The sequence below is a fragment of the Sporosarcina sp. CAU 1771 genome (assembly GCF_054482775.1).
In genome coordinates this window covers 1-57671 of the sequence record NZ_JBTLRN010000015.1, presented here as the reverse complement: position 1 = coordinate 57671, position 57671 = coordinate 1, and the positions used below count along the sequence as shown (strand labels likewise).

The following is a 57671-nucleotide window of genomic DNA, read 5'->3' as shown; positions in this document are numbered from 1 at the left end:
TAAACGCACTTTGGTAGAGTCAAGTGCAGCTTTTTGGATATCGAAAGCGAAGACATGCCCGTTTTCACCGACATGTTTCGCTAAAAATTCCGTATCATTCCCGTTACCAGCTGTTGCGTCGATAACTGTTTCACCAGGGTTGACCGTTTGACTAAGTAAATATTTTGCAAAAGGAAGTACACGAAGTAGTTTCATATCGTTTGGGTCGTCCCTACATAATGTTTCCCTTGATAGCTTCCGCGGCGTTCGAGTTCTTTGTCAATACCGTTTAAAACTTCCCATTTTGTGACACTCCACATAGGTCCAATCATTAATTCAATCGGGCCATCGCCTGTGATTCGATGAATGATCATTTCTGGAGGTAGAATTTCAAGTTGGTCAGCGACGAGCTTAATGTATTCGTCTTTTTCAAGAAATTCAAGATGCCCTTTTTCGTATTGCTTTACCATTGGTGTTCCTTTTAATAAATGAAGAAGGTGGATTTTGATTCCCTGAACATCCAGTTTTGCGACCTCATGAGCCGTTTCCATCATCATTTCATGATCTTCTAGGGGTAACCCATTAATAATATGAGTACAAACACGGATTCCATGTTTACGAAGTTTCTCTACGCCTTCTACATATGTTGCAAAATCATGCGCCCGGTTGACAAGGTTCGCTGTTTTTTCGTGTACGGTTTGCAGACCGAGTTCAACCCATAAATAGGTACGCTCATTGAGTTCTGCTAAATATTCTACGACATCATCTGGCAGACAGTCTGGACGTGTTGCAATTGAGAGTCCGATGACTCCTTCTTGAGCAAGAGCAGCTTCAAATTTTTCTTTTAGTTTTGGAAGGGGGGCGTGTGTATTTGTATAAGCTTGAAAATACGCCATCGCTTTGCCGTCTTTCCATTTTTTCTGCATTCTAGCTTTGATTTCTGCAAACTGAACGTCTATCGGATCTACCCGATCTCCAGCAAAATCTCCTGATCCTGCAACGCTGCAAAACGTACAACCGCCAAAAGCGACAGTACCATCACGGTTAGGGCAATCGAAACCTGCATCTAATGCTACTTTGAATACTTTAAATCCGAATTCGTCTTTGAGGTGACGAGACCATGTATAATATCGTTTCCCTTCGGTAGGGAATGGAAATGTTAATTTGTCCACTTTTTCACTCCTCTAATTTTGTAGTATATCATGTTTTCATAGGTTTCATCACCTACAAGTCTGCTCCTAGTATAATCATCTTGTCGGAAGTATGAAAAAAGCATACAATTAAGAGAAATTTGACGGACGAAGGAAGGTTTTGAAAATGCCTAAAAAGGTATGGCTACTTATCATAGGAATGCTTGTCAACGTGACAGGAAACTCATTTTTATGGCCTTTAAATGTAATTTACATACATGATTACTTAGGGAAGTCACTTACTGTAGCTGGGTTGGTGCTAATGGCGAACGCAGGGGCTGGTGTATTTGGAAATTTACTAGGCGGCTTTTTGTTTGATCGGATTGGTGGATACAAATCGATTATCTGGGGAATCGTTATATCCATCCTCGCATTAACCGGACTGGTATTTTGGCATGAATGGCCACATTACATAGTATTTTTAACGATTTTAGGATTCAGTGGGGGAATTATCTTTCCAAGTATGTATGCGATGGTTGGCACATTGTGGCCAAAAGGGGGAAGAAAATCATTCAATTCAATGTTTCTTGCGCAAAATCTCGGAGTTGCAGTAGGTCCGGCGCTTGCTGGAGTTGTCGCATCCTTCAATATTAACTACATTTTTTCCGCGAATTTATTCTTTTATGTAATTTTCTTTTTTATAGCTTTTTTTGGGTACCGAAATTTAGAAATAGCTCCCAATAGTCATACATCTGTTCTAAATGAAAGAAAGAAGATTATAAACAAAGCACCATTTTATGCTTTACTCATTTTAACGGGTGGATATTTGGTCATGTGGCTTGTCTACACACAGTGGACGTCTACGATTTCTACACATGCTATGTCGGTTGGCGTAACGCTTAGACAGTATAGTTTTCTATGGTCGTTGAATGGTCTTCTCATAGTCGCAGGTCAACCTTTGATTAAACCTCTTATAAAGAGATTAGAGCATCGTCTTAAGGCGCAAATGCTACTTGGAATTGCTATTTTTATCGTATCGTACATTGTCCTTGCGTACGCAAACTCGTTTAAAATATTTATCGTAGCGATGATCATCGTTTCATTCGGTGAAATGATTGCATGGCCAGCAATTCCGACATTAGCGAGTAAACTTGCTCCAAAAGGAAGAGAAGGCTTTTACCAAGGAATCGTAAACAGTTCAGCAACAATCGGGCGTATGATTGGACCATTAGCGGGTGGAATATTAGTCGATTTATATGGAATGCAACCGATGATGTTTATTCTCACAGGCCTAATGAGTGTAGCTGTTATCACTACTATTTTGTATGATTATCCGTTAAAAAAAGCTGCGAATCAATTGAGCAAGGGGGAATAGATTGTTGTGAAGGGGAGGCTTTGTATTGTAAGCCTCCCTAGACATAGTTTTAATAATAAGCATCTGGGTTCTCTCCTTTTAGTGTTAGTGTGCAAACTTCACTATACAAGAAGAGAGCCCTTTTTTTATGCGCTTAAACCTACCGCGCTTTTTAAATTAGATTCCAAAACCGGGTATCTAATTTAAAGAGGGCGGTTCCTATTTATTCACCCACAAACATTTTTCCCTATACTAATTATCTGTGTTTTACTTATTGTAAAAAATCAAATGCAATCATTACTATTTGTTTGGTAGCCAATTCTAGCACTAATTATTGTGTAAATAAAAAAGTTACTTAAGACCTGTATTCCGTTTTATCGGATTATAGTCCGAATATTCGGACGCTCTATTTACTACGTTTAAAAGGTAGTGCTGAATATTCAGTTAATAGTCCGAAATATCGGACTATGATTAAAAAGATGTTGATAAAACGCGGTAAAATGAGGTTTGCATTATAAATAAGAGTCTGTTTGAATGAATGAAAGCGCTTTGTTGATGATAAATAAAAATTAACAAAACGGTTTAACTTCTGCGGAAGAGACAGGTCTTTGTCACAAGTTATACGGAATGTTTTACCATATTTATCGTAACACGGTATTTAATTTTCCTCAGGGGCTGTTTTCAGTAAAGTAACGGAAGACAGTAGTATTGCAGATGTGGTTGACAAATGGATTGTAGTTAAACTGGGTATGAAATATGTTGTATATCGAAAGGGGGATGGAAGATTTTACAACTATTTAAGAATAGACACAACAAAAAAAGATAAGGTCATTACTGGAAAGGTAATTGTTATTGATGGTGGCACATTTCCAATAGCATTAGTAAACGGTATTTCTCTTTCATTACGCTGGATTAACTTTGGGTTTATTAAAAAGAGGAGGAATTTATTATGAAAAAATCAAGTGCAATCTTTCTAGTGGCTTTTATGTTATTATTTACAGTTTTCGCAGGATGTAGTCCGAAGGTACAAGAGACGAATTCTTCAGGTGAGAGTGATCAAGGGGATTCTTCTGATAAGGAGTCCTTTAATATAGGTTTAGCTATTTCTATGTCGGGTGGAACAGCTCTATTTGGTGAAGGAGTAAAAAGAGGTGTGGATCTAGCTGTGAAAGAGTTTAACGATGCTGGCGGCTATGAGGGACAAAATGCAAATCTAGTCCTATATGATGATGAAGCTAAGCCAGAAAAGTCTGTCGAGATTGTTCAGAAACTAATTAATCAAGATAAAATTGTAGCCTTAGTTGGACCAGCTAACTCTGGAAATGCCATGGCTCACATTCAATTTACTCAAGATGCAAAAATTCCTGAAGTTGTACCGGTAGCTACAGGCACACAAATCACTCAAGAGTATAAAGATGCTGATAAAAACTATATTTTCCGTGTGGCTCCTCTTGATGGGGTTCAAGTGTCCGCTATTTTAAAAGAGCTTATCGATAAACAAGGACTTACGAAACTTGGTATCATCCATGATACGGAAGGGTACGGACAAGGTGGTAGTGATGACATTATTAAGCAAATGAAGGAAAACTACAATATGGATCCGACTGTTATTTCAGCTTTTGACCCAAAGGAATTGAATCTAGAGCCTTCGATTCGTGCAATGAATAATGCAGAGGTGGAAGCAGTTATCTTCTACGGGCTTGCACCACAGTCAGCAAAGTTACTTGAAGCTCGTTTCAATGAAGGGTTGAATGCCCCTATTTACGCTACTTGGGCTACAGGTGACCCTACTGTTGTCAATCTAGTTGGAGATCTTGTGAAGGATGATTTATTCTTTGTACAGTCATTTACGATTGATCAAAATGATGTAGCAAAAAAATTCCATGAAAAAGTAATCGATATGTATGGTGAAGACGTTTTCCCAATTGCCACGGCACAAGGATATGACAGTGCAAGGCTTATCTTAGAAGCTATAAAAAGGGTTGGTTTAAATAGTGAAAAAATTCGTGATCAAATTGAAAACTTCACGGACTTTGAGGGCGTAACAGCAATTAAATCAGTACCTTTCACAAAGGATAACCATGAAGCATTTGGTATTGACGAAGTGTTCATTGCCACATATAACGATGATTTACAAATTGTCGCAGCAGATTAATAGAGTCATAATTTAAATCATTTAACCTGTGAAAAGGGTGATACTAGTAGGGATTTCCCTTTTCACGATTGCTTGTTATTTGTAGTATAACAACACGAGGGGGTCTTTGCTTTGGAATTAACGGATATATTAAAAGCCCTAATAAATGGGTTAGTATATGGAAGTGTTTATGCGATTATTGCCCAGGGCTACTATATTACTTTTATTACGACAAAAACGTTGAACTTTGGTCAAGGTGACTTTGTCATGCTTGGTTCACTAATAGGATTATCCACTTTTATGACAATTACTACTTTAGGTGGGGGTGTCTGGATTGCCTTTATAGGCTCACTGCTATTGGTTATAGTCATACTGGGTATTTGTGGCTGGGGCTTAGAACAAGTCGCGATTCGTCCGTTAAAAAGCTGGCATTCCATTGGTTGGATCTTAAGTACTGTGGCCGTTTCTATGATTGTGAGAAACGTAGCTATGCTTATCTGGGGAAGAGATGTTTTAATGGCCCATTCTCCATTTGGACGCGCCATTTTAGATTTGGGTATTTTGAAAATCCGCTATCATGATATATTTGTACTAGTTAGTGCTGCAGTTATTATGTTACTTTTATTTGTCTTCTTAAAGAAATCATTGTTTGGAAAGGCGCTTGAAGCGGTTGCCTTTAACAAAGATGCTGCTTCATTAATGGGAATCAATCCGCGATTAATGGCTTCCATTGCTTTTATTATTGCTGGAGTCCTGGCAGGAGTAGGTGGGGTTTTAGTCGGGCCTATGGTACATCCAGGTGCATTTATTGGTCTTTTCCTAGGATTAAAAGCATTTGCGGTTGCAATTATTGGTGGTATCGAGAATCCACGGGGTATTTTTATCGGAGGACTTTTATTAGGGGTAATAGAAAATCTCTTTACTTTAGTTAGTACATCCATGAAAGAAGCTGCTGCATTCTTTTTAATTCTAGTCGTTTTAGCAGTCTTTCCTCAGGGGTTATTTGGAAAACGAGTAAAGGAGAAATTCTAATATGATAAAAGCAAAATGGTGGATTTATCAAATCGGAATCCCACTCGTCCTCTTATATGCATTTCCCTGGATTTTTAACAATGCTCATACCATTCATGTAGCACAGACATTTTTAATTACTTACATTGTCATCTTAGGATTAAATCTACTTGTGGGACTCTCGAATCAGCTTTCATTGGGGCATGTAGGATTTTATGCGATAGGAGCATATTCTTCTGCAATACTTACCATGACTGTAGGATTGAATTTCTTCGTAAGTATTCTGATCTCGGGCTTAATAGCTGCTTTATTTGGAGCGATAGTAGCTCTCTTGTCCTTGCGAGCGAAAGGTCCTTATCTGGCAATGGTAACAATTGCATTTGGAGAATTGGTTAGTATTATAGCCAACCGCTGGGTAAATGTCACGGGCGGTCCGGCAGGAACCAAAACTTCGGTACCTTCCTTTTTCGGTCTTGAGCTTGGGCCAATTCAATATATGTGGTTTATTGGTCTTCTGGCAATATTATTTACAGCAGCTGCAACGAATATCTTTAGAGGTCGTTTTGGAAGGACCTTTACTGCTTTTGGAAATAGTGAAGTTGCTTCAGAGGTGCTAGGAATTAACGTTCGAAATTGGAAGATACTAGCTTTTTCTGTTTCAGCTTTTTTGGCAGGTGTAGGTGGAGGACTGTTTGCTTTTCAAAATCAATTTATAAGTAGTACAACTTTTGAATTGAATCTTTCTATTATGTTCCTTATTGCGGTTATTATAGGAGGATCGGGAACAAAGATAGGTCCTATTATAGGTACAGTGGTTATCGTTGGATTACCGCAATTCCTTCATAACTTTGTAGATTATCATTTAATGATCTTTGGTGGAATATTATTAGTTGCACTAATCCTTTTACCGGATGGGATCGTGGGTGCGCTGTCCAGATTATCTTACTTTAAAAAGTTTTCTAGTAAAAAAGTCAATGTTGAATTAGGAATTTTACATGATGATCGGGAGGCCAAAATAGATTTACCCGATGGGATTACTGGTAAGCTTTTAGAACTTAAAAATATTTCTATGCATTTTGGTGGGTTAAAAGCTATCGACGAAGTTGAAATTGAGATTTTAGGTGGAACTGTTCACGGAATTATTGGACCAAACGGATCAGGAAAAAGCACTACAGTAAACGTCCTAAGTGGAGTCTATATGCCGACAGGCGGAAACCTACTATGGAAAGGAAAGAACATTACAAACTATGCTCCACATGGTATAGCTCGAGAAGGTGTTACCAGGACATTCCAAAACCTTCAATTATTTGAGGACATGAGTGTTCTACAAAACGTCATGGTTGGTTTTCATCGTCATTTCAAAACAGGATTCCTGAAAAACTTAATATATCTAGGTCAGGTATCTAATGAAGAACGATACTATGCACAAAAAGCTTATGATCTATTACGAATTGTTGGCTTAGAAGAAAGAGCCCATGAAAAATCGTCTGACTTACCATATGGTGAACAGCGATTAGTTGAAATAGCTAGGGGATTAGCTTTGAAACCTGATTTACTGATTCTTGATGAACCAGCAGCAGGGGCTAGTCCAAAAGAAATTGAAAAAATCATGGATGTAATCCAACGTTTGAAAAATGCAGGATTGTCTATTATTTTGGTTGAACATCATATGGATATAGTTATGAATGTTTGTGATTATATTACAGTGTTAGATTTCGGTAAGAAAATTTGTGAAGGAACTCCTGAAACTATTCAAAATGATCCAAGGGTAATTGATGCCTATCTTGGTGGAGAAGAGGTGAATCAGCTTGTTGCAGGTACAAAATCTATCGGTTAGTTATGGAAAAGCATCCGCTTTACACAATATATCACTGGAAGTAAATGAAGGAGAAATCGTTGCTGTTATTGGTCCCAATGGTGCTGGGAAAACTACACTATTAAAAGCGATTACTGGGCTGTTAAAGGTGAAGGGCGGGACTATCCTATATAAGGATAATGTGATTACGGGTACTCCTGCGCATAAAATTTTAGGGTATGGTATATCCCATGTCCCTCAAGGTCGTCAGGTTTTTGGTGATCAGTCAGTAGAGGATAATCTAATTCTAGGTGCGTTTACGATTCATAAAGACAAAGAAAAAATTCAAGAGCTTATAGAAAGAGAGTACAAAAGATTTCCAAGATTAAAGGAGAGAAGAAAGCAGCAAGCTGGTACATTAAGCGGTGGTGAGCAGCAGATGTTAGCTGTATCCAGAGCGCTTATGTCGGATCCAGATTTAGTTATTCTAGATGAACCATCAATGGGTTTATCACCTATATTTGTAAAACAGATATTTGACACTCTGTTGGAGCTGAAGAAATCTGGCAAGACGGTTATGGTTGTCGAGCAATTAGCCATGGCCACTTTAGCTATATCTGACCGAGCGTATGTTTTACAAGTAGGTGAGGTGAAGATACATGGACCTTCACGAGATTTATTAAAGAATGATGGTTTGATAAAAACGTATTTAGGTTCAGCTTCAGCGAACTAATGGACGCGTGAAATTCGTTCTTATCTATTTTGATTTTTTTGCAATTGTACTCGCATATGCGGTCTTAACTTATGGTGGAGTAAGCATGTTCGTCGTTGGATCATCACAAATTGGAGCTGCAATTGCATAATCCGTCAAAGCAGATATGACAGGCTCTGCTTCAGGAGGGGAAGCTATTGCATTGCAGCAACCTCGTCTTGTACTCCTGATTCACATTTGTATAATCGATCTGTCGTGACGACAATTCAATCAATTTTCGGGGAAACGCACCGTGCTGCTTACCGGGTAGTTGCTGCTGCAACCGTTGTATTACCAAAGCTTGGTTTCATTATTGCTAGCATCTTGTTTACATGGATATTTAGAATTTAAACTTTAAAGTGCTATTTTCTGGGAGGTGCTATTTTATTGGAGGAGTCAGTCATTATGGTAAAGGGAAAGGTTCTTTTCATTACTGGTGGAGCACAAGGCATTGGTTTAGAAATTGCACGTGAGTTTGCGAATGTTGGTGCACTAGTAGCACTTTCAGATATTAATGAAGAAAAAGTTATAGCGGCAGCTTCAATGATTGGAAAAGGTGCTATCGGAATTAAGTGTGATGTTACGTTAGAACGAGACTTGCAACTAGCAATTGAAAAAACAATAGAACAGTTTGGACGAATTGACATATTAATAAATAATGCAGGGATACAACATGTAGAGTTACTTGAAGACTACCCCACTGAAAAGTTTGAGTTATTAATAAGTGTTATGCTTACTGCACCATTTATCGCAACGAAGCTCGTACTACCACATATGAGGAAGAACGGATTTGGGCGCATCCTTAACATGGCTTCTATTAATGGCATGATCGGATTTGCCGGTAAAGCTGCTTATAACTCTGCGAAGCATGGTGTCATAGGCTTGACAAAGGTGGCAGCATTGGAAACGGCAACTGATGGAATTACAGTTAATGCAATTTGTCCTGGTTACGTAGATACTGCACTTGTTCGTAATCAGTTCCATGATTTGGCAAAAACTAAAAATGTTCCCTTTGAGTCAGTGCTTGAAGAAGTAATTTTCCCATTAGTTCCACAAAAACGCCTCCTTGATGTAAAGGAAGTTGTTGATCTAACGTTATTTTTGGCAAGCGATGCTGCAAGAGGAATGACTGGGCAGGCAGTAGTGCTTGATGGAGGCTATACGATCCAATAATTGCTCGACATTTATTATAACTTGTTAGATCATTTCCTGCGACGCCACAAGCGTTAGATCCTTAACAATTGGATGGCATTGCAGGGAAAATACAGAGCTCTTGCCCCTATTATTGAGGGACAAGATTTTTTGTTTAGATAAACGGTTTAGACGTGAATTGTCTAAAATACAATGTTAGACCTAGAAGGAGTTGTTTATAGGTCTGAATTAAGTTTAGCCGTATTAAGTCAAAGTTACTTATTGTTTCTGTTAATCATTCCAAGCTATAGATCAAGAGGGCAAAGTACGACAATCCAAGAAGTTGCTGCGGCATCTACCTCTTTATCTAATAGGGCTGACGAGTTAAGCAAGCTACTGGTGAAGTTTCAGTTAGAGTAATTCAGCTATTAAGACCCCTTTACAGTTGAAGTTTTCAGAACTATTAAACTCTTTAATTTGCACGGTTATTTAGAATTTGAGAAGATGGTGTAGAAGAATTCTATATACTCGTTTCGTTGAATATAAAAAATGTGGGGGAATGGTATGAAATCTTTAGTTGAACACTTGCCTGAATCGTTGCTAACACAAATACTTGAAAATGCATTTCAATGGTTTGTTGTCGTGAATAAAGAATCTAAGATTATGTATATTAATGAAGACTATTGTAAATTTCTAGAGATTAGACGTGAGGAGGCGTTAGGCAAACCGGTAAACGATGTTATCGAAAATAGCCGAATGCATGAGGTGATCGCTACTGGTAAAGCGCATATTGCTTCCGCACAATTTATTAAAGGTACATATATGCTGGCGAATCGAGTTCCTCTGAAGGTAGACGGTGAGGTGGTCGGCGCATTCGGTAGTGTTGTATTTAGGGATTTCAATGATTGGCATAAACTGAGTTCTAATGTCAAAATTCAAATGGAAAAAATTAATTTTGGAAAACCTACAAATGAAGGTTCTCAGTCCCTTCTCAAAAACATTATTGGATCTTCCAAGGCGATTCGTTCAATAAAAGAAACAATCCAAATGATTGCACCTAGTGATCTTCCAGTACTCATACAAGGTGAAAGCGGTACGGGTAAAGAGTTGTTTGCTCATAGCATTCATCAGCTATCCGATCGATCTGATAAGCCTTTTATTAAATTAAATTGTGCTGCAATTCCACCCGATTTATTAGAATCAGAATTATTTGGTCGTGCTGAAACTGAAGGAAGATTCCATTTAGCCGATGGTGGAACTTTGTTTTTGGATGATGTTGGGAATATGCCTTTATCGGTACAAGTAAAATTGTTGAGAGTGATGCAAGAGGGGTTAATAGACTCAATCGGTTCAGTTCAATCAGAAAAAGCGAATGTTCGATTAGTTGCTGCTTCAAATCAACCTTTAAAAAGTTTGATTGAGTCTGGAAAGTTTCGGGAGGACTTATATTATCGAATTCAAGCAATTACGTTACAACTTCCACCTTTACGTGAGAGGATGGATGATTTCATTGAAATTACAAACTACTTGTTTCATAAATCGCTTATGAGGGCAGGTAAAAGAAATCTTATATTCGCTACGGATACCATGGAATATTTACAAGCTTACCATTGGCCAGGAAACGTTCGGGAGCTGAAAAACGTTATTCAGGCAGCTGTCTATCTGACGAATGGTGAAGTAATAGAGCCAAGTGTATTGCCACAACAAATAAAGATGGAGCGGACGTTTTACACCATTGGTTCTAGAACGCTCTCGGAATCTTTGGAGGAGGTCGAGCGAAATATTCTACATGAAACATTACTGCATAATCCAGACAAACTTGCAGCGGCAAAGGTTTTAGGGCTTAGTAGAAGTACACTATATGAGAAGGTAAAGAAATATAACTTGTAAACTACAGAACGTTTCAGAAGCAAATAAAAAGGCTTATCTCATAAATTTGTTAGGAGGAATTGACATGAAACCAATTTATTCGTCCGCAAAGGAAGCGGTTGCAGACATTCAAGATGGTGCAACAATAATGGTTGGAGGGTTTGGACTAGTTGGGATTCCGGAACAACTTATTTTAGCGCTTGTTGAAAAAGGAGTAAAAGATTTAACGGTTATTTCGAATAACTGTGGTGTTGATGAGTGGGGACTGGGCCTATTGTTAAAAGAAAAGCAGATTAAGAAAATGATAGGCTCGTATGTTGGTGAAAATAAAGAGTTTGAACGGCAAGTTCTTGCTGGTGAAATTGAAATAGAATTGACGCCTCAAGGTACGCTAGCTGAAAAAATTAGAGCAGGAGGTGCAGGAATTCCTGCTTTTTACACCCCAGCAGGGGTTGGAACAACGGTAGCTGAAGGTAAAGAAATACGTGTTTTTGACGGTAAAGAATATGTATTGGAAGAAGCGCTGCGAGCAGATTACTCATTAATCCTCGCAGCTAAAGCAGATAAATTCGGAAATCTTATTTACAATAAAACGGCACAAAACTTTAACCCGATGATGGCAGCAGCTGGAAAAACTACAATTGCGGAAGTGGAGGAAATCGTTGAAACCGGGAACCTCGATCCACAGACGATTCATACACCAAGCATTTACGTGCAAGGACTTCTACAAGCGGACCAGGAAAAACGAATTGAGCGTTTAACAACTCGCTAAGAAAAAAGGAAAGGGGCGTGTGAGCTATGGGAGCAGTAAACTACAGAGAACGAATCGCAAGGCAAGCGGAAAAAGAAATTGAAGATGGCAACTATGTCAATCTAGGTATCGGTATGCCTACGCTTGTTGCGAATTATATTTCGGCAGATAAAACCGTCGTATTGCAATCTGAAAATGGTCTACTTGGAATTGGCCCTTATCCGACAGTCGATGAAGTCGATCCCGATTTGATTAATGCGGGAAAAGAAACAGTGACATCAATTCCTGGATCAGCGTATTTTACAAGTGCTGAATCGTTCGCAATGATTCGTGGGGGACATGTTGACGTCGCGATTCTTGGGGCAATGGAAGTTTCGGAAAAAGGGGATCTCGCAAATTGGATGATTCCGGGAAAGATGATCAAAGGAATGGGCGGCGCGATGGACCTTGTGCATGGGGCTAAAAAAATAATTGTCATTATGGACCATGTTGCACGGGATGGGTCGGCCAAAATTAAAAAAGAATGCGAACTTCCATTGACGGGAAAAAATGTCGTGCACAAAATCATTACTGAACGTGCGCTGATTGAGGTTACTTCTGAAGGTCTTGAACTAAAAGAAGTATTTGAAGGATTTACAGTGCAAGACGTTATTGATTCGACAGAAGCTGTACTGATTGTGAAAGACGTCAAATGTAATTGAATCGAAAGTGGGGAAGCTATGCATAAGTAGCTTCCCCACTTTCTTATTAATCGCTAAAAAACTTGTTATTTCTGAATGGTTCGATTAAGATAATACATAATAGTGTTTGACGAAGAAAAGGAATAGTAAATCATGTTGTGTTCTACAGAGAATCGGTGTTTGGTGAAAGCCGATGTCACGATATATTGAACTCGCCTTTGAGTCTGCAATGGTGAACAGTAAGTAGCCAAAGCCGTTATCCGCGTTAAGGAATCAAGTTGGGCGGTTTACCGTCAATTTGGGTGGCACCGCGGGAAACTGTAACCAATTCTCGTCCCTTAATTTATTAGGGGACGAGTTTTTTTATATTTAAAGGAGGAACTATTAATGAGTTACAATCACGGACAAATCGAGAAAAAATGGCAGCAATATTGGAAAGACAACAAAGTATTTAAACTGACGGATGATCCCTCTAAACCAAAGTTTTATGCGTTAGATATGTTTCCTTACCCTTCAGGTGCAGGACTTCATGTTGGTCATCCGCTTGGATACATAGCAACGGATATATTAAGTTCCTTCAAGCGTAAACAGGGTTATAACGTTCTTCATCCAATGGGATGGGATGCTTTTGGACTTCCTGCAGAGCAATATGCACTTGATACAGGAAATGACCCTGTTGAATTTACAGCTAAAAACATAGCGACATTTAAGCGTCAAATGAATGATTTAGGTTTCTCATACGATTGGGACCGCGAAATCAATACAACAGATCCTAGTTATTATAAATGGACACAGTGGATTTTCATTCAACTTTACAATAAAGGACTTGCTTATGTTGATGAAGTGGCTGTTAACTGGTGTCCTGCACTTGGCACGGTTTTAGCGAACGAAGAAGTAATTGACGGAAAGTCAGAGCGTGGTGGACATCCTGTAGAGCGACGTCCGATGCGACAATGGGTTCTTCGTATTACGAATTATGCGGATCGTTTACTTGAAGATTTAGACGATCTTGATTGGCCAGAAAGTTTAAAGGATATGCAACGCAACTGGATAGGTCGTTCGGAAGGTGCACAATTGACTTTTGAAATCGATGGCACTGACTTATCGTTTGATGGATTCACAACACGTCCAGATACGATTTTTGGCGCTACGTATGCTGTTCTAGCTCCAGAGCATAAGCTTGTCGAAAAAATTACGACTCCGGAACAAGAAAAAGCAGTTGCTACGTATCTTGAAACTGTGAAACTGAAGAGTGATTTAGAACGTACAGATCTCGCAAAAGAGAAAACCGGCGTATTCACAGGAGCTTACGCAATCAACCCGGCAAGTGGAGAGAAAATGCCGATTTGGATAGCGGATTACGTTCTTGCAACTTATGGAACAGGTGCGATTATGGCGGTTCCTGCACATGATGAGCGTGACTATGAGTTCGCGACTGAATTTAATTTACCTATCATTGAAGTTGTCGCTGGCGGAGATATTTCAAAAGAGGCTTATGTAGGTGATGGAAAGCATATTAATTCTGGTTTCCTAGATGGTCTTGGAAAAGACGATGCAATCGAAAAATCAATTGAGTGGTTTGTGGAAAAAGGAAAAGGTGAAAAGAAAATAACGTATCGTCTTCGTGACTGGTTGTTTTCTAGACAGCGCTATTGGGGCGAGCCGATTCCAATCATTCACTGGGAAGATGGCACAATGGCACCAGTAGACGAAGCTGATTTACCACTTATTCTTCCAGTAACTGAAAATATCAAACCGAGTGGAACAGGAGAGTCACCACTTGCGAATATTGAAGAATGGGTGAATGTTGTTCATCCAGAAACTGGAATGAAAGGTCGTCGTGAAACGAATACGATGCCACAATGGGCAGGAAGCTGCTGGTATTATTTACGCTACATTGACCCTGACAATGATGAGATGCTTATTGATCCAGAACTTGCGAAAAGATGGTTACCGGTTGACATCTATGTTGGAGGAGCAGAACATGCGGTTCTTCATTTACTTTACGCACGTTTCTGGCACAAAGTGCTTTACGATATCGGCGTAGTGGAATCGAAAGAACCGTTCCAAAAGCTGTTTAACCAAGGAATGATTCTTGGCGAGGGCAATGAGAAAATGTCTAAATCAAAAGGCAACGTTGTGAACCCTGATGACATCGTACATTCACACGGGGCAGATACACTGCGTCTATACGAAATGTTCATGGGGCCATTAGAATCATCAAAAGCTTGGTCAACAAATGGATTGGACGGTGCACGACGTTTCTTAGATCGCATCTGGCGTCTATTTGTTAATGAAGAAGACGGTACACTCAGTTCAAAAGTCAACGGTGAAGTTGGCGGAGAAATGGAAAAAGTGTATCATCAGACGGTTAAAAAGGTTACTGAAGACTACGAGGCAATGCGTAATAATACGGCTATATCACAGCTAATGGTTTTCATTAATGAGGGCTATAAAGTAGATTCTATTCCGAAAGAATATGTTGAAGGCTTTGTTAAAATGTTATCTCCAGTGACACCACATATAGCTGAAGAGTTATGGGCGTTGCTTGGGCATGAAGGTACAATTACGTACGAAGAATGGCCAACATTCGATGCTTCAAAGTTGGTTGATGAAACGGTAGAAATCGCCGTACAAATTAACGGAAAAGTACGAACGAAAATCGTAGTCGAAAAAGATGCCACTAAAGAAGAACTTGAAGCAGCTGCATTAGCTGATGACAAAGTGATTGCGTTCCTTGATGGTAAAGAAATCAAGAAAGTTATTGGAATTCCAGGAAGAATTGTCAATATAGTAGCAGGGTAATATAAAAAAACCGCGGTAGAGAGTGAAAATTCTCTTTCCGCGGTTTTTCAATTCAGCACTATTTTCATTAGAAGAATCAGGCGTTAGGTAGACTTTGCAAATTTTCCGGCATTCATGCCAGCAATTCTTCCTGTAACAAGCGCCGAAGTAATGTTATAGCCACCTGTATACCCGTGGATATCTAATAGTTCTCCACAAAAATAAAGGCCGTCCTTTTTTCGAGAAGCCATCGTTTTAGGGACAATTTCTTTGATGGAAACGCCACCGCCTGTTACGAAAGCTTTTTCGATTGGTTGCGTACCGTTTACTTCCATAGAGAATGTTTTTAATAGCTTGGCTAACGTTCGAACTTTCTCGGCTAGCATTGTTGCGCCTATCTCAGAAGGGTCAATTTCTGAACGGTCAAACAAAAAGAGTAACCAACGTTCGGGGGCAATTCCTTTCCAACTATTTTTCACAGCTTTCTTTGGATCTTCCTTGAGCATTGAATTTAGTGTTTGAAATACGTTCTCCTCATTCATTAAGGGAAGTGAATCGATGCGCATTTCGACAGGATTATTGCCGTTTTTCATCCGCTCTTTAACGACATATTGACTGCATCGTAATATGGCCGGACCACTTAACCCGAAGTGTGTAAAAAGCATGTCCATCTGATGTGTAACTAGTGTTTTTCCTTTCGAGTTGATTACGGATACAGCGACATCCCGCAATGCGAGTCCTTGCAATTCTTTCGAAACTATAAAACGTTCACTTGATAAAAGAGGAACTTCTGTCGGATAAAGTTCGGTTACTGTATGACCCGCTTTTTCTGCCCATGGATAGCCATCTCCTGTCGACCCGGTTTGAGGAACAGCCTTACCACCTACAGCCAAAACTACGGCGCTTGAACGTAACTCTTCACCAGAATCTAATCGAACCCCGAGAACTTTCTCATCATCCATTAATAGCTTTTGAACCCGAGTCATAAGTCTCATTTCGACGTTCAATCGCTCCATTTCAGAAAGGAGTGCCCCGACCACATCTTTTGCCTTATTTGAAACAGGGAACATACGGCCATGGTCTTCTTCTTTCAAAGGAACATTAAGCCCTTCAAAAAAATTAATAATATCTTCGTTGTTGAAAACGGAGAAGGGACCATATAAAAAGCGTCCATTTCCGGGAATGTTTTTAATGATTTCTTCTTGCGGCAAGCGATTGGTGACATTGCATCGACCACCGCCTGAAATGGCAAGCTTATTTCCAGGTTTTTTCCCTTTCTCGATAAGAAGAACTTTTCTTCCATTTTCTGCAGCGGCAATGGAAGCCATCAATCCAGATGGCCCCGCGCCGACGATTATTACGTCATACATTTTGAAACCCACACTTTCATTTTTCTTTTATTATACACGCAAGCTGTTAATGATTGTGAAAAGGTGCGTCCGAGGGTAAACTAATATAGAGATTTCTTTAGAATGGAAGGATTACACCATGTCATCGAATTTAATTAAAGGTACTGCAATTTTAACAATTGCATTGTTTATTTCAAAAGCGCTCGGCTTATTGTATCTTATCCCTTTTTACGCGATTGTCGGTAAGGAAAACATCGGTTTATATCAATATGCTTACATACCTTACAATATTGCACTCGCAATAGCTATAGCAGGAGCACCGCCAGCTTTCTCAAAATTCGTATCAAAGTATAACGCCCTAGGGGATTATGCGACTGGACGTAAACTAATGCGTTCTGGTGTGCTCATCATGTCAATTACTGGGGTTTTAGCGTTTCTTGCTTTATTTTTTATGGCAGAACCAATTGCGCATCTCGTTCGGAAAAGTGACGAACAAATTTTTACGATTGATGAAATTGCCGGAGTTATTCGGTGGGTGAGTTTTGCTTTGCTAGTTGTTCCTATTATGAGTATTATTAGGGGATTTTTGCAAGGGTACCAGCGAATGGAACCAACAGCAGTATCTCAATTAGTTGAACAAATTGTCCGTATTATTGTCGTACTTGTCGGTGCATTTATCGTAGTGAATTTCATGGACGGCTCTCCTCGGACGGCTGTAAACTTTGCTGTGTTTGCAGCATTTGTTGGAGCAATTGCGAGTTTAATTGTATTGATCTTTTATTGGAAAAGATATAAACCAGAATTTGATCACCTTCTAGTTAATAGCCCTCCAGCGGGCGAAATAGCTTATAAAGAGATTTATAGAGAACTAGTCGTGTACATTTTCCCGTTCGTTCTTGTTGGTGTAATCAATCCTCTTTATCAGTTTGTCGATATGATTACGTTTAACGGAGCGATGGAATCCATTGGAAAAGCAAGTGTTTCAGACGTTTATTTAACGATGCTGAACTTGTTGACACATAAATTTGTCATGATCCCAGTTATGGTTGCAGCAGGATTTGCTATGGCGCTCATTCCTGTAATCACTCGGTATTATACTCTGGATGATAAAAAAGGGATTAGTCGTTCTTTGGATCAAACCTACCAGATTATGTTGTTCTTAACATTGCCAATAGTTATTGGCCTAGTTGTATTATCAAGTGAATTTTATGAAGTTTTATATGAGTACGATGTCATGGGTGCAAAAATACTTGCCACGTATGCACCAGTTGCAATTTTATTTGGTTTATTTACAGTGACTGCAGCAATTTTACAAGGTATTGATCGACATAAATGGATTGTCTTTAGTGCATTGTTAGGCTTGCTCATTAAGTTTGCGATAAATATTCCACTTATAAAGGCATTTGAAACATCTGGAGCCATATTAGCCACATCGATAGGTTACAGCATCGCAGTGGGGTTAAATATAACAATTATTTCAAGAACGCTCCAATACAAATCAAATATTGTAATGCGTAGGATCCTTCTGATAGGTATTTTGAATCTGATTATGTTTGTCGCGGTTTCATTTACTTTAAAAGGTTTGCTTGCATTAAGTCTGGTTGACGGTAAAATGCATGCGCTTCTCTATATTCTAGTCTGTGCATTTGTAGGAGCAGTTATTTATGGTTATCTGTCACTAAAAACGGGGTTAGCCCAAAAGTTATTTGGTGAACGCTTAACGAAGTATACAAAGAAACTAGGTTTTTAGGAGGCAAATAATGCGTTTAGATAAATTACTATCGAATATGGGATTCGGTACAAGAAAAGAAGTTCGTATTTTATTAAAAAAAAGTGCAGTTCGAGTGAATGAAGAAACGGTTAAGTCGGCTGCAAAACATATAGATGTTGCGAAAGACCAAGTTACGTTACTAGGAGAACCTGTAGTTTATAAAAAATTTATATATGTCATGATGAACAAAGCACAAGGCGTATTATCTGCAACTGAAGACAAATGGGATCCAACTGTTGTTGATATGTTAGACGAAGCAACAAGGCATTTCAAACCATTTCCAGTAGGGCGACTTGATAAAGATACGGAAGGATTCCTTCTATTAACAAACGATGGCTTGCTTGCACATAATCTGCTTTCACCAAAAAAAGGGGTTCCTAAAACGTACTTTGCTCACGTTGAAGGGGTTGTAACAGAAGAGGATGTACAAAAGTTTGCTGAAGGTGTAATTCTTGACGACGGGTATGAAACAAAACCAGGTGAACTTCGCATATTAAAATCAGATGAAATATCAGAAATTGAACTAACGATTACTGAAGGGAAATTTCATCAAGTGAAAAGAATGTTTGAGGCAGTTGGTAAAAGAGTTATCTACTTGAAGCGCTTGTCGATGGGCCCACTAGCTTTAGATGAATCTCTACCACTTGGTGCTTATCGAGAACTAACGGACGAAGAGCTAGATTTATTAGTTACCATTTCTTGAAAACAAAAAAAGGGTTGAAGTCGCATTAGGCGATTCAACCCTTTCTATTTATCTTAATTCAATTGAAGCGTTGCGGCGGATGACGTGGATTTTCTCAGGATTATATAAACTCCAACTTGATAGTGAGTCATTATGTTACTTTTACTTTTTTCATTGTTGTGGTCCATTGTCCACGGACTGGACTAGTTATTAAGCCATTATACTCAAGTACATTTAAGTCCCTTTGAATTGTACGGTGGCTAATGCCAAATTCTTCAACTAGACTATCTGTAGTTACGATACCATTTTCAAGGATGTACATGTAAACGTCCTTGATGCGATTCAGCATACGATCAGTGGTCGTTTTCAAGTGTGGAATCACCCTTTCATCATCATATTCCAGAGAACTAATGGGCATGAGACTTCTGAATGGTGCCATGAGCAAGTTGAAATTATTCCTGGTGATGCACATCCTTTCAAATAGTAATTAATCAGTTGAACTATTCTGATAATGAAAGTATACCTTAACACAGCATTTTTTGCACTTGAATTTGAAATTTAACCCAATTTAAAGCTAGAAGTTATCATTGTATCTAACAAGCGAGGTGGATTACTTGAAATTAGAAAATCATCTATTATCTATATTGGAATCGTTACATGACGCTGTCATTGTCATATTGAATGATAGTACAATCGTTTTTATTAATAAAGCATATACCGACCAATTCGGTGTTCCTGCGGAAAAAATAATAAATAAAAAAATGAGTGATATAGAACCCGATTCTAGAATATTAGAGGTGTTAAAGGACGGTGCAAAAAGGATTAATGACTATAGTTATGTCCATTCTTTGCAAAAACATGTGCGCGCCAATATCACCCCACTGCTTGAAAAAGGACAGATGATTGGGGTCGTCACAATCATGCAGGATATTTCAGAGATTACGAGTTTACAAATCGAGCTTAGCAAATATAAGGATTATTCAATGCAGTTGCAAAAACAATTGGACAGTAAAAATTACTCACGACTGAAAACAAGTGTACCTGAAATGCAAAATGCGGTGGATATGACTAAAAATATTGCAAAAACGGATGCGACAGTTGTTTTGTATGGGGAAAGTGGCGTTGGAAAGGAAGTATTTGCAAAAGCGATTCATGAATCAAGCGCTCGATTTAACAAGCCGTTTATTCCGATAAATATGGCCTCCATTCCAGAGGCTTTATTCGAAAGTGAAATGTTTGGATATACCGAAGGGTCATTTACCGGGTCAAGAAAAGGTGGAAAAAAAGGAATTTTAGAAATGGCTAATGGTGGGACTTTATTATTGGACGAGATAGGGGACATGTCTTTAAACAATCAAGCAAAGTTATTACGGGTTATTCAAGAGCGTCAATTTAATAAAATTGGTGGGACGAAACTAACTTCGATTGATGTAAGACTGATATGTGCGACAAATGCGAACTTAAGAAAAAAAATTGACGAGGGTACTTTTCGTGAGGATTTGTACTACAGGATTAACGTAGTGCCTATTACAATTCCCCCTTTGCGAAATAGAAAAGAGGATATTAAATCATTAAGTGAAGTAATCTTAAATGACATTATGCCAAGATACAATAAGCAAGTGACGATTGAAGATGAAGCATTTGAAGTAATGAAACGATATTCATGGCCCGGAAATGTTCGAGAACTTTTTAATGTGCTAGAGCGAATGGTAGCTTTTTCAGATAAAGTGCATTTAGGGGTTGAAGATTTACCAGATAGCATTCAATACAATGCAGAGGTTCCGATTGAGACGTTTGATCAGAATACCTTGCCTACTTATAAAAAGGAAACAAGTCTAAAACTAGTAATCGAAAGAAAAGAAAAAGAAATTATTCAATATGTTATGGAAACTAGTGATAATCGATCAGAAGCAATTGAGAGATTAGGAATAAGCCGAAAAACGTTTTATGAAAAAATTAAAAAGTATGACCTCTTTTGAGGTGATATACTCACTCTTGAAAGAATATTGAAAAATTGACTATTCCTAATAAAAGAAGTATCTTAATATTTGAAGAATTTTTGAGAATACGAAAAATAACTAAGGCGGTGGTTTTGATGGAAGCAGTTGCTATAACGGAAGTTAAAAATGGGATCGGTTGGATTAAAATTAATCGTCCCCAAGTAATTAATTCAATTAACGAAGAAGTTGTTCGTATAATGCTAGAAACACTTGAAACATGGAAAAATGATGATGATGTCGCATTGGTATGTCTATATGGTGAGGGAGATAGAGGATTTTGTGCAGGCGGTGATATGCGGGTATTTTATGATATGAAAGATAATGGAGTCGAAGCATACGCAAAGGATTTCTTTGATCTTGAGTACGAACTAGATTATGAGATTCATGAATATAAAAAACCAATAGTAGCCTACATGAATGGAATCATTATGGGTGGGGGAGTCGGCCTTGCAATTGGGGCAACACATCGCATTGTGACGGAAAAAACAAAGTGGGCAATGCCGGAAATGAATATCGGTTTCTTTCCAGACGTCGGTGGTAGTTACTTCCTGAATCATTTACCTGGGCACTCAGGTCGCTATTTGGCATTAACTGCAGAAATGATTAAAGCGAGTGATACGTTATACGCAGAGGTTGCAGATTATTATCTAGAAAGTGAAAAATGGCAAGATCTTATGAATGCGTTAAACGAAAATAACTGGTCTCACGATTCAGTAGAACAGGACCTTGATCGGATTCTAGCAGCTTTTAGTACCACTACAGATGCACCCTCCGAGTTAATGAAAAACCAGGAGAAAATTGATAAACATTTTAAACATGATTCCATGGAGGACATAGTTCTTTCACTTGAAACAGCTGCAACTGAAGGTGATGAATGGGCAGACCGTACTCTAAAAACGCTCTTGACAAAATCTCCAACCTCCCTAAAAGTTACCCTTCGTCAACTAATAAAAGGGAAAGATATGACTTTGTGGGAAGCACTTGAAATGGAAAAAAAGTTAGCGATGAACTTTATGGACTGTCCTGACTTTTATGAAGGACTTCGTGCTGTTCTAGTAGATAAAGACCGTTCTCCAAAGTGGAACCCTAGTAAGTTAGAAGAAGTTTTAGAAAGCGATATCAATCAATTTTTCTTATAATTATGTCTTATCCAGATTCGAAAATACTTTGAAAGAAGTTACCGAATCTGGTTTTTTTATCGTTTATTCTGGTGTTGTTACTGGTGTTTTCTCTTTTTTGTGGATAGACGTACTGAAACATTAATTGAATGAAGTTCAATTTCAAAAAAACGAATAAAATCATCGTGAATTTTCGATTGTAATTCTTTAGCAATCTCCAATACCGCTGTTGACATTGAGGGAGAAATACTTATCACAACGAATACCGTAGGCAAAACGTTGAGCTCTACGTATACAGAGTGACATTCTATAATGCCAAATGTTGAGTCACAGCTTTTTGATACGGTACTTTCGAAAACTTTACCGGAAATTGTGATCGTACCCTTATGGAAATCAGGTCGTACGATTGTTGTTTTTCCAATGATTTCTCTGTTAGAAGAAAAAATGTCTTTCCCTCTTTGGATTAGTTTACTAAAAAACTTTTGTTCGACTTGTTGATGAGAAATAGGAATAAGATGTTTACCTTGAGTTTTGCGAACGAATTCTGCAATTTTTATTTCTGAAGATGAACGTACTTCTTCTATATGATAATAATGCAGGATTTTACCGATTTGTAACCGTTCCGCAATAATTCTTACCATCTTATCGGAAGTTCCTAGAAGAAGTATTCGTTTTAGTGATGCATTCTCTAGTGCAAGTCTAACTTCTGTGGCATGTTGTTCATCAAAAAATATAGCCCTTTTTACTGCAGTTAGTGTCAGTTTCTCAAACTTTGCAGAAGTTCCTGCAATCTTTTCTCCATTGATGATTAGTAAACCGTCATCTATAATTGCAGGAATTTGATGCTTATGTGCGAAGTTAAGAGCGCTTGAACTTTTTCCGGTGCCACTTATACCAGTTAATGAAAATACTTCCACTAGTAATCACTCCTGTCATTTATATAGTTTGAAAATCTAATTGGGGAATATGTCATTCGGAACGATCCCTTTTCCTGATTTCTCTAAACGTAACGTAAATTGAATAAACTGTCTAGTTGAAAGAATAACTATATTACTACTTTTGTTCCGCTCTTTGTATACAAAGTAAACTAGTAGTCTACTTTGTATACACTCTTTATATCTTTAAGTTCAATAAGGTGGAGTGAAAATCAAGGATATCGGAATTTTTAAGTTTACAAGAACTTGATGAAAACTTCTTTTTCCTTGATAGGTAAAAGATTAATAGACGTTACTCTAGTATTCTCTAGTAAAAAATGTGTAACTTTAAAAGTTTGGCATGAAACTTGCATAATATATTGGTGTGAAGTAATTATATTTATTTTAGGAGGTATTTCATGTCGAATGTGTTTTTAGAGGTAGAAGACAAAGTTGCAGTAATAACAATTGATGCTCCACCGGTTAATGCATTGAATAAAGATGTGTTTAATAATCTGGAGAAAGCAATTAATGAAATCGAGGACCACATAAATGTCGTGATCGTTACAGGAGCTGGAAATAAGGCTTTTGTAGCTGGTGCAGATATTAGAGAGTTTCCTGAATTGACACCTGAAGAAGGAGAGGCACTCACATTAAGAGGACAAGAAGTGTTTACAAAATTGTCTCAGTTAAAACAACCTGTTATCGCTGCAATTGACGGCTTCACTTTAGGCGGAGGATTGGAACTAGCGCTTGCATGCGATATTAGAATAGCAACAAAAACATCTACATTTGGCTTTCCAGAAGTAAAGCTTGGAATTATTCCTGGATATGGTGGAACCCAGCGTTTATCTAGATTAGTTGGTCTTGGCAAAGCAATGCAAATTCTACTTTCTGGAGAATTTATTACTGCTGATGAAGCTTACCGAATTCGATTGATTGAAGAAATGGCTGAAGGCGATGCATTGGAAGAAGCCAAGAAGTTAGCAGCATCTATTTCTCTAAGGGGACCAATTGCAGTTCAAACAGCAAAGTCAGTTATGTTGCAAGGTAGTGAAATGTCTTTGGAAGAAGGCTTGAAATTAGAAGCAAAACAATTTGGAGTTATTTGTGAAACAAAAGATAAAGTTGAAGGCGTAGCAGCATTTTTAGAAAAAAGAAATCCAACATTTATTGGGAAATAGGGGGAAATTATAATGAGGAAAATTGGAATTATTGGGTTTGGTACGATGGGATCAGGAATTGCACAGGTTTGTATTGAAGCGGGCTATAAAGTTATTGCGATTGAAGAAAAGATGGAGTATTTTACGCGTGGGCAAGAACAATTAAATCGAAACTGGTCTCGTGCGGTTCAAAAAGAACGATTGACTGAGGAAAAGAAAGCTGAGTACGAAGAGCTTCTGACAACGACAAATGATTGGAATGAATTAAAAGAAACTACGTGCGTCATCGAAGCAGTTAGTGAAGATATGAACTTGAAAAAAGAAGTGTTTGAAAAAATTGAGCAATTTGTAAACGAGGATACAGTTATTGTAAGTAATACATCTGGTCTAAGTATTACAGAGCTTGCAAGTGTATTGAAAAATCCTGGTAAAGCAATGGGCTTTCACTTCTTTAATCCCGTACCAATTATGAAACTCGTTGAGCTGATTAGAGGAATTGAAACATCTGAAGAAACATACTTATTTTCAAAAGAGCTTGTAGAGTCCCTAGGGAAAGAAGCAATCGATGTAAAAGAGTCTCCGTTATTTGCGGTAAATCGAATATTAGTACCAATGATTAATGAGGCAGTTTTCGTTCTTTCTGAAGGTGTAGCCAGTGCGGAAGATATTGATAAAGGTATGAAATTGGGTGCAAATCATCCAATTGGGCCATTAGCTCTTGCGGATTTAATAGGCCTGGATACACTTCTTTTTGTACAAGACTCCCTCTATGAGGAAACGCAAGATTCAAAGTATCGTGCTGCACCGTACTTAAGAAAGCTAGTTAGGGCCGGACATCTGGGTAGGAAAACTGGCAAAGGATTTTATGAATATTAAGTAGTAAGTAGAGAGATTACACTTGCCCGGTTTTTCAAGTTGCTTTGAGAAATCGGGTAGAATTATTCAAAGAGGTGGCAACTTAAATGACGACGATAGGCAGTTTATTGGAATGGTCTACTACGAATTATCCGAATAAAACGGCAATTATATATGAAGAGAAAAGACAGAAATGGTCCTACTCTGAGTTGAATGAAAAAGTGAACTGTTTTGCTCACTCTTTAACAAAACTAGGTGTTGAAAAAGGGGATGTAGTTTCTACATTTTTATATAATACTAGTGAGTTTGTTGTCGCATTGTTTGCATCGGCAAAGCTAGGTGCAGTTTTTAATCCGATTAATTACCGATTGTCGGCTTCAGAACTTCAATATATTTTGAATGATGCAAACTCAAAAGTACTATTATTTGAAAAAACAGTTTCAGAAGTTGTTCATTCTGCTATCCGTTTAGGAATGAATGTTCAACATTATATTGATGTTGATAGCCAATCATCCAAAAACGTTCATTATTTCTATGAGTTGGTTGAAAATGGAGAAAATGAAAAACCGGCTATCCAGGTAACAGAAGAAGACATGTATATTTTAATGTATACGAGTGGGACAACAGGTAAGCCGAAAGGTGTGCTTCACAGGCATAGAGATATGGTTCACCACAGCTTTTTAATGATTCAGTGCATGGGGCTCACGAAAAACGATATCGGATTAGCAATTGCACCGCTTAACCATACTGCAGAATTGCATACATCTTTTATTCCACGTTTACATGTAGGTGCAACCAGTATTATTATGAAGAACTTTGACGCTGAAGTAGTGCTTGAGACAATTGGGCGAGAGCGTGTAAGTCACATATTTGCTGCTCCGACAATGGTAAATATGATGTTGAATGTAAAGGGATTTGAAAAGTATGATTTATCTTCCCTTAGATTGCTAGGGTATGGGGGCGCGTCAATGGCTCCAGTACTTATTAAACGTTTTCAAGAAGCCACTACAGCTGAGTTGGTCCAAATGTTTGGAACAACAGAGATGGGGCCGGTGATGACGGTGTTATTTGCAGACGAGCAATTGGAAAGAGCAGGTTCTGCGGGGAAAGCAATCTTATCACATGAAGTTAAAATTGTTAGGGTGAATGAGGATGGTTCTCCTTCACATCCAGACGATGAATGTGACGTTGGCGAAATTGGAGAAATAATTGTAAAAGGTCCTTGTATGATGAAGGAATATTACCGTTTGCCAGAAGCGACAGAAAATGCACTTGCATTTGGCTGGTATCATACGGGTGATATGGCTTCATTCGACGATGACGGATATATTTGGATCCGTGACAGAATGGATTATATGATAAATACAGGAGCAGAAAATGTCTATCCACGTGAAGTGGAAGATTCAATTTTAGAGCACCCAAGTGTTTTTGATGTTGCTGTTGTAGGTAAACCCGATGCTAAGTGGGGAGCGATTATTGTTGCGTTTGTTGCACCCAAAGAGGGGATGAATATCACAGCTGAGGAACTAGATGCATTTTTAAAAAATGGTGAAAAACTAGCGTCCTTTAAACGTCCAAGAGAATATAATTTTGTGGATGAGCTACCAAAAACGGCAAGTGGAAAAATTCAAAAATACTTGTTGAAGCAGTAGAAATTATACATAAATAAGGAGTTGGAAGAGATGAGTTTTGATTTATCAACAGAACATAAAGAGATTAAACATGAAATACACAAATTAGCACAAGGAAAGATAAAACCAAGAGCTATTGAAATAGATGAACTAGCAGAGTATCCAATGGATGTCTTAAAGTTACTTAGCGATTATGGATACATTGGTGCGAACATGCCGGAAGAGTACGGCGGGGCAAATTTGGATTTACTAAGCTTTTGTACAATAGTAGAAGAGATTGCAAGGGTTTGTGCTTCTTCCTCACAAGTAGCTGTTGTTCAAGAGCTGGGATCACTCCCAATCATGATTGGTGGTAGTCCATCTTTAAAGCAGCGGTTTTTACCCGACCTGGCAACAGGTAAGAAAATTGCAGCCTATGCATTAACAGAGCCACAAGCAGGTTCTGATGTTCAAAGCCTAAGTACACACGCGAAGCGAGACGGGGAAAGTTATGTATTAAATGGTGCAAAAATGTTTATTAGCCATGGAAACGTAGCGGATGTATTTTCTGTCTTTGCGCAAACAGAGAAGGGAATTACAGCGTTTGTAGTTGAAAAAGGCACACCAGGATTAGAAATAGGGAAACTGGAAAAGAAGATGGGTATTAAAGGATCTACAACAGCTCAAATCTACTTTGAAAATTGTCGTATTCCTCTAGAAAATCGAATAGGTGAAGAAGGTGAAGGTTGGATGATTGCGATGAAGACATTCGATAAATCTCGTCCAACTGTTGCAGCCCAAGCACTAGGTATTGCTCAGGGCGCTTATGATATAGCACTTGAATATGTTCAAGAACGTGAGCAATTCGGAAAAAGTATCGCATCTTTTCAAGGTCTTCAATTCATGTTAGCTGATATGGCTACACAAATAGAAGCGGCAAGAGGTCTAGTTTACCGCGCTGCATCAAAAGTGAATGATATTTCTGCAACTGGAAAGAACCCTGAACTAACACAAGCTTCTTCAATGGCAAAGCTCTTTGCATCTGATGTAGCGATGAAAGTTACTACAGACGCTGTACAGCTCTTGGGTGGATATGGGTATATTCAAGACTATCAGGTTGAGAGAATGATGAGGGATGCAAAAATAACGCAGATATATGAGGGAACAAATCAAATTCAACGAGTGATCATTGCCAAAACGATACTTGGAGGAAAAAAATGACCAAATTAACATTGCTTTTTATACATGGTGCTGGTGGAACGAAAAATAAGTGGAACGACATTGAATCTAATTTTAAAGACTACACTTGTAAGTACATTACTTTGCCTGGACAAGACGGTGACGGAAGTGAAGTTCCTCATTCAATTGAGGAAACGGCAGCGTTAATTGAGTCCGAAATAGATAAAGATACAATTGTGATTGGTCACTCTATGGGAGGAATGATAGGATTGGAGCTCGCGGCAAGGAATCCCAATGTTAAAGGCCTTGTTTTAGCAGCGTCCTTTTATGAATTACCTGTGCATTCAAGTATTTTAGAAAGCTTAGAAGCTGGAGTTTTTCCGAACTCACTCTTTTATGCATCTTATGCAAAGGGAAGTAGCGAAGAGTTTTTAGCAAGTGAAAAAGAAAAAACGAATCTTGTTTCAACAGAAGTTGCTAAATGGAATTTTAAAGCATGTAATGACTATACAGCAGGAAAAGATCGTTTAGCCAATTTAGATATCTCGGTTGCTGCTATTTTAGGAGATGTCGATCGACTGATTCCACCTGAAGCGGGAAAGAAATTACAAGCAGTGAATGAAAATATAAAACTATTTGAAATTAAAAATTCGGGGCATTATCCAATGCTTGAAAATACAGAAGACTTCAGTACGGCACTAAAAGAATTTTGCCGTGACATTTCTTTATAATGTTAATCTAATTTGGAATTCCTTTTACTTAAGACCTTGAATACTCAATGTCGCTAAAAAGTCACTCACTTTTGCGGGAAACATATAGGGTGGTTACTAGCAACCACCCTATATATTAGGATTTCATAAAAGGTTAAAAAGGCAACCTCCTCTTGCCATGCATAGCAGACTATTTTATGTAGCTTTCGTTACTAACTTCTAATCCATCGATATAAACGCAGAAGCCACAAACTCTCAGAAATCCTCTCAATATGGCCTTTAGACAATGGAACGTAGTTACTCCGAAGAAAAATAGATAGTTCATCAGTTCCCCGATAAATTTAAAGTATAGGAGAGAGATAAAATGAAGGTTAAAATAACAAGAATGGAATCAGAATCAGCTAAAATTACGTATCAAGAAACAGCTGGCTTAGCGATTGTTACGATTCATCGACCACAACTTCGAAATGCACTCACTTCTCATATGTGGAAAGAACTTGCTAGAATTTCAAAAAAAGTTCTGGAAAATCCGAAAAATCGAGTTCTGTTACTTCGTGGGGCTGGTGATCAATTTACAGCTGGATCTGATTTAAAAGAATTTCATGAAATGACATTAGAAGAGGCAGAAGAAGCATTTGTTACAATGGAAAAAACAATATCAACGCTCGAAAACTTAAGAATTCCAACGATAGGGGTTATTAATGGACCAGCAATGGGAGCGGGATTGGAACTAGCATTAGCTTGCGATATCCGAATAGGTTCAGAGAATTCCAAAATGGGTATACCAGTTGGAAAGTTAGGTATTACACTTAATAATCGTTTTGCACAAAGGCTTGTTGCTATCATTGGGCCGAGTTTGACGAAAGATTTAGTTTATACAGGAAAGATATTAGAGGCAAAAGAAGCGTTACAATTAGGTATGTTGAATTATTTAGTAGAGGAAAAAGATTTGGATCGATCTGCATTTGAATTGGGTAAACTAGTAGCCTCACAATCACCTGCATCGTTGATTGCGATTAAAGAATCTGTAAGTGAATGTGTAAATAGTGCACCTGCTCTTTGGGAAGGTTCGACTCCTTTTGTGGATGAACAAGATTTCCCAGAAGGTGTCAGAGCATTTGTAGAGAAAAGGCAACCAAATTTTTCAAGGCGCATACAGGCTGAATAGCAATAGTGATTTTAGTTACAAAGGGAAAGACCTATTGAAGTGTCAAAAGAGTTTTGTTCTAAGCTCTTTGGCAGGGAAATAGGTCTCTTTTTAATGGGGAATATTTACAGGCAAGTATTTCTTACTCATAAATTCAATGAAAATATTTAAAATGTCATAAAACTAGAATAGACATAGGTTATAATATAAGATGAATATTAATGAAGAGCAATTGCGAAGGAGAATAAAAAATGACGGATTATTTTATCAACGGTCGCTACACAAAACAAGATGGGGTTAACATATCGATTGATGACAGAGGCTATTATTTCGGTGACGGGGTATATGAAGTAATTAAAGTCTATGAAGGTAAATTGTATACAGAAGAAGAACATATTAGTCGTTTGTTTGAAAGTGCTCATAAAATTAGAATAGATGTACCTTATACAAAAAATGAATTGATAGAGATTTCGAAGGAGTTAGTTTTACGAAACGAGATTTCTTGTGGTCATGTTTATATGCAGGTGACACGTGGTATTCATACGAGACAACACCAATTTCCTGATTCAAAAACAACTCCAGTAGTAACTGCTTACGCAATTGAAAATGAAAGACCAATTGGTACCCAAAATAAGGGGGTAGCGGTTAAAGCAGTTGAAGATGTTCGTTGGCTTCGCTGTGATATAAAAAGCCTTAACTTACTTGGAAGCGTACTTGCCAAACAAGAGGCATTCGATGCCGGTTGTGCTGAAGCAATTTTGCATCGTGACGGAATTGTAACGGAAGGCTCTTCAACAAATATGTTTGCAATAAAAGATGGAGTTGTCTTTACCCATCCTGTATCGAACTTAATTTTGAATGGCATTACAAGACAAGTTGTTTTAGCTTTATGTGAAGAGAATCAAATTCCATTTAAAGAAAAGAGTTTCACAATAGATGAGGTATTTGAGATGGATGAGGTTTTTTACACTTCAACAACTGCAGAGGTTATGCCTGTAGTTACCATTGATGGGCAAGAAATAGGGAGTGGAAAACCGGGTCCAATTACAAGACAACTTCAAGTACTATTTGGCTCACAAATTCCTTCTCCAGCAGCGAAAGTACTGCGGAAGTAGATCTATCCACTAATAACTAACAAGATGAAAATATGGGGTATATGAGCGGGGTGAAGAGCAATGGCTCAACTTGTGAAGGTAGTCGATTATATATCTCGCTATGAAAATGATTTGACCCGTTACTCTACACAGTATATTCGACTGAAAAAGTACCAGTGGGATCGAATGAAAATCCAGTGGGAAAACGGTTCGGATCATTCAATGTGGGAAAAACAAAAAGATGAAAGCATAGAGGAGAAAAAAACGTCTCCTTTCTTTAAATTTTTAGGGTTCGGGAAAAGGGATGAAGAAATACTAGACGATTCGGAAGAAGTGGATAGTGAGGAAGACTTTGGGTTTAATCCCAACATTATCTACAATCCAACATCTGTTGAACAATTACGCAGGCATTATTTGGATCAGCTATTTCATTTTCAAGTAAAATGGGCTAGCTCCACGCTAATGGATAAATCAAAAGTAGATTCAAAATACTTTCGTGATTCGTTATTACGAAGCTTTACTCAACAACTTCCCGACAATTATTTTTTGTTTTATCACCCAGTTCTCCAATTGAAAAATGCCAGGATTGAACTGGATATCCTTATCGTCACGCCTGTAGACTGCATGTGTATCACAGTGCTTGAAGACGAAGATGTAACAGCATTTATTGGGAGTAGCGAACGCTTTTGGGAAATGAAAAAAGGTGACTCCGAAACAAAAATATTAAATCCACTACTATCTCTTGATAGAATGGAGAATATAATAACAGGGATTTTTAAAAATAAAGGAATTGACTTTCCTGTTCGAAAATTTTTGATTTCCAGAAATGGATATATCGACTTTCCGGATAAATCATTTGATTTGAAGGTAATCGATCGTCGGTCTTATTCAGGTTGGTTTGAAAGTTTGCAAAAACAGAATTCTCCAATGAAACACGCACAATTTAAAGCAACTCAAGCTATCCTTGAAGTAGGATTAACAACAGCTATTAGTCGTCTTTTTGAAAATGAAGAAGAGTAGAAGTTAAACAATTAATGATAAGAAAAGAGTGTATTAAATGCGTCTTCGAAATAAACCTTGGGCAAGAGATTTTATGTCGGAACACCCAGATATTCTAGTGGCAGAGCCTGAGAAAATGCAAAATGGCTGGAAAAACTTGTTCGGTAATGAGAATCCGATTCATGTCGAAGTTGGTACTGGAATGGGTCAGTTTATTATTGGTATGGCTCTTGCTAACCCGAATGTGAATTATATTGGTATCGAACATTTCGATAATGTAATTGTAGTAGCTTTAGAAAAAGCAATCGAGGCAGAGAAACCGAAAAACTTGCGTTTGTTTCGAGCAAATGGGATGGATCTATTGAATATTTTTCATGAAGGAGAAATTGATCAGGTCTATCTTAACTTTTCAGATCCTTGGCCAAAGACAAGACATGAAAAACGTAGGTTAACTCATGAAACATTTCTAAAACTATATAAATCTGTACTTCGGCCTGGTGGAGAAATCCATTTTAAGACGGATAATCGGCTACTCTTTGAGTACTCACTGATCTCTATGACTTCTTATGGTATGGAATTAGGCTTTGTTTCACTCGATTTACATGAAGATAATCCAGAAGATAATATTATGACAGAATACGAAGAAAAATTTTCGGCTAAAGGCCAGCCAATATATAGGTTAGAAGCTGCGTTTAAGAATTAACAAAAACCGTTCAAATCCTGAATAAGTAGGATTTGAACGGTTTTTGTTAAAATTTATAAAGTGTGCAAGATCATACTATAGTTGACCTAGAAAGTTACTCTGATTGTGAAAAAATTTAATTATGATTTTGTCATTTCAACGACTGTTCCGGTAGATGCATCTGCAACGAATTCGAATTGTTCGAGTTTGCCATTTTTAATTCGTGAAATGCCTCCGCGGTAAACATTCATTTCAATTACATTATTTGTATAAGCTTCAGTTTTCATGACGATCCAAGAACCATCAATAGGACCTTCTTTAATGAATGATTCTTTTACATTTTTTAAAACTGTGTCCGGTGAAATGTTTTGGATTGCGCAATCGAGTGCTTCTTTTACAACGATTCCTGCGGCAACTCCAGTAAGAACACCTGCAAGAAATTCTTTGAGTTTCATTAGTAATCAACCTCCAAATCTGTCTTGCTATCAGTGTACCACAAGAATATGCAACGCTGCATTATTCGAGATTGACTCCGATTTCATTTACCTTAGAATAATAAAGATGGAAACTAAGTTAGAAATCCAATAGACTATTCAGTATAGAACATAATTGGGAGGTCAAACAAGTGAATAATGAAACATTAGCAATGTTTAAAACGTTAACAGAACTCCCTGGTGCCCCTGGGAATGAGCATGCCGTAAGAAAGTACATGCGTAGCGAACTTGAAAAGTACTCTGATGAAATTGTTCAAGATAATCTAGGCGGAATTTTCGGGGTTCGAAAAGGACCGGAGAATAGCCCGCGCATTATGGTGGCGGGTCATATGGACGAAGTAGGGTTCATGGTAAGTGCGATTACAGACAATGGCATGATTCGTTTTCAGCCATTAGGTGGCTGGTGGAGTCAAGTACTATTAGCTCAGCGCGTCGAGATTATTACTGATAACGGAGCTGTTACAGGTGTCATAGGTTCCATACCACCACATTTATTGAGTGATGAAGTCCGAAATAAGCCGATGGATATTAAAAATATGCTCATTGATATTGGAGCAGATGATAAAGAAGATGCACTTTCCATTGGCATACGCCCAGGTCAGCAAATTGTTCCTATCTGCCCATTTACACCATTAGCAAACGAGAAGAAAATTCTTGCGAAAGCATGGGATAATCGTTATGGTTGCGGATTAGCAATTGATTTACTAAAAGAAGTTCATGGAGAAAAATTACCAAATACGATTTATTCAGGCGCAAATGTTCTAGAAGAAGTAGGTTTACGTGGAGCTCAAGCTGCCGCAAACATGATAAACCCTGATTTGTTCTTTGCGCTAGATGCGAGCCCTGCGAATGATGCATCAGGGGATAAAAATGAGTTTGGCCAATTAGGAAAAGGGACATTACTACGAATTTTAGATCGTTCTATGGTTACGCACCGTGGACTCCGAGAATTTATTCTTGATACTGCAGAAACGAATAATATTCCTTACCAGTATTTCATTTCTCCTGGTGGAACAGACGCTGGCCGTGTTCATATTTCGAATGAAGGCGTCCCTAGTGCGGTAATTGGAATTTGTTCTAGATACATTCATACATCTGGATCCATAATTCATACAGATGATTATGCCGCGGCGAAAGAACTACTAGTTAAATTAGTTAAGGCTTGCGATAGAACGACAATTGATTCGATTAAGAGCAACGTTTAACATAGACTTTTTTCGTTTAAGGATATCTATTAATTTTTATGAACCGCTCCCAACTCCGAAGAGTTTATAGGGGCGGTTTTCTATTAGAAATTGCAAAGGAGGTAAAGAAATGGAGTTTATTATTGGATCTAAAAACAAAGCGAAAATTAAAGCGGTCAAAGAAGCGTTGGAAAATCATTTTCCTGATGCGGTTGTATATTCTGAAGAAGTAGGTTCCGGCGTTTCAGAGCAACCTTTCGGAGAAGAAGAGACAAGGATAGGTGCGATAAATCGTGCGCTACGGGCAAGTGGTTATAAAAAGGGTGCAATTGGTATAGGACTAGAAGGTGGCGTTCGGATCATTGAAGGAAAAATGTATTTGTGTAATTGGGGAGCGCTTGCCCTTTCAGATGGAACGAAGTTTACTGCGGGTGGCGCACAAATCCCGTTACCTCTAAGTATCGCAACAGAATTAATCGAAGGAAAAGAACTTGGTCAAGTAATCGAGCATTATTTTGATGCGACGGATATACGTAATAATGAAGGTGCAATAGGTATGCTAACTGCGGGAGTTGTCAATAGAGATGATCTATTTACCCATATTTGCAACTTGCTTATCGGTCAATTGAACTATTATCTTCAGGATTTATGAATCCTAAGGTTTGCAACTACGCACTAATATCATTAAAATGAGAGTATATGCGAATGTTAAACGATTGATTGGAGGAAAACGAATGCACCGAACGTGGAAAGTCTTATTCCTATTTTCACTATCCATCTTTTTTTTATCGGGGTGCATGGCGTCATTGGAAGAAAAAGCTGATGACGGCATAAATGCTGCGAAGGAAACGTTTTATTCGGATTCAAAAGATCAAACAGATGAAATTGAAGGTATTAAATTATATAAGCCGGCGGGATTTACAGTTAATAATAGTTCAGTTCCTCAGAATATAGTTTTGAATCGTAAAAATGAAACGTTCATCTTATTTGTTAATCCTAACGAGAAAGAGAGTAGTCGTCTTTTTTATGAACTTTTGCTTGCAGATACGAGTAAGGAGATTTTAGCAGAAGAATCATTTGAAAAAGAAGATTCTTTTGGCTTTGCAGCAGTACTCAAAAGTGGAAATGAAAAATCTGAACTTGTAGAACTAGTTGTTAGTGTCGGTGGTACGAAGATGACGACAATAGGTAAGAAGAAGTTTACTGAAGATTTGACGCAAATGATGCAAATTGTCCAATCAATCAAGCAAGATAAAGAATAGTTAATGTGTATTATTTGAATGGAGGAAATTAAGTAATGAAGTCTGGAGAATTAATAGAGATATTGAAAAAGCGTCTTCCTACAGAACATTTCCAATGGGATTTCGATAGAACGACGGAAAAAGTTCGACTTGAACACAAAATGTTGAAAAGAGGAATGGACATTTCGCTTCCAGAAATCATTTCAAGATACAAACAAAAAAAAGAAGCAGCAATTGATGAGATTGTGTATACAATCGATGAAACATTTAAAGCGATGGAGCGGGAACACGTTGAAGGATTTAAAGGGATGCGTACAATTTATCCAGTTATCAGATCAACTTCATTTCCTAAAGAAACGTCACTAGGTAAGCGTTTTATTATGAAAGAACATACTGCAGAAACTCGTATTTACTATGCACTTGATTTAGGAACAACTTACCGACTAATTGATGAGGGCATGTTAGAGGAAATTGGTTTAACTGAAACTGAGTTAACAGAAGCTGCGCTGTTCCGGGTAAGGTCTTTACCAACAGCTATGAAAAAAGATGAAGTAGATGGAAATTTGTACTATTTTGTAAACAATAATGATGGCTATGATGCGAGTAGAATATTGAACAGCTCGTTTCTCAAAGAGATGGAAGCGAAAATTGAAGGTCATATGACTGTTTCAGTCCCTCACCAAGATGTCCTAATCATTGGTGATATTAGAAATGATACTGGCTATGATGTGCTTGCACAAATGACAATGCATTTCTTTACAACAGGATTGGTTCCGGTAACTTCAATGTCATTTATTTATGAGGATGGAAAGTTAGAACCTATATTTATTATGGCTAAAAATCGACTTGCAAGAAGGGAAAGAAAGTAATGAATGTATTTTACAATAAACAAGGTGTAGGCGATGTGCTACTCGTACAACTTACTACCGAAGAACCTAAAAGTATAAAGATAGAGGAAAATAGAGATGTAACATTAATTAGGGATGAAAAAACAGAAGAACTTGTAGCTTTCAATATTTTTAACGCATCGACTTACCTGAAAACAGATGCTGTTGGAAAAGTGGATCTAAACGATGACATCCTTGAGAAAATTAAACTTGCGCTTATTAAAAATGAAGTGAAGATTGAGTTAACCGTGGATTTGTCGCCCAAATTTGTAATTGGACATGTATTGAAAAAAGAAAGTCATCCTAATGCCGATAAACTATCTGTTTGTACAGTTGATATTGGAGCAGAAAGCCTACAAATCGTATGTGGTGCATCCAATATAGATGCGGGACAAAAAGTAGTTGTAGCTAAGGTGGGAGCAGTTATGCCCTCAGGAATGATCATTAAGGATGCTGAATTACGCGGTGTTCCTTCATCAGGAATGATTTGTTCAGCTTCCGAACTAAATTTACCGAATGCTGAAAAAGGAACAGGTATATTAGTTCTTGAAGATGATGCGAAAATTGGAGATTCATTTAACGGTTAAAGTTAATAGCTAAAGAGTAGAAAAACGTATCCAAAAAGGATGCGTTTTTCTTTTTTTATACAATCATTTGATTTTGTGCAATAACTACTGTTAAAATAGAGAGATTGATATTGGAAGAAGTGATTGTTTTGAGTTGGTATAGAAGGATAGTAAGCCGTATATTTAATACGCTTGAAGATGAAAAAGAACCTGAATTTAATGAAGTAGATAATAAAAATAGTACTGAGAATCAAAATGGAAAGACCGAAAGGCCGAAATTCAGATTTCCGATTATTACAGATGCTGAGATATACGGATGGGAAGAAACTGAACACGTAAATAAAGTGTACGATACGGAAAGTCCGTTAAATGGGCCAGATGAAGACCTGGATGAATTTGAACCGACACCGTTATATAAGAATGAAAGATGGTTAGGTGACCACCGAGAGGGAAAGGTATTTAGGGCCGGTGACAAACATAAATATCAAAGTGAACCAACAATAAAGGACGATTTATTTATGTCATCTAAAGTTGTTACGGAGTCGCAACCTCATACTCATAGAGCCGAGTCGATTCAGAAGCGTTCAAGTCGGCCATTCACACCAACAGATGTCCCGTCGCCTATACATGGATATAAGATTCCGATAAAAGAAAAAGTAAGCGAAACAGTAAAGTTAGAGGATGAAGTCGTTCAATTTGTTGAAAGTGAAAAACCTTCGATAAGTAACAATTTCCAACCAGAACTATTTAACGATCAACCGATGGAAACAGTCGGTCCGGAAGATAGAGTAGAACAAGAACTTGATGTGTTAAAGGGAATTCTTACGGAAGAGAAAACCTCAATCCAAGTTATAGAAGAAAATAAGTCATTTGACGAAGAGAAGCTTGAAACTGTCGAAGAGGTAGTTTCGTCGAAGTCAGAAGATAAATCACTTGAAGAGGTAGAAGAGATAGAAGAGATAGAAGAGATAGAAGAGATAGAAGAGATAGTAGAAGAAGTCGAAGTCGAAGAAGAAATAGAAGAAGCAGAAGAGGTACTAGAAGTCCAAGAAGTGATTGAAAAAAAGAAAGAACGAACGGTTCCTTTTAATGTAATGATGTTAAAATCAGACAAAGAGAAATTAGCTAAATCTAAACCGGTAGAAAAAAAAGCTTACATTGAAACAACTAGTCCGATTGAAAACCATAGCGAAGAAGAACCTTACTATGCTTTCCCTTCTATCGACTATTTAATACCACCGGAAACACAAATAGAAGATACAGACTGGCTCACATCTCAATCAGCAAAATTAGTAGAAGCGTTGTCTCATTTTGCTGTTCAGGCAAACATCATCGAAGCGGTACAAGGTCCTACAGTAACCCGTTTCGAACTAACAGTCGGTCAAGGAACAAAAGTGAGTAAAATAAGAAACCTTACTGATGACCTCAAACTTGCCTTGGCGGCCGAGGATATTAGAATTCAAGCTCCAATTCCAGGGAAAAGTTCAATAGGTATCGAAATACCAAATCGAACAACTAGGCCCGTTAGAATATCTGAAGTTATTTCCACTCAGGAATTTCAAGAGTCGACTTCGCCTTTAGAGGCGGTTTTAGGGCTCAGTCTGACTGGAGAACCTGTCACAATTGATTTACGTAAAATGCCACATGGAATGATTGCAGGAGCAACCGGGTCTGGTAAATCCGTGTGCATTAACTCATTACTTGTAAGTTTGCTGTACAAAGCATCTCCATACGATTTGAAAATGATGCTTATTGATCCGAAGATGGTTGAGTTAGCTCCTTTTAACGGTATACCGCACTTAATTAGCCCGGTGATTACAGATGTTAAGGCGGCAACAGCTGCATTGAAATGGGCAGTTGCAGAAATGGAGCGCCGATATGAATTGCTTGCCCACACAGGAGTTAGAGATATAGAGAGATACAATAAAGTTGTTATGGAAAGCAGACGCTATTCATTGAAAATGCCGTACCTACTTATTGTAATTGATGAACTGGCCGATTTAATGATGATGGCCCCTGCGGACGTCGAAATTTCAATTAGTCGTATTACTCAGAAGGCACGAGCATGCGGAATTCATTTAATTATAGCTACTCAAAGGCCATCGGTGGACGTAATAACCGGAACGATAAAAGCGAATATACCGACAAGGATTGCTTTTTCTGTATCCTCACAAATCGATTCCCGTACAATTATAGATATTCAAGGCGCGGAACGACTTCTTGGTAAAGGGGATATGCTTTACCTTGGGAATGGCCAATCTTCTGCTTCTAGGCTACAAGGGACATTTGTCACGGACGATGAAATCGAACGTATAATAGAACATGTTCAAAGAGAAGCATCGCCTACGTATTTGTTTGGTCAGGACGACTTGCTAGCAAGTGCAGTAGAGGAAGAAGAAGCAGATTCACTTTTTGAGGAAGCGTGTCAGTTTATTTATGAACAAGAAAGTGCATCGACGTCGTTATTGCAACGTAATTTTAGTATTGGTTATAACCGTGCCGCCAAATTGATGGATCGAATGGAGAAAAAAGGTTTTATTTCAGGTCAAAGAGGTAGTAAAGCGCGGGATGTATTTCTGACCGAAAAAGATCTTGTTAAACTGACGGAACCAATCGAACGACTCATATATTGAGACATCTATTCTTGTAACTTTAGGCGGTTAAATGTTTTGCATAGGTCATGATATAATAGGGTATAGATAGTTAAGAATTAAAGTGAGGGAACCAATAAGGTCCCAGGAGGTTGCACTATGACATTGTTTTATTTTACAGGGATTAAAGGTTCTGGAATGAGTTCGCTCGCACAAATTTTACATGATTCTGGGCATACTGTGCTTGGTTCAGATGTGGAAACACATTTTTTTACCGAAGATCCTTTGCGTGAAAGAGGCATTCAAATTCTTCCGTTTAGTGAGGAAAATATTAAAGTAGGAATGACTGTTATAGCAGGGAATGCATTTTCTGACAATCATCCAGAACTTATCAAAGCACGTGATTTAGGATTGAGTGTAGTTCGTTACCATGACTTTTTAGGAAGCTATATGAAAGACTTTGTTTCAATAGGTGTAACTGGTACACATGGTAAGACTTCAACAACCGGGTTACTTGCTCATGTACTAGCTGGTCATGCACCATCCTCTTACTTAATCGGAGATGGGACAGGAAAAGGTGAAGATGAGGCGGATTATTTTGTTTTTGAAGCTTGCGAATATAAAAGGCACTTCCTTGCTTATGAACCTGACTATTTAATTATGACGAATGTTGATTTTGATCATCCCGATTATTTTAAAGACTTGGATGATGTTTTAGATGCTTTTGGAGCGGTTGCTCTTCAAGTGAAAAAAGCAATAATTGCTTGTGGTGATGATATGAATTTGCAGGGGATTCATGCAAATGTTCCTGTTGTTTATTATGGGTTTGGTGAATCAAACGATTTTGCTGCAAAGAACATAGTTAAAAATTCATCAGGATCAACATTTGATGTTTTTGTTCGCAATGAGTTTTATTATACATTTACGATTCCGTTAGCTGGCGACCACGCGATACTTAATGCATTGGGAGTTATAGGTCTTTGTCATTACGAAGGGGTGCAGGCTTTAACGATTCAAGAAGGGCTATCTTCTTTTCATGGAGTGAAGAGACGGTTTTCTATTATTGAAAATGCGGATTGTGTAATTGTAGACGATTATGCGCATCATCCAACTGAAATTCGAGCAACAATACAAACTGCGAAACAAAAATATCCGGATCAGGAAATTATTGCGATTTTTCAGCCTCATACATTTACAAGAACCGCAGCGCTCCTTGAAGAATTTGCGGAAAGTTTGAAAATGGCAGATCATGTTTATTTATGCGACATTTTTAGTTCTGCACGCGAGAAAACGGGTAGTATAACGATTGAAGAATTGATTAAGAAAGTTCCAGATGCTAGTTATCTTAAGCTTGAAGATATAAGTGTACTAAAACAACACGGATCAGCAGCTTATTTATTTATGGGTGCTGGTGATGTCCAAAAATATTTAATTGCCTTTCAATCCTATCTAAAAGAAAATGAAACAGCCTAATCCATTTTGGGTAGGCTGTTTTATCAAATTCGTATTAAATAAAAAAGGGAAATGGTGGAGTATGTCGAAGAAGTTCTATAGGCTTAGTATAATAACTGTTTAGTATATTGAAATATGGGGTAAACAATAGTTATGACTTTAAATAGAGGAGGGATGTTTTGGAGAGTTTGTTGTACATAGCGGCGATTATTGCTGCAATCGCATTTTTAATACTATGCGTAAGTTTAGCAATGACATTATTTTCAGTGAAAAAAACACTTCAAACCGTTTCGGGAACATTAGACGGCTTAACTGTTCAACTCGAAGGAGTCACCACTGAGACTACAGCTTTGCTACAAAAGACAAACCATTTAGCTGAAGATATTCAACAAAAATCAGAAAAACTAAATTCGGTTGTTGATGCTGTAAAAAATGTTGGAAATTCGGTAAGCGGTTTGAATTCATCTGTTCAAAGAGTTTCAAATTCAATTTCGATTGAGGCGGAACGAAATAGTGATAAAGTTGCTCAAGTAATTCAGTGGAGTAACGTTGCTATAGATGTTTTTGACAAAGTGAAAAAGCGTAAGTCTCAAAGTACTGGATGGACAAGTTATGTTCCGGATAGTGGTAAGAAAAAATAATTCAGGGTATTAGTAGTTTCAAAAAATAGGAGGAATTTATGATGACAATTGAAAACAACACAAAACCAAACTATAACGAGTATGTAAACGATAGGCAGAACGAGTATGACAGAGGCTATACGGACGCTATGTATGACGAATATGAAGATTCAAACGCAAGTAGCTTTTTAGTAGGAGCTCTTGTTGGTGGTGTAATTGGCGCTGCAGCTGCACTTTTCTTAGCTCCTAAAACAGGTAAGGAAATGAGAGACGATTTGTCTGAACAAGCAGTTCATCTAAAAGATAAGAGCATTGAAATTAGCTCTGTCGCTAAAGAGAAAGCTGTAGAATTAAGCTCTGCAGCAAAAGAAAAGGCGACTGAATTCTCTACAGTTGCAAAAGAAAAAACAGGAGAAGTATCAAAAACGATTCAGGAACAATCGGAGCATTTAGTTGATAAGGTAAAATCGATGAAGTCAAAAACGACTGTTCCTATGGATGATGGAACTGTATCCTCTGAAGGGGAAGAAGCAGTTGAATATATTGACATTGCTGCCGATAAAGTTGAAGCAGCACTTGAGGCAACTGAAGAAGAGTTAACTGCTACAGAGGAAGCGTTAAAAAAAGCGGTTCTTAAAACAGAAAAAGAATAAGAATAATTAAGTAAAGCCCGTAAGCTAGAGAAAGTCTAGCTTACGGGCTTTTTTATTTGGTCTAAACAGGCGCTTGCGCTTTTGGTTACGTCTAATCTCCAGCGCCTAGCCCCTCGAGGTCACAATCTACTTGACTAGGTTGGCTAGTACGCCAACTAGGTCAAGATCTTGTGCTTGTCGGGGCTAACCAAGCGCTTTCGCTTTTGGTGTTACTCTGTAAAGGTGATTTCTAGTTTATCTCCGCCGTAGATGGGGTCGTTGAATCCTATAGGTGTACCATTTCTTATTAGCTGGTAGCTTCCGATCTGGTTTTTCGGCAAACTATAATCAATAAAGGCGAATAAATCACTAAATGTAATCGGGCCTGTGGAAATTGATTTCATTTCAATTCGATCATTTTTATTAACTTTTGTATCACCATCAACAAGTTGCCCATTTATTTCGAATTGGATTCTAGCTTTTTTAATGGGGACATCGTTTCCATTAAATGATACCGTAATCTTATCAATTGGATTTTTGCCAGCTTCAATGGCAACTGCTGTCGCAGTTGGTAATGAAGGGCGAGTTAACTTTACTGCATCCCCATTTTTTAATACATAGGAAGGTGCAATAGGTAATCCATTTATGTGAAATATTGGTGCCTGATTCTTTAAAATTACGGATTTGCCATCAATACTAACAGTAAATGTTTCAGCTGAAAGTAGATGAGCAAGATTCGTTTTTTTCAATGCAGTTGAAAGTGTTAGTGGGTGACTTACTAAAATACAATCTCGATCTGCTATTGACGATTCCATCGACATTTGTGCTCCATTTATTACGACTTTTGGCTTTAGAGAGACTGCAATGTTATCAATTATTACATGAATAGGCTTTAACTCCTCAAACAAATCATTAGGAGTAGCTTGTGCATTCTTTCCATCTTTTCCTTGGATAATTTTTATAGAGTCTCCATTTACGATGCCATCTTTTGTACTTGCGATTTTCCCGTTCAATGTAATTGTGGACGGTGTACCATGCTCACCCGGAATAATCATATCCTTCCCGTTAACTGTAATTGTCATTCCGAGTCCAGGTTTACCATAAAGTTGACTACTCTTTATTCTAGTTGCAAGTAAAGCGTCGCTTACAGTCATTTCTTTCAATTCAAAGAGTCTAATAGATTTATCGTTCACACTAACCGACATATAGTGGATAGGTGCTCTTCTAGCAGCAATCGCAATTCCGATAGGGGTAACTAATTCTGGAGAAGAACTAATGTTTTGATTCATAGTTACGCCCGATAATGCTTCAAGTCCACGAATTCCAACTCTGTTGGCAGGTAAATTTAGAAAATTACTAATTTCTATTGTGATGTCAGGGGTTAGGCTTCCACCACCAACAACCATGACTGCTTGTGGAGACTTCCCGTTATTAAGTTGAATGATTTCCTGGGAAATCGATTGCGCGAGTCGATTAATTGACGGTTTAATAATAGTAATAACTTCTTCAGATGAGACTTTTTGTTCGAAACCTAAAATGTCTGATATAAGCACTTCAGATTCAGTTGTAAGTTGCCTCTTGGTTAATTCTGCAGACTGGAAATCAAGTAAATAATGACTACTTAGTGCATCGGTAATTTCGTCTCCTGCTAAAGGTACCATGCCATAGGCAACGACTGTGCTGTTGTTCGTTATAGCAATGTCCGAGGTTCCAGCACCAATATCAACAAGTGCTACATTGAGTCTCCGCATGGATTGTGGAATAAGAACATTTATAGCTGCGATTGGCTCAAGTGTTAAAGCCTCCATCTCAAGGTCCGCGCGTTTCAAGGCGGCTAGCAACGATTCAACAACGACTTGGGGCAAGAAGGTTGCAATGACATCAACGGAGGCTGAGCGACCTGTTTGGTCTATCAGGCTGCCTATCACTTCACCATCAAGCTTATGGTGAAGTACGGAATAACCAACACAGTAATAATACTCTTCTGTAGTTGCTGGGTTTTGAGGGAATAAGTTTTGTTGGGCATGTTGAACAGCTGCAAGTTCAAGTCGATTAACATCTTCGGTCGAAATTAATGAACTTTCAGTGATATCAATTGACATAGAACCGTTAACTGTTTTCAAAGCCCTACCAGCGGCAGCGACACTTACCCGTTTGAGAGGACCATGCTTTACCTCAAGAGTTTTCTTTATTTCTTGAATAACATTAGCAACACTTATTATATTATGTATTTGTCCATCAATCATTGAACGTTCTTTATGTTCTATAGAGATTAAGTCGGCAACGTGGTAACTGCCTTCATTTTCATTTAGAATTATTCCTACAACCGATCTTGTGCCGATATCTAGTGCGAATAAAGAAGTAGACAAAATCTTCACCCTTTCTGTATGCAAAAAAACTTATTTAGTGTAAATAGTAAGATAATGCGTGACTTTTCAATTTGTTATCCTTATAATAGGTCTATTATCTAAAAATGTACCATACATTCCAAGCTTCTGAAAGGAAATGTTATGGACAAGAGAGGAGACGGACAATGAAACAGCATGATTTAGAAAAGTTGCGTGGCCGTGTAGATGATTTGAACATTAAGGTATTGGATTTGATTAATGAAAGAACTTCCCTTGTTCAGGAAATCGGGAAAGTAAAAGAGAAGCAAGGTGTAAACCGATACGACCCGATTCGTGAGCGTGAAATGCTTAATTTCCTAAAAGAATCTAACCAAGGTCCGGTTCCTAATGGGGTTTTAGAACAGATTTTTAAAGGGATTTTCATGTCTGCTTTGGAGATACAAGAAGACGATCAGCGAAATGCATTGCTCGTTTCTCGTAAAAGAAAAGCTGAAGATACAATAGTGAATATTAATGGAACAAAAATTGGTGATGGGACAACTTCATTTATTTTTGGACCATGTGCTGTAGAATCTTACGAGCAAGTGCTAGCAGTTGCTCATGCCATCAAAGCAAAAGGACTTACAATGATAAGAGGAGGGGCATATAAGCCAAGAACTTCCCCTTATGATTTCCAAGGCCTTGGTCTTGAAGGTTTAAAAATATTGAAAAGAGTTGCTGACGAAACTGGATTATCAGTTGTTACTGAAATTATTACGCCTGCACATCTAGAAGAGGCGTTAGAGTATATTGATGTAGTCCAAATTGGTGCGCGCAACATGCAAAACTTTGAGTTGTTAAAAGAAGCAGGTTCGATTAATAAACCAGTTCTTTTAAAGCGTGGGTTAGCGGCAACAATTGATGAGTTTATACATGCAGCAGAATATATAATTTCAAAAGGAAATAGCAATATTATCTTGTGTGAACGTGGAATCCGTACATACGAACGTGCTACTCGTAATACGTTAGATATTTCAGCTGTTCCTATTTTGAAGCAAGAAACACATCTACCAGTTTATGTAGATGTAACGCACTCAACAGGTAGAAAAGATTTGCTAATCCCTACAGCGAAAGCCGCAATTGCAGTTGGAGCTGACGGTGTAATGGCGGAAGTTCATCCAGATCCAGCAGTTGCACTTTCTGATTCAGCGCAACAAATGAATATAGAGGAATTCGATGAATTTTACTCAGAAATGTTGAATTTTATGAAAACGCACGTTACGACTTCATGATTCAAACGCCGGACCATTTATGGTTCCGGCGTTTTATTTAGCTTAAAGTATGATAGAATCTAAATAAAGGCATCGAACTTTTGTCTGGGAGAGTTAAGATGGTTTGTGCATAAATTAAATTATTGGCAAAGAGGGTATGAATTATGGCTATTACGATTTATGATGTTGCAAGGGAAGCTAATGTTTCAATGGCAACTGTTTCACGAGTAGTAAATGGTAACCAGAATGTGAAACCTGCAACTAGAAAACGAGTGCTTGATTGTATTGAGCGACTAGGCTATCGTCCGAATGCGGTTGCTAGGGGATTAGCGAGCAAGAAAACAACTACAATTGGTGTTATTGTTCCAGATATTTCAAATAACTTCTATGCTGAGCTTTCAAGAGGCATAGCAGACGTTGCCACGATGTACGAATACAATATAATTTTGTCTAACTCAGATAAAAGGGCAGATCGTGAAGTAGATTTACTAGTTGACCATTTTGGAAAACAGGTCGACGGTCTTATTTTTATGAGCGACTCTATAACTGAAGAAGCAAGAAAAGAGATGTCAATGGCTTCTGTTCCAGTCGTATTAGCAGGGACATTGGATAAACAAAATCAATTTGCTACGGTAAATATTGATTATGAAGAAGCTGCCTATCAAGCGGTAAAGAGACTTGTTGACAATGGGCATAAACGTATTATTTTTCTGACGGGTACTCTCACTAAAGATATCAACAGAGACTGTAAAAAAGTCGGCTATGAAAGAGCACTAAAAGAAGCTGGTATAAGTGTTGATGAAAGTTTAGTTACAGAAATTGACAATACGTATGATAGTGCATATGAAAGTTGGAAGCAGATTCGCGAAATCTCTGATAGGCCAACAGCTATTTTTGCTGGCAATGATGATTTGGCAGTAGGTGTTCTAAATGGAATTCGTGATGATGGTCTTTCGGTTCCTGATGACTTTGAGCTTGTTTGTTTCGAACATTCAAATTTACCTAGAATTGTTCGTCCTCAACTTACTTCAGTAGTGGTTCCGTTGTATGATTTAGGTGCAGTTGCCATGCGACTTCTTACAAAATTGATAAATGAAGAAGAAGTCGATGAAGAAGAAGTAGTTATTCCATTTAGATTTGAAAGTAGAGATTCAGTTAAGTGAAATAGATATACAATGTAAAAAGGGACTGCTCGGCCATCGGAAACCTAACGATGTGTTGACCACAGTCCCTTTTTATATTTCTTTATTAATATAACCTTTAATATTAAGGATTTCAGATGTTTTATATGGAACTCTTCAATCAATTTACTTCTTCGTTGCGGATTATATGTAAACTTCGATCACGCATTTGTGCATTTTTTTCAGTTATTTCTGTTTTTCGCGGGATTGGTTCATATAGTGGATCTGGATCTTCCCACGTTGAAATTAATGGTACGGGAGATTGGTCTTGCCAAGTGTTGAGCCAGTCTTTCGGGAGTGGGCCGGTTGGTTCTGGATCATTTTTCATTGCCAGCCAAATATGAGCCCAGGCTCTTGGTACAACGCGCCATATATCGTAACCGCCACCTCCTACAGCAATCCAGCGACCTTCACAATGTTCTTCAGCTACATCACGAGCGATACGAGGAATCTGTTGAAAGAGATTCATCGTCCCATAGAGATGTGTGAGTGGATCAAAATAATGAGCGTCCGCTCCATTTTGTGTCAAAATGACATCTGGTTTGAAATGTTGAGTAACCTCAGTTATTGCAGTTTTATAAATGTCGAGAAAAGATTCATCTTCAGTAAATGCATCGATTGGAAAGTTGAAAGTTGTTCCGTATCCAGCACCATTGCCTCGTTCAGTAATATTTCCTGTTCCAGGGAATAAGTAGCGTCCTGTTTCATGAATTGAAAGTGTGCAAGCTGTTGGGTCATCGTAGAAACTCCACTGCACGCCATCTCCATGATGCGCATCGGTATCTATGTAGAGTACCCGCGCTCCGTATTTTTCCTGCATATATTTAATCGCAACGGAACTATCATTATATACGCAAAATCCTGAAGCTCGTCCCTTAAAGCCATGATGAAGCCCACCGCCAAGGTTAAGGGCGTGCTTAGCGCGACCTTCCATCACTTCATCCACGGCCGTTAAAGTACCACCGACAAGCATTGCGCTGGCTTCGTGCATATTGGGGAAAATAGGTGTATCCTCTGTGCCAATACCATACACCTCACCAACCTCTGAACTAATTAATCCTTTGCCGGCTTTTTTTACGATATCAATAAACTTAGCATCATGGTTTAATAGCAATTCCTGATCAGTTGCCATACGAGGTGCGACAATGTCACTATCACTAATCGAACCCATTTTTTTCAATAAATCTAAAGTAAGTGTAAGTCTTTTTTGGTTGAATGGGTGGCTGTCAGAAAAAGAGTAATCCAGTTGCTCTTTAGAGTAGATAAAAACAGCGTCCTTCTTCATAAATCTATTCCTGGTACATTAGGCCATAAGACAGTGAAACCACTTTCCTTTAACCCATCAATAATTTTAAGGGGATTCATCGTTTTAATGCGAACGACGAGAATTTTATTAGATGCGTTTTCTTTATCAGGATAGACAAGGACACTTAATACATTTGTTTTATGTTCATGAAAAACCTTGGAAACCTCAAAAAGAATTCCAGGAGTGTTAGGGACACGAACTTCTATTTGTGAGCCAGGTTGATGTGCTCCAGTCAACTCGATATATTTATAAAGCAAATCGGTTTCTGTAATGATACCTACAAGTTTATTATTCGATACAATTGGTAAGCAACCTATTTGATTATCATAAAAAATAACGGCGGATTCTTCTACAAAATCCATAGGATGACCTAGAATTGGATTCTTGGTCATAATATCTCCAAGTAACATCTCATAAACGCGGTGGTCTTTAGCATCCGAGAAAACGGAGGGAACCGCTTCTTTTAGATCTCGATCGGTAACAATTCCTACGACTTCACCGTCTGAAGTTACAATAGGTAGGTGTCGGATTTTCTCCACACGCATCATCCGTAGAGCATCATTTACAGTGTTATCTGGTGTAAGTGAGATTACACTTTTCTTCATTATTTCTTCAATTAACATAGTGAGTGCCTCCTTTGCTTCAATACATAAATCGGTTCATAAAGCGTAAGCTATCAAACTGTTGGACAGAATCGGGGTGAACTCTTTTACCAATTCTAGCCATTAAACAGTTTGCAGGATGCGAACTGATTTCTGGATCATCGGTTGCATAGTACTCAAGACCACCGGCATTCATCATTTTCTCCATTATTTTTCGATATTCCCATACGTTTAATTTTGTCCCTTTTAAATCCCAGTGCCAGTAATATTCGGTTGTTAAGATGATGTAATCTTCCATCGCATCATCCATCATAGAAACTCTTAAGAGGGTTTTTCCAACTCCGCCTCCACGAAACTTAGGGATTACTTCGATTGCACCAAGTTCGATTAAATCCTTCATATTTCCCTCGGACCACCGTTCAAGTGGGTCTGGGTACAAATAGGTTGCATACCCTACTACTTGATTTAATTCACGGACGATTATAATACGCCCCTCTGGAAGTCCAGCGATGCCTATAAGCGCCTTATGTTGTTGTGCAGGTGGCCTAAACGCAACTAAATCCTCGTGAAAATCTAATTTAGCCAATTCATCCTGAGTAATGGGTCCTTCAACAATAATATCTCCATTTTTATGCTTGATTTCCATTGCATTATACGTTTTTACATGTTCCATTAAAAGCACCGCCTCACATTAAATACATATAATTCTAGTATACAACAAAATCGATGTAAGAATGAAGATAGAGGTGTATTAATTTATAAGTATTTATAATAATAAAATAATTAACAAATTTCGTTCCTTGTATTGTAGAATAGAACATGTACTAGTTTGAAAGGGTGAGAAGAATGTTATTGAAAACGCTACCAGTTGTTAAAGGGAAATATCAGTTGGAAAATTATGAACTTACCAATGCAGAATTTAATTGGAAAGACGCTGAAAAAGAATTTAGTTGGTTTGAAAGTGGAAAAGTAAATATTGCATATGAATCCGTGGACCGTCATGCCGAATCCTATAGAAAAAATAAAGTTGCACTTTTTTACAAAGATTCTGAAAGAAAGGAATCGTATACGTATCATGAATTAAAGAAAATGACGAATAAAGCAGCAAACGTTTTTAGAAATCAGTCATCCCTCGAAAAAGGAGATCGACTATTTGTTTTTATGCCCCGCTCACCGGAGTTATATTTTTCATTACTTGGTGCATTAAAAATGGGAGTTATTGTTGGTCCGCTTTTTGAGGCATTTATGGAGGGTGCTGTTTTTGATCGTTTACTTGATAGTGAAGCAAAAGCGATAGTAACTACTCCTGAACTATTAAAACGTGTTCCTGTTGAAAAGCTACCTCATCTTCAAACTATTTTTCTAGTTGGAGAAGATATTCAAGAGACAGGAAAAACGATAGATTTCAATAACAGGCTGGCTAGCGCATCTCCTTATTTCGATATTGAATGGATGGATAGGGAAGATCCTACGTTGCTACATTATACGTCTGGTTCTACAGGGAAGCCAAAAGGTGTTGTTTTAGTTCAAGAGGCGATGATTCAGCAGCTACAGACAACGCGCTGGGTTCTAGACCTTAAAGATGAAGATGTATATTGGTGCACAGCAGATCCAGGATGGGTGACAGGAACAGTGTATGGCTTATTCGGACCTCTTCTTAATGGAGCAACCAATCTTGTTCTTGGCGGAAGGTTTTCTCCGGAAAAATGGTACGAGGCGATTGAAGAATATGGCGTGACAGTTTGGTACAGCGCTCCAACGGCTTTTCGTATGTTGATGGGAGCTGGTGAAGGTCCACTCCGTGCGCATGATTTGAAATCACTAAGGCATGTTTTATCAGTAGGGGAACCGCTAAATCCAGAAGTGATTCGCTGGGGGATGGATTCATTCAACTTAAGGATTCACGATACGTGGTGGATGACAGAAACAGGCGCACATATGATTTGTAATTACGCTTGTTTACCAATCAAACCAGGTTCAATGGGAAAATCCATCCCAGGAATTACTGCAGCAATTATAGACAATCAAGGGAATGAGCTTCCTCCAAATGAGATGGGGAACCTTGCAATTAAAAAGGGTTGGCCCGCAATGATGCGCCAGATATGGAATAATCAGGAACTCTATGAATCTTCTTTCATGAATGGTGAATGGTACATTACTGGAGATTCGGGATATATGGATGAAGAAGGGTATTTCTGGTTCCAGGGGCGAGTTGATGATGTAATAATGACAAGTGGTGAGCGAGTAGGTCCATTTGAAGTAGAAAGTAAACTACTTGAACATCCAGCAATCGTTGAAGCTGGTGTAATTGGTAAACCAGATCCGGTTCGCGGTGAAATTATTAAAGCATTTGTAGCTCTTCATGAAGGTTATTTCCCTTCTGAAGAACTGAAAAAAGACATCCAACAATTTGTAAAAAAAGGACTTGCGGCACATGCAACTCCTAGAGAAATTGAGTTTAAAGATAAGTTACCAAAAACAAGAAGTGGTAAAATTATGCGCAGAGTACTGAAATCATGGGAACTAAAGTTACCATCAGGCGACTTATCGACAATGGATAACGACTAACGAATTTATGCTATTTTAAAAATGCCTGTTCATACACAATGTCATTGTGTATGAACAGGCATTTAGTTTTTTGTTAATCACCGTCGGGGACATCCTTGTCTTCATCAGCAGGCGGAGAAGTAGGTTTATCCTTATCCTTATCCTTATCCTTATCTTTATCGTTAGGGGGAGTAGGTTTTTCTGTATTCCCATTATCTGGTGGAGTCGTTGGTTTGCTAGGTGGTGGTGTGGCTTCACCTTCTCCAGTTGAATCATCCTCAACAGGAGGTGGAACTTCTTCGACTACTTCTTTTTCAATCGTTACTATATTCGATGGATCTGATTGCAATCCCGTAATATCAACTGCACGTACGAAGTAGGAACCTTCGTTAAATGTGTAAGTATTAGCATCATTGTCACGTATCGTAGCTACGCGTGAACTACTTCCTGCGTTCAGTGCATACACATAATAGCCGATTACATCATTCGATCCGGAATTGCCCCACGTCATTGTATTATTAGTCAAGGTGACTTGAACACTAGCAGGTGGAACGTTATCTGCATCAAATGACTTTCCAGCTATAACATTTTTGGAAAAGCTAGAGTTTTCCGAGAATAAATAAGCAGAATCACCACCAAAAGGTGAAAGCATTCGGTCGATGAATTCTTGACTTATTCCGACGCCTCCTGGAACAACAAATTCCGAAGGTGTTTGCGGTAAAGCTCGGTATTTTTCTCCATTCATCGAAACGTATGATGATGAGATAAGGCTGTCATCGGCCTTATTTGGTAACATGACTTTTGCGTTAAAGAGGTCTGATCGAACAAGTCCCGCTGCAGAACATGCGTCCGATGGTGCTAGGCCTGATATTCCGCAAAATGACCTGTTGACAACCCCTTCTGGTACTTGAAATTTAGAACCCGCACCAACGATATCAGGTATGACATTATTTAATCCATTCATTAATTTTGCGAAAAAGATGTTCGTTCGCGTACTTGGTTGTCCATATCTATTTGAATAGGCTCTGAGACTTGTTGCTTGTTCTTTATAACCCATCCAAACCCCTACAGTGACATTAGGATTATAACCCATAAGCCATGAATCGCCGAAGCTTTGTGTAGTACCGGTTTTAGCAGCAATGTCAGCATTGAAATTCAAATTTCTTTTCATAGTTGTTGCTGTACCATGGGTTAGAACATCTCGCATCATATCTGTAATGATATAAGCTGTTTGAGGACTGAATACTTCAACCGGATTAACCTGATGTTTATAGATAAGGTTGCCTTGCATATCTTCAATCTTTTCAATCATATACGGTTCAATATATTGTCCGCCATTTGCAAATGTAGCAAATGCGCCTGTATTCTCCTGAACCGTGACTCCTTCATTGATTGCACCTAAAGCTAGCGTTAAGTTTTGATAATCAATTTCTTTGAGTTTGGAAAACCCCATTTTAGCTAAGAAATCTGCTGGACGCTTATCAATAATTTGCTCATACAATCTTGTAGTTGCAACGTTTTGCGAACTTGCTAAAGCTTCTCGTGCTGGAATAATTCCAAGCTGTTGTTTTGGAGAAAAATTATAAGCTGTATAACTCTTACTACCGTATTTTGTAGTTTTAAATAAAACATCGACAACGGGACTTCCTGCACCAATGTGCCCATACTCAATCGCCGGTGCGTAAACTAGAAGTGGTTTCATTGTTGATCCGTTTTGACGATATGCTTGAGATGCATGGTTTTGTTGAGTAATTTTAAAATCGCGACCACCAATAAATGAAAGGATACGACCTGTACTATTCTCAATGGCCATACTACCTATTTGTACAGGATTGAGAACTTCTTTTTCTTCCCCTGTATCTTCATCTTTTTCTGTGGAAGTGTACGTATGTCCAAAGTTTTCATAATTGTCTTTAATATCTTGCCACTCATCATATACATCTTTCTTAATGGTCGAATGAATTCGATAGCCATCTACCCTCATGGATCGCTGTGCCAATATTTTATATTTGTCACGGAGCTTATCTTCCAAAGAAAGCCGATTAGGGTCGATGCCATCTTTTTCTGCAAGTACCTTTGCTAAAATATCTATTGTATTTCTTTGAATTTCCATCGTTAAATCAGGGTATCTTTCGCTTGCGCGTTGCATAGGTGCTCGAAAGTCCTGTGTAATATCATATGCAATCGCTTCGGTATATTGTTGTTCTGTAATATACCCAGTTTCTTTCATTCGGAATAGCACCGTTTTCATACGATCTATTCCTGGTTTAAGATTCTTCGGCTCTTTTACCCCTTGGTTTTTGCTGTAGAAAGGAGTATAAGCGAATGGGGCTTGAGGTATTCCAGCAATGTATGCTGCTTGAGGCAACGTCAAATCTTTTGCTTTAACGTTAAAAATACCTTCTGCAGCTGTTGCGATACCAGCAATGTTTTGTCCAACTACGTTTCGTCCGTAAGGAATGATATTTAAGTAAGCTTCAAGAATTTCATCTTTTTCCATGAAATGTTCAAGGCGCATGGCGAGAAGAATTTCTTTTGCTTTTCGTTCATATGAAACTTCATTTGTTAAAATCTGATTTTTAATCAATTGCTGTGTAAGTGTAGATCCACCAGTTTGACTATCCGAATTCGTTACATCTTGAAGTAAGCCTCGAAAAATAGCTTTTGGAACAATACCTTCATGAGTTTCGAAATATTCATCCTCGGTAGCTAATACGGCATCAATGACATATTGTGAAACATCTTTAAGTTTTATTTCTTTTCGTTCGAGATCTGCATTTACTTTACCAAGATACACATTATCTGCTAAAAAGATTTCAGACGTTTCCTCATAAGTGAAAATATGATCACGCATTTCCTGTTTTGAACGAAGCGGCTCTTTAGATACGAGTGATGCAAAGTAACCTGCTCCAACTGAAGCCGCAAAAACAGAAAGTGTCATACCAAAGATGATGAGAAGAATACCTAAGTTCCAAACGACCCCAGATGTAATTCGCAACGCCTTTAGCCATTTCGTTTGTGTCAATGTGTCGATTTTATTTTCTATAAGTTTAATCGGATTTTTTTTCTGTTCGCTCAACGTAAATACCCTCCTTAAATCCTTCTTATTATATCATATTTTAAGACGATGCAAGGAATAATCATTGACATATTGAGATTTTGATATAATATTAAAGTTATATTGTATTTCACATGATGAAACAGTCGAAGTAGTGGCGGTTGGGCCGTATAGAGAGGCAGCGGGTGGTGGAAGCTGTTCGGGAAATCGTTCATGAATTACAGCTCTGGAATGTGACGTTAACGCAGCGATAATGCGTATAAGCGGAGAATTTTTCTAATTCTCAAGCTGGGTGGTACCGCGTTAATCTACTAATTAGCGTCCCTGCATGATTATTAATCGTGCAGGGGCTTTTTTTATTTAAACGCATAATCCACGTATCTAAATACGACTTTCAGGAGGAATAGATGATGAAGAACGAATTAATTGAAGATTTAAAGTGGAGAGGTTTACTATACCAACAAACGGATGAAGAAGGGTTAAAGGAACATTTAAACAAGGAAAAGATTTCACTCTATTGCGGGGTTGATCCAACTGCTGACAGTATGCATATTGGACATATCGTTCCATTGTTAACGCTTCGCAGGTTCCAGCAACATGGACATCGACCAATCCTTCTGGTAGGTGGAGCAACTGGAATGATTGGGGATCCATCGGGTAGGTCTGAAGAAAGAGTTCTTCAAACGACAGACCAAATTGATGAGAACGTTGCAGGCATAAAAAAACAAATGGAACAAATTTTTGATTTTGATGCAGAGAATGGCGCACAAATGGTCAATAATAATGACTGGATTGGGTCGTTAAGTGTTATAGAATTTTTACGTGATTTTGGAAAACTTCTCGGCGTAAATTACATGCTTGCAAAAGACAATGTTGCTTCACGTCTAGAGGATGGAATTTCGTTTACAGAGTTTTCGTATATGCTGATTCAAGCAATTGATTTCAATCACCTATATAACAACTATGGTTGCCGTGTGCAAATTGGTGGATCTGATCAGTGGGGGAATATTACTACGGGTCTTGAAATCATTCGTAAAACACACGAAGAAGAAACAAAAGCATTTGGCATTACGATTCCACTTGTTACGAAAGCGGATGGAACGAAATTCGGAAAAAGTGCAGGCGGCGCAGTATGGTTGGATGCAGCAAAAACTTCACCGTATGAATTTTATCAGTTCTGGATAAACACAGCCGATGCAGATGTCGTTAAGTATATGAAGATATTTACATTTATAGAGAGAAATGAAATCGAAGCGTTGGAAGTTTCTGTTCAAGTGGAACCTCATTTACGAAAAGCACAACAGACACTTGCTGAGGAAATGACTCGGTTGATTCATGGACAAGAAGCATTGGATCAAGCGATTCGGATTTCGAAAGCATTATTCAGTGGAGATTTAAAAGCGTTAACTGCGGATGAAATGAAAGATGCGTTCAAAGATGTGCCTTCATTTGAAATGACTAAAGAAGATAAAAACATTGTCGATTTGATAGTGGAAGCGGGTGTATCTCCGTCAAAACGTCAAGCACGTGAAGATGTAACGAACGGCGCGATATCATTGAACGGTGAACGAATAATTGATACGGCATATGAAGTGAATTCCGTTGACCGCTTAGAAGACGCATTTACAATTGTAAGACGCGGTAAGAAAAACTATAAAATGATTAAATTTATATAAACAATAAACGAAAGGACTGTCTGCGAAGGCGTCCTTTTTATTGTGGAAGAATAGATAGACGCTACTGAATGGCTGAAATTTATAAAAAAACCTTGAAAGTTGATAAAATCAACTTTCAAGGTTTTAGATACTGTCATTTGCAACACACTTAGATTAACGTGAGTAGTATTCAACGATAAGTTGCTCGTTGATTTCTGCTGCAAGTTCACTGCGCTCAGGTAAACGAACGAATGAACCAATTTTTGACTCTTCGTTGAAAGTAACATATTCAGGAACAAAGTTGCTCACTGAAAGTGCTTCGTTAACAACGTCAAGGTTCAATGATTTCTCACGAAGAGAAATTTCTTGACCTGGTTTAACGCTGAATGAAGGGATGTCAACGCGCTTGCCGTCAACCAATACGTGGCCGTGGTTAACAAGTTGGCGAGATGCACGACGTGTGCGTGCAAGACCCATACGGTAAACTACGTTATCAAGACGAGTTTCAAGAAGAATCATGAAGTTCTCACCGTGTTTACCAGGCATTTTACCTGCTTTGTCGAACATTGTTTTAAATTGACGTTCGTTCACTCCGAACATAAAGCGAAGTTTTTGTTTTTCTTGTAATTGCATTCCATACTCGGAAAGTTTTTTACGTTGGTTAGGACCGTGTTGTCCTGGTGCGTAAGGACGCTTTTCAATTTCTTTACCTGTGCCGCTTAGTGAAATACCAAGACGACGGGATAGTTTCCATGCTGGACCTGTATAACGAGCCATGAATGACTCCTCCTCTAATTTGGTTTTATTTTATGGTATTTCCAAAAAAAACATACTTTGGAAATGTTCTTTTGTAAAATAAGAACCAGATGCGTTCAATCCACTAGCCATTCTATAATCTTGCATCTTCGCCTCCGCAGCCAGGAGGTTACGTGATACACCTTCTAAAAGGAACAGACTGGACAAGTTGGAACACACAACTGCTGCAACTATTTTACATAAGTACTATCATAGCAATTTGGGATGCAAGAGTCAAGAGGAACTAGCTTAGCTTTAAATTTAAGATAACGAAAGAAAGCGGTAGATAAAGTAGTATATATGGATTAAAATTGGTATATTAGGCATGAAATAGAATTACTGGCACATAAAAACATGAATATTAATTTTGTTTAATTCAAGGATATTAATGTCTTGTAGAGAAGTTAGTAGAGTAGTGAAGAAACGAAAGAACGCTAAAGTGAAATCTGAAATTAAAAGTTTCAAGAAATTTAAAGGTAAATTGCAACAATAAGTTAGCCACCTAGATAAAATCCAGTGTATTTATGAATGGGGACTGTTTTCGCCCACCCTTAGAAAGCTGTTTTGACCTTGAACTTATTTCTGAAATGTTAAGCTAATTTTGCTAACTCTTGTTCAAA

At 38.2% G+C, this 57671-nt stretch carries 49 protein-coding genes and 1 other annotated feature (1 of these 50 running past the window's edge); of the genes, 37 read left to right on the top strand and 12 right to left on the bottom strand.

Annotation, left to right across the window (positions count from 1 at the left end):
• Positions 1 to 195: the 5' end (the start) of a tRNA (mnm(5)s(2)U34)-methyltransferase gene (locus ACXYMX_RS11070; RefSeq protein ID WP_459044298.1), read on the bottom strand. It extends 390 nt beyond the left edge of the window; the window shows 195 of its 585 coding nt (coding positions 1–195); it begins with the start codon at positions 193 to 195; its stop codon lies off the left edge, out of view.
• Positions 192 to 1151: a TIGR01212 family radical SAM protein gene (locus ACXYMX_RS11065; RefSeq protein ID WP_459044297.1), complete on the bottom strand. Its 960-nt coding sequence runs from the start codon at positions 1149 to 1151 to the stop codon at positions 192 to 194. The genes ACXYMX_RS11070 and ACXYMX_RS11065 overlap by 4 nt, the downstream gene beginning before the upstream one ends.
• A gap of 145 nt (positions 1152 to 1296) precedes the next feature.
• Here ACXYMX_RS11065 and ACXYMX_RS11060 point away from each other — a divergent pair, with 145 nt between their 5' ends.
• The 11 genes from ACXYMX_RS11060 (at position 1297) to leuS (ending at position 15390) form a co-directional block, all read left to right on the top strand.
• Positions 1297 to 2484 carry an MDR family MFS transporter gene (locus ACXYMX_RS11060; protein ID WP_459044296.1) on the top strand — a complete coding sequence of 396 codons (1188 nt, stop codon included), beginning with the start codon at positions 1297 to 1299 and terminating at the stop codon, positions 2482 to 2484.
• A 695-nt stretch (positions 2485 to 3179) separates the two neighbouring features.
• Complete coding sequence (locus ACXYMX_RS11055; protein WP_459044295.1) at positions 3180 to 3416, top strand: hypothetical protein; 237 nt, start codon at positions 3180 to 3182, stop codon at positions 3414 to 3416.
• Positions 3413 to 4618 carry an ABC transporter substrate-binding protein gene (locus tag ACXYMX_RS11050; RefSeq protein ID WP_459044294.1) on the top strand — a complete coding sequence of 402 codons (1206 nt, stop codon included), beginning with the start codon at positions 3413 to 3415 and terminating at the stop codon, positions 4616 to 4618. The genes ACXYMX_RS11055 and ACXYMX_RS11050 overlap by 4 nt, the downstream gene beginning before the upstream one ends.
• A 111-nt stretch (positions 4619 to 4729) precedes the next feature.
• Positions 4730 to 5629 (top strand): branched-chain amino acid ABC transporter permease, encoded by a 900-nt coding sequence (locus tag ACXYMX_RS11045; protein WP_459044293.1) that lies wholly within the window; start codon positions 4730 to 4732, stop codon positions 5627 to 5629.
• Between the two features lies 1 nt (position 5630).
• A complete protein-coding gene (locus ACXYMX_RS11040) occupies positions 5631 to 7445 on the top strand; it encodes a branched-chain amino acid ABC transporter ATP-binding protein/permease (RefSeq protein WP_459044292.1) in 1815 nt (604 codons plus the stop codon).
• Positions 7417 to 8136, top strand: coding sequence for an ABC transporter ATP-binding protein (locus tag ACXYMX_RS11035; protein WP_459044291.1), 720 nt, complete (start codon positions 7417 to 7419; stop codon positions 8134 to 8136). The genes ACXYMX_RS11040 and ACXYMX_RS11035 overlap by 29 nt, the downstream gene beginning before the upstream one ends.
• A 423-nt stretch (positions 8137 to 8559) precedes the next feature.
• Entirely contained in the window at positions 8560 to 9327 is a 768-nt protein-coding gene (locus tag ACXYMX_RS11030; RefSeq protein ID WP_459044290.1) for a 3-hydroxybutyrate dehydrogenase, read from the top strand.
• Positions 9328 to 9849: 522 nt separating this feature from the next.
• Positions 9850 to 11175: a sigma-54 interaction domain-containing protein gene (locus tag ACXYMX_RS11025; protein ID WP_459044289.1), complete on the top strand. Its 1326-nt coding sequence runs from the start codon at positions 9850 to 9852 to the stop codon at positions 11173 to 11175.
• Between the two features lie 64 nt (positions 11176 to 11239).
• Complete coding sequence (locus ACXYMX_RS11020; protein ID WP_459044288.1) at positions 11240 to 11926, top strand: CoA transferase subunit A; 687 nt, start codon at positions 11240 to 11242, stop codon at positions 11924 to 11926.
• A gap of 26 nt (positions 11927 to 11952) precedes the next feature.
• Entirely contained in the window at positions 11953 to 12606 is a 654-nt protein-coding gene (locus tag ACXYMX_RS11015) for a 3-oxoacid CoA-transferase subunit B (RefSeq protein WP_459044287.1), read from the top strand.
• A 103-nt stretch (positions 12607 to 12709) separates the two neighbouring features.
• Positions 12710 to 12927, top strand: a binding site (T-box leader).
• 45 nt (positions 12928 to 12972) lie between these two features.
• Positions 12973 to 15390, top strand: coding sequence for a leucine--tRNA ligase (gene leuS / locus ACXYMX_RS11010; protein WP_459044286.1), 2418 nt, complete (start codon positions 12973 to 12975; stop codon positions 15388 to 15390).
• A gap of 83 nt (positions 15391 to 15473) precedes the next feature.
• Here the strand turns inward: leuS and ACXYMX_RS11005 are convergent, their stop codons facing one another.
• Positions 15474 to 16739: a BaiN/RdsA family NAD(P)/FAD-dependent oxidoreductase gene (locus ACXYMX_RS11005; RefSeq protein WP_459044285.1), complete on the bottom strand. Its 1266-nt coding sequence runs from the start codon at positions 16737 to 16739 to the stop codon at positions 15474 to 15476.
• A gap of 118 nt (positions 16740 to 16857) precedes the next feature.
• Here ACXYMX_RS11005 and ACXYMX_RS11000 point away from each other — a divergent pair, with 118 nt between their 5' ends.
• Positions 16858 to 18468, top strand: a complete 1611-nt coding sequence (locus ACXYMX_RS11000; protein ID WP_459044284.1) for a putative polysaccharide biosynthesis protein — start codon at positions 16858 to 16860, stop codon at positions 18466 to 18468.
• Positions 18469 to 18478: 10 nt separating this feature from the next.
• On the top strand, positions 18479 to 19192 hold the full coding sequence (locus tag ACXYMX_RS10995) for a pseudouridine synthase (RefSeq protein WP_459044283.1): 714 nt from the start codon (positions 18479 to 18481) through the stop codon (positions 19190 to 19192).
• A gap of 130 nt (positions 19193 to 19322) precedes the next feature.
• On the opposite strand, the gene ACXYMX_RS10990 is transcribed toward ACXYMX_RS10995, so the two are convergent.
• Positions 19323 to 19541: a DeoR family transcriptional regulator gene (locus ACXYMX_RS10990; RefSeq protein WP_459044282.1), complete on the bottom strand. Its 219-nt coding sequence runs from the start codon at positions 19539 to 19541 to the stop codon at positions 19323 to 19325.
• 244 nt (positions 19542 to 19785) lie between these two features.
• On the opposite strand from ACXYMX_RS10990, the gene ACXYMX_RS10985 reads away from it, so the two are divergent.
• On the top strand, positions 19786 to 21150 hold the full coding sequence (locus ACXYMX_RS10985) for a sigma-54 interaction domain-containing protein (RefSeq protein ID WP_459044281.1): 1365 nt from the start codon (positions 19786 to 19788) through the stop codon (positions 21148 to 21150).
• Positions 21151 to 21266: 116 nt separating this feature from the next.
• Positions 21267 to 22310, top strand: coding sequence for an enoyl-CoA hydratase/isomerase family protein (locus tag ACXYMX_RS10980; protein ID WP_459044280.1), 1044 nt, complete (start codon positions 21267 to 21269; stop codon positions 22308 to 22310).
• A 77-nt stretch (positions 22311 to 22387) separates the two neighbouring features.
• Here the strand turns inward: ACXYMX_RS10980 and ACXYMX_RS10975 are convergent, their stop codons facing one another.
• Complete coding sequence (locus ACXYMX_RS10975; protein ID WP_459044279.1) at positions 22388 to 23206, bottom strand: hypothetical protein; 819 nt, start codon at positions 23204 to 23206, stop codon at positions 22388 to 22390.
• Positions 23207 to 23622: 416 nt separating this feature from the next.
• On the opposite strand from ACXYMX_RS10975, the gene ACXYMX_RS10970 reads away from it, so the two are divergent.
• From ACXYMX_RS10970 to trmB, 9 genes are all read left to right on the top strand, one after another.
• Positions 23623 to 24387 carry an enoyl-CoA hydratase/isomerase family protein gene (locus ACXYMX_RS10970; RefSeq protein ID WP_459044278.1) on the top strand — a complete coding sequence of 255 codons (765 nt, stop codon included), beginning with the start codon at positions 23623 to 23625 and terminating at the stop codon, positions 24385 to 24387.
• 12 nt (positions 24388 to 24399) lie between these two features.
• The gene (locus ACXYMX_RS10965; RefSeq protein WP_459044277.1) at positions 24400 to 25242 is read left to right on the top strand and encodes a 3-hydroxyacyl-CoA dehydrogenase NAD-binding domain-containing protein; all 843 of its coding nucleotides are present in this window, start codon (positions 24400 to 24402) and stop codon (positions 25240 to 25242) included.
• Between the two features lie 86 nt (positions 25243 to 25328).
• Positions 25329 to 26873: a long-chain-fatty-acid--CoA ligase gene (locus ACXYMX_RS10960; RefSeq protein WP_459044276.1), complete on the top strand. Its 1545-nt coding sequence runs from the start codon at positions 25329 to 25331 to the stop codon at positions 26871 to 26873.
• A gap of 30 nt (positions 26874 to 26903) precedes the next feature.
• The gene (locus ACXYMX_RS10955; RefSeq protein ID WP_459044275.1) at positions 26904 to 28052 is read left to right on the top strand and encodes an acyl-CoA dehydrogenase family protein; all 1149 of its coding nucleotides are present in this window, start codon (positions 26904 to 26906) and stop codon (positions 28050 to 28052) included.
• Complete coding sequence (locus ACXYMX_RS10950; RefSeq protein WP_459044274.1) at positions 28049 to 28741, top strand: alpha/beta fold hydrolase; 693 nt, start codon at positions 28049 to 28051, stop codon at positions 28739 to 28741. Before ACXYMX_RS10955 ends, ACXYMX_RS10950 begins: the two co-directional genes overlap by 4 nt.
• 343 nt (positions 28742 to 29084) lie before the next feature.
• Entirely contained in the window at positions 29085 to 29888 is an 804-nt protein-coding gene (locus tag ACXYMX_RS10945; protein ID WP_459044273.1) for an enoyl-CoA hydratase/isomerase family protein, read from the top strand.
• A 230-nt stretch (positions 29889 to 30118) separates the two neighbouring features.
• Positions 30119 to 30982: a D-amino-acid transaminase gene (gene dat, locus ACXYMX_RS10940; RefSeq protein WP_459044272.1), complete on the top strand. Its 864-nt coding sequence runs from the start codon at positions 30119 to 30121 to the stop codon at positions 30980 to 30982.
• Positions 30983 to 31042: 60 nt separating this feature from the next.
• Positions 31043 to 31981, top strand: a complete 939-nt coding sequence (locus ACXYMX_RS10935; protein ID WP_459044271.1) for a nuclease-related domain-containing protein — start codon at positions 31043 to 31045, stop codon at positions 31979 to 31981.
• Between the two features lie 37 nt (positions 31982 to 32018).
• A complete protein-coding gene (trmB, locus tag ACXYMX_RS10930; protein ID WP_459044270.1) occupies positions 32019 to 32663 on the top strand; it encodes a tRNA (guanosine(46)-N7)-methyltransferase TrmB in 645 nt (214 codons plus the stop codon).
• Positions 32664 to 32782: 119 nt separating this feature from the next.
• Here the strand turns inward: trmB and ACXYMX_RS10925 are convergent, their stop codons facing one another.
• Positions 32783 to 33097 (bottom strand): hypothetical protein, encoded by a 315-nt coding sequence (locus ACXYMX_RS10925; protein WP_459044269.1) that lies wholly within the window; start codon positions 33095 to 33097, stop codon positions 32783 to 32785.
• A 170-nt stretch (positions 33098 to 33267) separates the two neighbouring features.
• On the opposite strand from ACXYMX_RS10925, the gene ACXYMX_RS10920 reads away from it, so the two are divergent.
• The 9 genes from ACXYMX_RS10920 (at position 33268) to ACXYMX_RS10880 (ending at position 42330) form a co-directional block, all read left to right on the top strand.
• On the top strand, positions 33268 to 34341 hold the full coding sequence (locus ACXYMX_RS10920; RefSeq protein WP_459044268.1) for a M42 family metallopeptidase: 1074 nt from the start codon (positions 33268 to 33270) through the stop codon (positions 34339 to 34341).
• A gap of 109 nt (positions 34342 to 34450) precedes the next feature.
• On the top strand, positions 34451 to 34972 hold the full coding sequence (locus ACXYMX_RS10915; protein WP_459044267.1) for a DUF84 family protein: 522 nt from the start codon (positions 34451 to 34453) through the stop codon (positions 34970 to 34972).
• A gap of 82 nt (positions 34973 to 35054) precedes the next feature.
• Positions 35055 to 35582 (top strand): hypothetical protein, encoded by a 528-nt coding sequence (locus ACXYMX_RS10910; RefSeq protein ID WP_459044266.1) that lies wholly within the window; start codon positions 35055 to 35057, stop codon positions 35580 to 35582.
• Between the two features lie 35 nt (positions 35583 to 35617).
• Positions 35618 to 36430 carry a DUF1444 family protein gene (locus ACXYMX_RS10905; protein WP_459044265.1) on the top strand — a complete coding sequence of 271 codons (813 nt, stop codon included), beginning with the start codon at positions 35618 to 35620 and terminating at the stop codon, positions 36428 to 36430.
• Positions 36430 to 37035, top strand: coding sequence for a YtpR family tRNA-binding protein (ytpR, locus tag ACXYMX_RS10900; RefSeq protein WP_459044264.1), 606 nt, complete (start codon positions 36430 to 36432; stop codon positions 37033 to 37035). Before ACXYMX_RS10905 ends, ytpR begins: the two co-directional genes overlap by 1 nt.
• Positions 37036 to 37163: 128 nt before the next feature.
• The gene (locus ACXYMX_RS10895; protein ID WP_459044263.1) at positions 37164 to 39647 is read left to right on the top strand and encodes a DNA translocase FtsK; all 2484 of its coding nucleotides are present in this window, start codon (positions 37164 to 37166) and stop codon (positions 39645 to 39647) included.
• Between the two features lie 117 nt (positions 39648 to 39764).
• A complete protein-coding gene (gene murC, locus ACXYMX_RS10890; RefSeq protein WP_459044262.1) occupies positions 39765 to 41078 on the top strand; it encodes a UDP-N-acetylmuramate--L-alanine ligase in 1314 nt (437 codons plus the stop codon).
• A gap of 158 nt (positions 41079 to 41236) precedes the next feature.
• Complete coding sequence (locus tag ACXYMX_RS10885) at positions 41237 to 41698, top strand: DUF948 domain-containing protein (protein WP_459044261.1); 462 nt, start codon at positions 41237 to 41239, stop codon at positions 41696 to 41698.
• Positions 41699 to 41739: 41 nt separating this feature from the next.
• Complete coding sequence (locus ACXYMX_RS10880; protein ID WP_459044260.1) at positions 41740 to 42330, top strand: YtxH domain-containing protein; 591 nt, start codon at positions 41740 to 41742, stop codon at positions 42328 to 42330.
• Positions 42331 to 42539: 209 nt separating this feature from the next.
• On the opposite strand, the gene ACXYMX_RS10875 is transcribed toward ACXYMX_RS10880, so the two are convergent.
• Positions 42540 to 44687 carry a cell division protein FtsA gene (locus ACXYMX_RS10875; RefSeq protein ID WP_459044259.1) on the bottom strand — a complete coding sequence of 716 codons (2148 nt, stop codon included), beginning with the start codon at positions 44685 to 44687 and terminating at the stop codon, positions 42540 to 42542.
• Between the two features lie 155 nt (positions 44688 to 44842).
• On the opposite strand from ACXYMX_RS10875, the gene ACXYMX_RS10870 reads away from it, so the two are divergent.
• The gene (locus tag ACXYMX_RS10870; protein ID WP_459044258.1) at positions 44843 to 45928 is read left to right on the top strand and encodes a bifunctional 3-deoxy-7-phosphoheptulonate synthase/chorismate mutase; all 1086 of its coding nucleotides are present in this window, start codon (positions 44843 to 44845) and stop codon (positions 45926 to 45928) included.
• A gap of 143 nt (positions 45929 to 46071) precedes the next feature.
• The gene (gene ccpA / locus ACXYMX_RS10865; RefSeq protein ID WP_459044257.1) at positions 46072 to 47070 is read left to right on the top strand and encodes a catabolite control protein A; all 999 of its coding nucleotides are present in this window, start codon (positions 46072 to 46074) and stop codon (positions 47068 to 47070) included.
• A gap of 139 nt (positions 47071 to 47209) precedes the next feature.
• Here ccpA and ACXYMX_RS10860 read toward each other — a convergent pair whose 3' ends face one another.
• The 3 genes from ACXYMX_RS10860 to ACXYMX_RS10850 are packed head-to-tail and all read right to left on the bottom strand — an operon-like array spanning position 47210 to position 49669.
• Positions 47210 to 48373 carry an acetoin utilization protein AcuC gene (locus ACXYMX_RS10860; RefSeq protein ID WP_459044256.1) on the bottom strand — a complete coding sequence of 388 codons (1164 nt, stop codon included), beginning with the start codon at positions 48371 to 48373 and terminating at the stop codon, positions 47210 to 47212.
• Complete coding sequence (locus ACXYMX_RS10855) at positions 48370 to 49017, bottom strand: acetoin utilization AcuB family protein (protein WP_459044255.1); 648 nt, start codon at positions 49015 to 49017, stop codon at positions 48370 to 48372. The genes ACXYMX_RS10860 and ACXYMX_RS10855 overlap by 4 nt, the downstream gene beginning before the upstream one ends.
• Positions 49018 to 49036: 19 nt before the next feature.
• Positions 49037 to 49669 carry a GNAT family N-acetyltransferase gene (locus ACXYMX_RS10850; RefSeq protein ID WP_459044254.1) on the bottom strand — a complete coding sequence of 211 codons (633 nt, stop codon included), beginning with the start codon at positions 49667 to 49669 and terminating at the stop codon, positions 49037 to 49039.
• A 173-nt stretch (positions 49670 to 49842) separates the two neighbouring features.
• Between ACXYMX_RS10850 and acsA the strand changes: the two genes are divergently transcribed.
• On the top strand, positions 49843 to 51564 hold the full coding sequence (gene acsA / locus ACXYMX_RS10845) for an acetate--CoA ligase (protein WP_459044253.1): 1722 nt from the start codon (positions 49843 to 49845) through the stop codon (positions 51562 to 51564).
• A 73-nt stretch (positions 51565 to 51637) separates the two neighbouring features.
• On the opposite strand, the gene ACXYMX_RS10840 is transcribed toward acsA, so the two are convergent.
• Positions 51638 to 54622 (bottom strand): transglycosylase domain-containing protein, encoded by a 2985-nt coding sequence (locus ACXYMX_RS10840; protein WP_459044252.1) that lies wholly within the window; start codon positions 54620 to 54622, stop codon positions 51638 to 51640.
• Between the two features lie 389 nt (positions 54623 to 55011).
• Between ACXYMX_RS10840 and tyrS the strand changes: the two genes are divergently transcribed.
• On the top strand, positions 55012 to 56277 hold the full coding sequence (gene tyrS / locus ACXYMX_RS10835) for a tyrosine--tRNA ligase (RefSeq protein ID WP_459044251.1): 1266 nt from the start codon (positions 55012 to 55014) through the stop codon (positions 56275 to 56277).
• 153 nt (positions 56278 to 56430) lie between these two features.
• On the opposite strand, the gene rpsD is transcribed toward tyrS, so the two are convergent.
• A complete protein-coding gene (gene rpsD, locus ACXYMX_RS10830; protein WP_459044250.1) occupies positions 56431 to 57033 on the bottom strand; it encodes a 30S ribosomal protein S4 in 603 nt (200 codons plus the stop codon).
• Between the last annotated feature and the right edge of the window lie 638 nt (positions 57034 to 57671).

Excerpts from the sequence above, each read along its gene's own strand:
- ACXYMX_RS11060 (WP_459044296.1), top strand. The coding sequence starts at position 1,297 with ATGCCTAAAAAGGTATGGCTACTTATCATAGGAATGCTTGTCAACGTG.
- ACXYMX_RS11050 (WP_459044294.1), top strand. The coding sequence starts at position 3,413 with ATGAAAAAATCAAGTGCAATCTTTCTAGTGGCTTTTATGTTATTATTT.
- ACXYMX_RS11040 (WP_459044292.1), top strand. The coding sequence starts at position 5,631 with ATGATAAAAGCAAAATGGTGGATTTATCAAATCGGAATCCCACTCGTC.
- ACXYMX_RS11030 (WP_459044290.1), top strand. The coding sequence starts at position 8,560 with ATGGTAAAGGGAAAGGTTCTTTTCATTACTGGTGGAGCACAAGGCATT.
- ACXYMX_RS11025 (WP_459044289.1), top strand. The coding sequence starts at position 9,850 with ATGAAATCTTTAGTTGAACACTTGCCTGAATCGTTGCTAACACAAATA.
- ACXYMX_RS11020 (WP_459044288.1), top strand. The coding sequence starts at position 11,240 with ATGAAACCAATTTATTCGTCCGCAAAGGAAGCGGTTGCAGACATTCAA.
- ACXYMX_RS11015 (WP_459044287.1), top strand. The coding sequence starts at position 11,953 with ATGGGAGCAGTAAACTACAGAGAACGAATCGCAAGGCAAGCGGAAAAA.
- leuS (WP_459044286.1), top strand. The coding sequence starts at position 12,973 with ATGAGTTACAATCACGGACAAATCGAGAAAAAATGGCAGCAATATTGG.
- ACXYMX_RS11005 (WP_459044285.1), bottom strand. The coding sequence starts at position 16,739 with ATGTATGACGTAATAATCGTCGGCGCGGGGCCATCTGGATTGATGGCT.
- ACXYMX_RS11000 (WP_459044284.1), top strand. The coding sequence starts at position 16,858 with ATGTCATCGAATTTAATTAAAGGTACTGCAATTTTAACAATTGCATTG.
- ACXYMX_RS10995 (WP_459044283.1), top strand. The coding sequence starts at position 18,479 with ATGCGTTTAGATAAATTACTATCGAATATGGGATTCGGTACAAGAAAA.
- ACXYMX_RS10980 (WP_459044280.1), top strand. The coding sequence starts at position 21,267 with ATGGAAGCAGTTGCTATAACGGAAGTTAAAAATGGGATCGGTTGGATT.
- ACXYMX_RS10970 (WP_459044278.1), top strand. The coding sequence starts at position 23,623 with ATGTCGAATGTGTTTTTAGAGGTAGAAGACAAAGTTGCAGTAATAACA.
- ACXYMX_RS10965 (WP_459044277.1), top strand. The coding sequence starts at position 24,400 with ATGAGGAAAATTGGAATTATTGGGTTTGGTACGATGGGATCAGGAATT.
- ACXYMX_RS10960 (WP_459044276.1), top strand. The coding sequence starts at position 25,329 with ATGACGACGATAGGCAGTTTATTGGAATGGTCTACTACGAATTATCCG.
- ACXYMX_RS10955 (WP_459044275.1), top strand. The coding sequence starts at position 26,904 with ATGAGTTTTGATTTATCAACAGAACATAAAGAGATTAAACATGAAATA.
- ACXYMX_RS10950 (WP_459044274.1), top strand. The coding sequence starts at position 28,049 with ATGACCAAATTAACATTGCTTTTTATACATGGTGCTGGTGGAACGAAA.
- ACXYMX_RS10945 (WP_459044273.1), top strand. The coding sequence starts at position 29,085 with ATGAAGGTTAAAATAACAAGAATGGAATCAGAATCAGCTAAAATTACG.
- dat (WP_459044272.1), top strand. The coding sequence starts at position 30,119 with ATGACGGATTATTTTATCAACGGTCGCTACACAAAACAAGATGGGGTT.
- ACXYMX_RS10935 (WP_459044271.1), top strand. The coding sequence starts at position 31,043 with ATGGCTCAACTTGTGAAGGTAGTCGATTATATATCTCGCTATGAAAAT.
- trmB (WP_459044270.1), top strand. The coding sequence starts at position 32,019 with ATGCGTCTTCGAAATAAACCTTGGGCAAGAGATTTTATGTCGGAACAC.
- ACXYMX_RS10925 (WP_459044269.1), bottom strand. The coding sequence starts at position 33,097 with ATGAAACTCAAAGAATTTCTTGCAGGTGTTCTTACTGGAGTTGCCGCA.
- ACXYMX_RS10915 (WP_459044267.1), top strand. The coding sequence starts at position 34,451 with ATGGAGTTTATTATTGGATCTAAAAACAAAGCGAAAATTAAAGCGGTC.
- ACXYMX_RS10910 (WP_459044266.1), top strand. The coding sequence starts at position 35,055 with ATGCACCGAACGTGGAAAGTCTTATTCCTATTTTCACTATCCATCTTT.
- ACXYMX_RS10905 (WP_459044265.1), top strand. The coding sequence starts at position 35,618 with ATGAAGTCTGGAGAATTAATAGAGATATTGAAAAAGCGTCTTCCTACA.
- ytpR (WP_459044264.1), top strand. The coding sequence starts at position 36,430 with ATGAATGTATTTTACAATAAACAAGGTGTAGGCGATGTGCTACTCGTA.
- murC (WP_459044262.1), top strand. The coding sequence starts at position 39,765 with ATGACATTGTTTTATTTTACAGGGATTAAAGGTTCTGGAATGAGTTCG.
- ACXYMX_RS10880 (WP_459044260.1), top strand. The coding sequence starts at position 41,740 with ATGACAATTGAAAACAACACAAAACCAAACTATAACGAGTATGTAAAC.
- ACXYMX_RS10870 (WP_459044258.1), top strand. The coding sequence starts at position 44,843 with ATGAAACAGCATGATTTAGAAAAGTTGCGTGGCCGTGTAGATGATTTG.
- ccpA (WP_459044257.1), top strand. The coding sequence starts at position 46,072 with ATGGCTATTACGATTTATGATGTTGCAAGGGAAGCTAATGTTTCAATG.
- ACXYMX_RS10860 (WP_459044256.1), bottom strand. The coding sequence starts at position 48,373 with ATGAAGAAGGACGCTGTTTTTATCTACTCTAAAGAGCAACTGGATTAC.
- ACXYMX_RS10855 (WP_459044255.1), bottom strand. The coding sequence starts at position 49,017 with ATGTTAATTGAAGAAATAATGAAGAAAAGTGTAATCTCACTTACACCA.
- ACXYMX_RS10850 (WP_459044254.1), bottom strand. The coding sequence starts at position 49,669 with ATGGAACATGTAAAAACGTATAATGCAATGGAAATCAAGCATAAAAAT.
- acsA (WP_459044253.1), top strand. The coding sequence starts at position 49,843 with ATGTTATTGAAAACGCTACCAGTTGTTAAAGGGAAATATCAGTTGGAA.
- tyrS (WP_459044251.1), top strand. The coding sequence starts at position 55,012 with ATGAAGAACGAATTAATTGAAGATTTAAAGTGGAGAGGTTTACTATAC.
- rpsD (WP_459044250.1), bottom strand. The coding sequence starts at position 57,033 with ATGGCTCGTTATACAGGTCCAGCATGGAAACTATCCCGTCGTCTTGGT.